The 57,671-nt window shown below is 70.5% G+C and carries 41 protein-coding genes and 2 pseudogenes (1 of these 43 running past the window's edge); 30 read left to right on the top strand and 13 right to left on the bottom strand.

From position 1 onward, the window contains the following. Positions 1 to 68: 68 nt before the first annotated feature. Positions 69 to 431 carry a YraN family protein gene (locus ACFY2A_RS05970; RefSeq protein WP_363917020.1) on the bottom strand — a complete coding sequence of 121 codons (363 nt, stop codon included), beginning with the start codon at positions 429 to 431 and terminating at the stop codon, positions 69 to 71. Between the two features lie 145 nt (positions 432 to 576). On the opposite strand from ACFY2A_RS05970, the pseudogene ACFY2A_RS05975 reads away from it, so the two are divergent. The 8 genes and pseudogenes from ACFY2A_RS05975 (at position 577) to ACFY2A_RS06010 (ending at position 9,432) form a co-directional block, all read left to right on the top strand. Then, positions 577 to 1,546 (top strand): annotated as a pseudogene (locus ACFY2A_RS05975) (hypothetical protein). Positions 1,547 to 1,906: 360 nt separating this feature from the next. Further along, the gene (gene rpsB, locus ACFY2A_RS05980) at positions 1,907 to 2,821 is read left to right on the top strand and encodes a 30S ribosomal protein S2 (protein WP_387169035.1); all 915 of its coding nucleotides are present in this window, start codon (positions 1,907 to 1,909) and stop codon (positions 2,819 to 2,821) included. A 133-nt stretch (positions 2,822 to 2,954) separates the two neighbouring features. Then, positions 2,955 to 3,782, top strand: a complete 828-nt coding sequence (tsf, locus tag ACFY2A_RS05985; RefSeq protein ID WP_387169038.1) for a translation elongation factor Ts — start codon at positions 2,955 to 2,957, stop codon at positions 3,780 to 3,782. 154 nt (positions 3,783 to 3,936) lie between these two features. Continuing rightward, entirely contained in the window at positions 3,937 to 4,704 is a 768-nt protein-coding gene (pyrH, locus tag ACFY2A_RS05990) for a UMP kinase (RefSeq protein WP_093401681.1), read from the top strand. Positions 4,705 to 4,784: 80 nt separating this feature from the next. Beyond that, positions 4,785 to 5,342, top strand: coding sequence for a ribosome recycling factor (gene frr, locus ACFY2A_RS05995; RefSeq protein WP_093402027.1), 558 nt, complete (start codon positions 4,785 to 4,787; stop codon positions 5,340 to 5,342). 281 nt (positions 5,343 to 5,623) lie between these two features. Beyond that, positions 5,624 to 7,006 carry a phosphatidate cytidylyltransferase gene (locus tag ACFY2A_RS06000; RefSeq protein ID WP_387169041.1) on the top strand — a complete coding sequence of 461 codons (1,383 nt, stop codon included), beginning with the start codon at positions 5,624 to 5,626 and terminating at the stop codon, positions 7,004 to 7,006. A gap of 103 nt (positions 7,007 to 7,109) precedes the next feature. Next, positions 7,110 to 8,261 (top strand): 23S rRNA (adenine(2503)-C(2))-methyltransferase RlmN, encoded by a 1,152-nt coding sequence (gene rlmN / locus ACFY2A_RS06005; protein WP_387169044.1) that lies wholly within the window; start codon positions 7,110 to 7,112, stop codon positions 8,259 to 8,261. A gap of 31 nt (positions 8,262 to 8,292) precedes the next feature. Further along, positions 8,293 to 9,432 carry a DivIVA domain-containing protein gene (locus ACFY2A_RS06010; protein ID WP_387169047.1) on the top strand — a complete coding sequence of 380 codons (1,140 nt, stop codon included), beginning with the start codon at positions 8,293 to 8,295 and terminating at the stop codon, positions 9,430 to 9,432. 148 nt (positions 9,433 to 9,580) lie between these two features. On the opposite strand, the gene ACFY2A_RS06015 is transcribed toward ACFY2A_RS06010, so the two are convergent. Continuing rightward, positions 9,581 to 9,802 carry a DUF2631 domain-containing protein gene (locus ACFY2A_RS06015; RefSeq protein ID WP_093401678.1) on the bottom strand — a complete coding sequence of 74 codons (222 nt, stop codon included), beginning with the start codon at positions 9,800 to 9,802 and terminating at the stop codon, positions 9,581 to 9,583. Between the two features lie 190 nt (positions 9,803 to 9,992). Between ACFY2A_RS06015 and ACFY2A_RS06020 the strand changes: the two genes are divergently transcribed. Continuing rightward, positions 9,993 to 11,576 (top strand): Rieske 2Fe-2S domain-containing protein, encoded by a 1,584-nt coding sequence (locus ACFY2A_RS06020; RefSeq protein ID WP_387169051.1) that lies wholly within the window; start codon positions 9,993 to 9,995, stop codon positions 11,574 to 11,576. Positions 11,577 to 11,584: 8 nt separating this feature from the next. Here the strand turns inward: ACFY2A_RS06020 and ACFY2A_RS06025 are convergent, their stop codons facing one another. Further along, complete coding sequence (locus ACFY2A_RS06025; protein ID WP_387169054.1) at positions 11,585 to 13,183, bottom strand: phytoene desaturase family protein; 1,599 nt, start codon at positions 13,181 to 13,183, stop codon at positions 11,585 to 11,587. 67 nt (positions 13,184 to 13,250) lie between these two features. Further along, a complete protein-coding gene (locus ACFY2A_RS06030) occupies positions 13,251 to 14,129 on the bottom strand; it encodes a YhjD/YihY/BrkB family envelope integrity protein (protein WP_387169057.1) in 879 nt (292 codons plus the stop codon). Positions 14,130 to 14,237: 108 nt separating this feature from the next. Here ACFY2A_RS06030 and ACFY2A_RS06035 point away from each other — a divergent pair, with 108 nt between their 5' ends. Beyond that, positions 14,238 to 14,408: a hypothetical protein gene (locus ACFY2A_RS06035; RefSeq protein WP_387169060.1), complete on the top strand. Its 171-nt coding sequence runs from the start codon at positions 14,238 to 14,240 to the stop codon at positions 14,406 to 14,408. Positions 14,409 to 14,464: 56 nt separating this feature from the next. Here the strand turns inward: ACFY2A_RS06035 and ACFY2A_RS06040 are convergent, their stop codons facing one another. Next, positions 14,465 to 17,653, bottom strand: coding sequence for a DNRLRE domain-containing protein (locus tag ACFY2A_RS06040; protein WP_387169062.1), 3,189 nt, complete (start codon positions 17,651 to 17,653; stop codon positions 14,465 to 14,467). Between the two features lie 444 nt (positions 17,654 to 18,097). On the opposite strand from ACFY2A_RS06040, the gene ACFY2A_RS06045 reads away from it, so the two are divergent. Both ACFY2A_RS06045 and ACFY2A_RS06050 read left to right on the top strand, forming a co-directional pair. Continuing rightward, entirely contained in the window at positions 18,098 to 25,855 is a 7,758-nt protein-coding gene (locus ACFY2A_RS06045) for a ricin-type beta-trefoil lectin domain protein (protein WP_387169065.1), read from the top strand. 9 nt (positions 25,856 to 25,864) lie between these two features. Beyond that, positions 25,865 to 26,545, top strand: a complete 681-nt coding sequence (locus ACFY2A_RS06050; RefSeq protein ID WP_387169068.1) for a DUF6928 family protein — start codon at positions 25,865 to 25,867, stop codon at positions 26,543 to 26,545. Between the two features lie 278 nt (positions 26,546 to 26,823). Here ACFY2A_RS06050 and ACFY2A_RS06055 read toward each other — a convergent pair whose 3' ends face one another. Beyond that, positions 26,824 to 26,991, bottom strand: a complete 168-nt coding sequence (locus ACFY2A_RS06055; protein WP_387169071.1) for a hypothetical protein — start codon at positions 26,989 to 26,991, stop codon at positions 26,824 to 26,826. 204 nt (positions 26,992 to 27,195) lie between these two features. On the opposite strand from ACFY2A_RS06055, the pseudogene ACFY2A_RS06060 reads away from it, so the two are divergent. From ACFY2A_RS06060 to ispG, 6 genes and pseudogenes are all read left to right on the top strand, one after another. After that, positions 27,196 to 28,076: pseudogene (locus ACFY2A_RS06060) on the top strand (helix-turn-helix domain-containing protein). 4 nt (positions 28,077 to 28,080) lie between these two features. After that, positions 28,081 to 28,260: a DUF397 domain-containing protein gene (locus ACFY2A_RS06065; RefSeq protein ID WP_387169492.1), complete on the top strand. Its 180-nt coding sequence runs from the start codon at positions 28,081 to 28,083 to the stop codon at positions 28,258 to 28,260. Positions 28,261 to 28,449: 189 nt separating this feature from the next. Continuing rightward, positions 28,450 to 29,145 carry a Uma2 family endonuclease gene (locus ACFY2A_RS06070; protein ID WP_387169074.1) on the top strand — a complete coding sequence of 232 codons (696 nt, stop codon included), beginning with the start codon at positions 28,450 to 28,452 and terminating at the stop codon, positions 29,143 to 29,145. A 91-nt stretch (positions 29,146 to 29,236) separates the two neighbouring features. Further along, positions 29,237 to 30,448, top strand: a complete 1,212-nt coding sequence (gene dxr, locus ACFY2A_RS06075; RefSeq protein ID WP_387169077.1) for a 1-deoxy-D-xylulose-5-phosphate reductoisomerase — start codon at positions 29,237 to 29,239, stop codon at positions 30,446 to 30,448. Then, positions 30,448 to 31,698 (top strand): M50 family metallopeptidase, encoded by a 1,251-nt coding sequence (locus ACFY2A_RS06080; RefSeq protein WP_387169080.1) that lies wholly within the window; start codon positions 30,448 to 30,450, stop codon positions 31,696 to 31,698. The genes dxr and ACFY2A_RS06080 overlap by 1 nt, the downstream gene beginning before the upstream one ends. Before the next feature lie 9 nt (positions 31,699 to 31,707). Then, positions 31,708 to 32,880 carry a flavodoxin-dependent (E)-4-hydroxy-3-methylbut-2-enyl-diphosphate synthase gene (ispG, locus tag ACFY2A_RS06085; protein WP_363917067.1) on the top strand — a complete coding sequence of 391 codons (1,173 nt, stop codon included), beginning with the start codon at positions 31,708 to 31,710 and terminating at the stop codon, positions 32,878 to 32,880. A 61-nt stretch (positions 32,881 to 32,941) separates the two neighbouring features. Here the strand turns inward: ispG and ACFY2A_RS06090 are convergent, their stop codons facing one another. Continuing rightward, positions 32,942 to 33,526 carry a PadR family transcriptional regulator gene (locus ACFY2A_RS06090; protein ID WP_387169084.1) on the bottom strand — a complete coding sequence of 195 codons (585 nt, stop codon included), beginning with the start codon at positions 33,524 to 33,526 and terminating at the stop codon, positions 32,942 to 32,944. Between the two features lie 244 nt (positions 33,527 to 33,770). Here ACFY2A_RS06090 and ACFY2A_RS06095 point away from each other — a divergent pair, with 244 nt between their 5' ends. Both ACFY2A_RS06095 and ACFY2A_RS06100 read left to right on the top strand, forming a co-directional pair. Then, on the top strand, positions 33,771 to 34,610 hold the full coding sequence (locus ACFY2A_RS06095) for a GNAT family N-acetyltransferase (protein WP_363917071.1): 840 nt from the start codon (positions 33,771 to 33,773) through the stop codon (positions 34,608 to 34,610). Between the two features lie 120 nt (positions 34,611 to 34,730). After that, a complete protein-coding gene (locus ACFY2A_RS06100) occupies positions 34,731 to 38,483 on the top strand; it encodes an ATP-binding cassette domain-containing protein (RefSeq protein ID WP_387169087.1) in 3,753 nt (1,250 codons plus the stop codon). 39 nt (positions 38,484 to 38,522) lie between these two features. On the opposite strand, the gene ACFY2A_RS06105 is transcribed toward ACFY2A_RS06100, so the two are convergent. Both ACFY2A_RS06105 and ACFY2A_RS06110 read right to left on the bottom strand, forming a co-directional pair. After that, positions 38,523 to 39,248 (bottom strand): DUF998 domain-containing protein, encoded by a 726-nt coding sequence (locus ACFY2A_RS06105; protein ID WP_387169090.1) that lies wholly within the window; start codon positions 39,246 to 39,248, stop codon positions 38,523 to 38,525. Beyond that, complete coding sequence (locus ACFY2A_RS06110; RefSeq protein ID WP_387169092.1) at positions 39,241 to 40,206, bottom strand: glutathione S-transferase family protein; 966 nt, start codon at positions 40,204 to 40,206, stop codon at positions 39,241 to 39,243. The genes ACFY2A_RS06105 and ACFY2A_RS06110 overlap by 8 nt, the downstream gene beginning before the upstream one ends. Positions 40,207 to 40,313: 107 nt before the next feature. Between ACFY2A_RS06110 and pcaF the strand changes: the two genes are divergently transcribed. The 8 genes from pcaF to ACFY2A_RS06150 all read left to right on the top strand — a co-directional run bounded on the left by pcaF (position 40,314) and on the right by ACFY2A_RS06150 (position 53,013). After that, positions 40,314 to 41,516, top strand: a complete 1,203-nt coding sequence (pcaF, locus tag ACFY2A_RS06115) for a 3-oxoadipyl-CoA thiolase (RefSeq protein WP_387169095.1) — start codon at positions 40,314 to 40,316, stop codon at positions 41,514 to 41,516. Positions 41,517 to 41,631: 115 nt separating this feature from the next. Then, positions 41,632 to 42,450, top strand: coding sequence for an SAM-dependent methyltransferase (locus tag ACFY2A_RS06120; RefSeq protein ID WP_387169098.1), 819 nt, complete (start codon positions 41,632 to 41,634; stop codon positions 42,448 to 42,450). A gap of 4 nt (positions 42,451 to 42,454) precedes the next feature. After that, entirely contained in the window at positions 42,455 to 44,614 is a 2,160-nt protein-coding gene (locus ACFY2A_RS06125; RefSeq protein ID WP_387169100.1) for a putative bifunctional diguanylate cyclase/phosphodiesterase, read from the top strand. A 74-nt stretch (positions 44,615 to 44,688) separates the two neighbouring features. Further along, positions 44,689 to 45,189, top strand: coding sequence for a DUF456 domain-containing protein (locus ACFY2A_RS06130; protein ID WP_387169102.1), 501 nt, complete (start codon positions 44,689 to 44,691; stop codon positions 45,187 to 45,189). 329 nt (positions 45,190 to 45,518) lie between these two features. Next, positions 45,519 to 46,883, top strand: a complete 1,365-nt coding sequence (locus ACFY2A_RS06135; RefSeq protein WP_387169105.1) for a glutamine synthetase family protein — start codon at positions 45,519 to 45,521, stop codon at positions 46,881 to 46,883. A gap of 119 nt (positions 46,884 to 47,002) precedes the next feature. Further along, positions 47,003 to 48,358 (top strand): aldehyde dehydrogenase family protein, encoded by a 1,356-nt coding sequence (locus tag ACFY2A_RS06140; RefSeq protein WP_387169108.1) that lies wholly within the window; start codon positions 47,003 to 47,005, stop codon positions 48,356 to 48,358. Between the two features lie 2 nt (positions 48,359 to 48,360). Continuing rightward, on the top strand, positions 48,361 to 49,128 hold the full coding sequence (locus ACFY2A_RS06145) for a 3-oxoacyl-ACP reductase (RefSeq protein WP_363917093.1): 768 nt from the start codon (positions 48,361 to 48,363) through the stop codon (positions 49,126 to 49,128). 174 nt (positions 49,129 to 49,302) lie between these two features. Next, the gene (locus ACFY2A_RS06150) at positions 49,303 to 53,013 is read left to right on the top strand and encodes a SpoIIE family protein phosphatase (RefSeq protein WP_387169113.1); all 3,711 of its coding nucleotides are present in this window, start codon (positions 49,303 to 49,305) and stop codon (positions 53,011 to 53,013) included. A 47-nt stretch (positions 53,014 to 53,060) separates the two neighbouring features. Here the strand turns inward: ACFY2A_RS06150 and ACFY2A_RS06155 are convergent, their stop codons facing one another. Then, on the bottom strand, positions 53,061 to 53,375 hold the full coding sequence (locus ACFY2A_RS06155; protein WP_387169116.1) for an STAS domain-containing protein: 315 nt from the start codon (positions 53,373 to 53,375) through the stop codon (positions 53,061 to 53,063). A gap of 94 nt (positions 53,376 to 53,469) precedes the next feature. Here ACFY2A_RS06155 and map point away from each other — a divergent pair, with 94 nt between their 5' ends. Beyond that, complete coding sequence (map, locus tag ACFY2A_RS06160) at positions 53,470 to 54,327, top strand: type I methionyl aminopeptidase (protein WP_387169119.1); 858 nt, start codon at positions 53,470 to 53,472, stop codon at positions 54,325 to 54,327. After that, a complete protein-coding gene (locus ACFY2A_RS06165) occupies positions 54,324 to 55,040 on the top strand; it encodes a VIT1/CCC1 transporter family protein (RefSeq protein WP_363917101.1) in 717 nt (238 codons plus the stop codon). The genes map and ACFY2A_RS06165 overlap by 4 nt, the downstream gene beginning before the upstream one ends. Before the next feature lies 1 nt (position 55,041). Here the strand turns inward: ACFY2A_RS06165 and ACFY2A_RS06170 are convergent, their stop codons facing one another. The 3 genes from ACFY2A_RS06170 to ACFY2A_RS06180 form a co-directional block, all read right to left on the bottom strand. Then, positions 55,042 to 55,761, bottom strand: a complete 720-nt coding sequence (locus ACFY2A_RS06170) for a nucleotidyltransferase domain-containing protein (protein ID WP_387169123.1) — start codon at positions 55,759 to 55,761, stop codon at positions 55,042 to 55,044. 96 nt (positions 55,762 to 55,857) lie between these two features. Continuing rightward, positions 55,858 to 56,337, bottom strand: a complete 480-nt coding sequence (locus tag ACFY2A_RS06175; protein WP_387169125.1) for a nitroreductase family deazaflavin-dependent oxidoreductase — start codon at positions 56,335 to 56,337, stop codon at positions 55,858 to 55,860. A gap of 28 nt (positions 56,338 to 56,365) precedes the next feature. Then, positions 56,366 to 57,671: the end of an FtsX-like permease family protein gene (locus ACFY2A_RS06180; protein ID WP_387169128.1), read on the bottom strand. It continues 1,421 nt past the right edge of the window; only the last 1,306 of its 2,727 coding nucleotides appear in the window; its start codon lies off the right edge, out of view; its stop codon occupies positions 56,366 to 56,368.

The raw sequence follows: 57,671 nt of genomic DNA on the forward strand, positions 1-57,671 counted from the left end.
CTCGCTTCGCTCGGCGTCACGATGAGGCACCACCACACTGGGCCGAATGATTCGTTCGCTGCGCTCACTCATCGGAAGGCGTCCTTGAGGTGCTCGACGCGTGCCCGGCCGATGCGGGGCAGCAGCACCGAGATGACGTCGAAACGGACCTCGTCGGCGGTGGTGCCGGTGGCGGCGAGCCAGGCGGCGGCAAGCCCCCGGAGGCGGCGGGCCTTACGGGGCACCACCGCCTCGGCAGGGCTGCCGAAGGTCGCGGTGCGCCGTGTCTTCACCTCACAGAAGGCGAGCACCGGCCCGTCCCAGGCGATGATGTCGATCTCTCCGGTGCGGCAGCGCCAGTTGCGGGCGACCGGGCGTAGTCCCGCTTCGATCAGGTGCCGTACGGCGCAGCGTTCCCCGTACCCGCCGATCGCCTGGTTCCGCTTGGTCATGACCGGCACCCTGCGCCTGTGCGGGGTCTCGCGGCGACCCCGCCGTGCTGTCCTGTGGACAGCCGAGGGTGTTGTGGACGAACGGACGATCATGTCCTAGATGTGCTATAGCGCCTTTCCTGGGGCTGCTCAGGCGTGGGGTCGAATGGCGCACGAACCGCTGGTCGCATACGGTGCCGGGCGTGGACGGACGACGCAGCTTCGCCGACGACCAGGAGTCGCGCTGGTATCCGGGCGATCATGACCGTGGCTACGCCGACCCGCAGTGGCATCCGGTGGGAGAGGGGCACTACCCCGGCGACGAGCCTCGCGCGGTGCCCGAGCAGCGTGGTGACGACGACGACCGGTACGGCTCGCCCCGACGCGCCGCCCTGACGGACCCGCTCGGGGACGTCGCGGCGGAGACTGAGCGCTACCGGGCGTCACGTTCCCGCCGGGCGGAACCGACGGAACCGGATGTCTCCGGTGAGCTGCCGGTCGATCGCTCGGGCCGACGTGCCGCCCGCGAGGTGGGCCTGACCGGCGGCGGAGCGCCGGTGTCGACGGATCCGACCCGCGCGCTGGCCGGGTACCCGATCGTCGAGGCCAAGCGTGGGCCCGAGGCGACCAACCCGCTGGAACAGCCGACAGGGCCGGTGCCGTCGGTGGTACCCCGGACGGAACCGCCGGTGGGCGAGGTCCCGCCCGGCTCCGCCGACGCCGTGTCCGGTCACCCGGCGGCCGGTCACCCGACGGCCGGTCACCCGGCGGCCGGTCATCAGGGGGGCGGTCACCAGGCGGGCGGCGTCCAGCCAGGGGTGCCGGCCGGTGACGGCGTCTACCGGACGCGGCGACCGGTGCTCGCGGTGCTTTTCGCCGTGCTGGTCGTGATCTTCGAGTTGCCTGCGGTGCGGGTGCTGCTGCACGGCGCGACCGCGGACCCGGTTGCCGCCGGGGACGTGCTGGCGGGCACGTTCCTGGTCTGCGGGCTGCCGATCTTCGCGGCCGGCCTCTACGGGCTGCGGACGACCGGGTTCTCGCTGAGCGACGGCGCGCGAGGGTGGCTGCGACCGCCGACCGCGTACCTGACGATCGGCTTGGCGCTCTTCCTGGTAGCCGCGGTCGCTGCCGGTTGAACGAGACCGCGCCGCCGGCTGCGCGTGGCCCCGCCAGCGGTTGAGCGGAACCGTGCCGCCGGTTGAGCGCGGCTGTGCGGCCGGCTGCGTCTGGGCCTGCCGCCGGTTGAGCGTGGCGCGCCGACGGCGTGAGCGGAGCGTCGCCGCACCCGGGCGTGGAACGGTCGCGAGGGCGCGTACACTGGTCAACCGGCGACCGCCTCGTGCGGTCGACCTCGCGTGCCCTCCTCACGAGTCGTCGTGTGGCGGCGGCCTCCCTGGTCCCGACCCCGGTCGGGCCCACCATGGTCGACGACTGGGCACCAGGACGCCCGGCCGCCGGTCGGGCGAGACAACCAGGGACCGCAAGGAGTACGAATCATGGCCGTCGTGACGATGCGTCAGCTGCTGGAGAGTGGTGTTCACTTCGGGCACCAGACCCGGCGCTGGAACCCGAAGATGAAGCGCTTCATCTTCACCGAGCGTAACGGCATCTACATCATCGACCTGCGTCAGACCCTCGACTACATCGAGAAGGCGTACGACTTCGTGCGCAACACGGTGGCCGAGGGCGGCAGCATCCTGTTCGTCGGCACGAAGAAGCAGGCGCAGGAGGCGATCGCCGAGCAGGCGACCCGCGTCGGCCAGCCGTACGTCAACCACCGCTGGCTCGGCGGCATGCTGACCAACTTCCAGACGGTGTACAAGCGGCTGCAGCGGATGAAGGAGCTGGAGGCCCTCGGTGACCTCAGCGGCACCGCCGCCGGCTACACCAAGAAGGAGACCCTGCAGCTCTCCCGCGAGAAGATCAAGCTGTCCCGCACCCTGGGCGGCCTGCGGGACATGCAGAAGCTCCCGGCCGCGGTCTGGGTGGTCGACACCAAGAAGGAGCACATCGCCGTCGACGAGGCCCGCAAGCTGGGCATCCCGGTGATCGCCGTGCTCGACACCAACTGCGACCCGGACGAGGTCGACTTCCCGATCCCGGGTAACGACGACGCGATCCGCTCGGCCGAGCTGCTGACCAAGGTCGTCGCCGCCGCCGTGGCCGATGGCCTGATCGCCCGCTCCGGCCGCCGTCGGGGCGGCGACGAGAAGCCGGAAGCGGGCGTCGCCGCCGACGAGCCGCTGGCCGAGTGGGAGCGCGAGCTGCTCGAGGAGCCGAAGAAGGCCGCCGAGCAGCCCGCCGCCGAGCAGCCCGCCGCCGAGCAGCCCGCAGCGGAGCAGCCCGCCGCCGAGCAGCCGGCCGCCGAGCAGCCCACGACCGAGCAGCCGGCAGCCGTCTCCGGTCAGTGATCGTGCCGCCGTCCGGTCACCGTCCGTTCCGCTGACGGTGACCGGCGGCGGGTAGACCGGGCACGAACCTCTCGGAACCGGGTAATCGTCACCTCAGACCATTCCACGCAGTCTCAACACCGAAGAGAGAGCCATGTCCCAGATCACCGCCGCGGACGTCAAGAAGCTCCGCGACCTGACCGGCGCCGGCATGATGGACAGCAAGAAGGCGCTGACCGAGGCCGAGGGCGACTTCGACAAGGCCGTCGAGATCCTGCGCGTCAAGGGCGCCAAGGACGTCGGCAAGCGGGCCGGCCGGACCGCCGCGAACGGTCTGGTCGCGCACTCCGGCAAGGCGCTGCTCGAGCTCAACTGTGAGACCGACTTCGTCGCCAAGAACGATGCCTTCATCGCGCTGGCCCAGCAGCTTGTCGAGCACGGCGAGCGCTCCGGCGTCAGCAACGCCGAGGAGCTGCTCGCCACCGAGATCGACGGTCGTCCCGTCGCCGACCTGGTCCAGGAGCAGTCCGCCAAGATCGGCGAGAAGCTGGTGCTCAACCGGTTCGCCAAGCTCGACGGCACCGTCGCGGTCTACCTGCACCGTAAGGCGCAGGACCTGCCGCCGGCGGTCGGCGTGCTGGTGCAGTACGCCGGCAAGACCGACGAGGCGGGCGACGCCGACGCGCGTGGTGCAGCGATGCAGATCGCCGCGATGCGGCCGCAGTACCTCACCCGTGACGAGGTGCCGGCTGAGGTCGTCGAGTCCGAGCGGCGCATCGCCGAGCAGACCGCCCGTGAGGAGAACAAGCCCGAGGCTGCGCTGCCGAAGATCGTCGAGGGCCGGGTCAACTCCTTCTTCAAGGACTTCGTCCTGCTGGAGCAGTCCTCGGTGACCGACAACAAGAAGACGGTGAAGCAGGTGCTGGCCGAGGCGGGCATCGAGGTCACCGGCTTCGTGCGGTTCGAGGTCGGCCAGGCCTGAGCCGGCTCGGGGCGCATTGCGCCGTGGGCTGGGAACAACGACGAGACGAGGAGGCCGCCGGTGTACGCGACACACACCGCGGCCTCCTCGTCCCATAAGGTCGGCAGCGGCAGGTACGCGCACCTGAGCGCGCCAGTGGGGGAAGGACGGGCGGATGACGCAGGTTGTGAGTGACCGGACGTTGGCGGCGGACGATCCGACGGCACCACCGCCCGGCCGGGCCCGGCGGGTGGTGTTGAAGCTGTCCGGCGAGGTGTTCGGTGGGGGCGCCATCGGCGTCGACCCGGACGTCGTGCAGGCCATCGCCCGGCAGATCGCCACCGTGGTACGCCGGGGTGTGCAGGTCTCCGTGGTGGTCGGCGGCGGCAACTTCTTCCGTGGCGCGGAGTTGCAGAAGCGGGGCATGGACCGTGCCCGGGCGGACTACATGGGCATGCTCGGCACGGTGATGAACTGCCTGGCCCTCCAGGACTTCCTGGAGAAGGAGGGCATCGAGACCCGGGTGCAGAGCGCCATCACGATGGCCCAGGTGGCCGAGCCGTACATTCCGCTGCGGGCGATCCGTCACCTGGAGAAGGGCCGCGTGGTCATCTTCGGCGCCGGCGCGGGCATGCCGTACTTCTCCACCGACACGGTGGCCGCCCAGCGCGCGCTGGAGATCCACGCGGACGTCGTGCTGATGAGCAAGAACGGCGTGGACGGCGTCTACACTGCCGATCCCCGGATCGATCCGACCGCCAGCAAGTTCGACTCGATCACCTTCTCCGAGGTGCTGCGTCGCAACCTCCGGGTCGCCGACGCGGCCGCCTTCAGCCTCTGCATGGAGAACGGCCTGCCGATGCTGGTCTTCGGCGCGCAGGGCGACGACACCATCGTCCGGGCCGTGGGTGGCGACAAGATCGGCACGCTGATCACCACCTGAGCCGACCGCCGACGGCGATCTCGGCGGTCCCGGTGACCCGACAAGCCCACGACGAGCACAAGAAGGAGGCGAGGAGACCGGTGATCGACGACACCCTCCTCGAGGCCGAGGAGAAGATGGAGCGTGCGGTCGAGCACGCCAAGGAGGAGTTCGGCGCCATCCGCACCGGTCGCGCGACTCCCGCCATGTTCTCCAAGGTCATCATCGACTACTACGGCAGCCCGACCCCGCTGACGCAGATGGCGTCGGTGGCCGTTCCCGAGCCGCGGATGGCCATCATCAAGCCGTACGACAACTCGCAGATCAACGCGATGGAGAAGGCGATCCGCGACTCGGACCTCGGGGTCAACCCGAACAACGAGGGCAACCAGCTACGCATCCTGCTCCCGCAGATGACCGAGGAACGCCGCCGCGACATGATCAAGGTGGCCCGGCACAAGGGTGAGGAGGCGAAGGTCGCCATCCGCAACATCCGCCGCAAGGGCAAGGAGGAGCTGGACCGGCTCGTCAAGGACGGCGAGGTCGGTGAGGACGAGGGCCGTCGCGCGGAGAAGGAGCTGGACGACCTGACCCAGCGCTACGTGTCGCACGTCGACGAGTTGGTCAAGCACAAGGAGTCCGAACTCCTGGAAGTCTGACGCCGAGGTCACCACCTGCTTGATCATGAAGTTGTTGCCCTCGCCACCGGCGTGGCGTGGTGACAACTTCATGATCAAGGCAGTGGGAGCGGCCACCGGTACGTCCTGCCGGGCGGACGGGTGCAGTAGGCTCGGCACGATTCCCGGTGACCCGACGGTGAACGGTGGGGATCGGCCAGCCGACAGGCCGGCATATCAGACGGAGCGCCTCGCGCGGGGTAGGGGATGGTAGTGGCTGTGCGTCAAGTGGTGGATCTCGTACCGCTCACCCCTGGTGCGTGATGTCCCACCTCGACCCCTACGGCGGCGCCGAGGCCCGTGACTGGGATCGCCCCGACCGACCCACCTCGCTGCCCTGGCCGGACCCGGACGTAGAACCCGGTCAGTGGGGCCGTGGCCCGCAGCCCGGTGCCGGGCTGTACGCCAATCCGCGCACCCGCCCCGGTCCGCAGTCCGAGCACCCCTACGCCCACCGTCCCGACGACCGCGGTCCGGTCGGCGCCGGGTTCGGCGAGCCGTACGACGCTGAACCCGATCGACGCGGCCGGTACGTCGGCGACCGACCCGCCCAGGAAGGCCGGAACGGGCGCGGACCGGCCGGCTGGGACCAGCCACCGCACGGGCACAACGGAGCCCGCGACCTGGACCACGGCGACGCGCCCACCGCGCAGATCGCGCCGGTGCGGGTCGGTGCCGGTCGGGACCACGACGACGCACCCACCACCCAGCTCGCGGCGGTGCCGCCCGGAGACGCGGACCCCGAGACGCCACAGCCGGACGGGCCGAGCCGGCGCCACCGGGGCCGGCGTCGGGCCGGTGCCGGCCGGCCGGCTACCCAGCAGGGCACGAGCCGGGCCGGGCGGAACCTGCCGGCGGCCATCTCGGTCGGGGTGTGCCTGGGCGCGGCGGTCCTGCTGCCCCTGTTCCTCTACACGCCGGCGTTCCTGCTGGTGCTCGCCGCCGCGTTCGGCGTCGGCATCTGGGAGATGTCCCGCGCGGTGCGCCGTGGCGGCGCCGAGGTGCCGCTGGTGCCGCTGGTCGCCGGTGGGGTACTCACCGTCACCCTGGCCTGGTTCGCCGGGCTGGACGCGCTCCTGCTCGGCCTCCTGGTCACCGTGGCGGGCACCTTGGTCTGGCGGCTCGGTGATGGTACGGCCAACCTCCGGCGGGACATGATCGCAGCGACGCTGATCTCGGTGTACGTGCCGTTCCTCGGCGGTTTCGCCGCCCTGCTCGCGTCATCCCCCGGTGACGGTGCGCTGCGGGTGCTCGTGACGCTGGTCGCCGTGGTGCTCTCCGACACCGGCGGGTACGCGGCCGGCGCCAACTTCGGCAAGCATCCGATGGCGCCGACGATCAGCCCGAAGAAGTCCTGGGAGGGCTTCGGCGGCTCGGTCGGCGCGGCGGCGTTGGGCAGTGCCGTGCTGCTCTGGGCGCTGTTCGACGTGGCGCCCTGGTGGGGTGCCGTGTTCGGGGTGGCGGTCTCGGGTGCCGCGGTCCTCGGTGACCTCGCCGAGTCGATGATCAAACGGGATCTCGGCGTGAAGGACATGAGCAACCTGCTGCCCGGCCACGGCGGCCTGATGGACCGGCTCGACTCCGTTCTGTTCGCGGTGCCGACGGCGTACCTGCTGCTCGTGGTGTTCGTTCCGGCGGTGAACTGAGCATGGCCCACGCCGGCCGGAACGGGGCGCGGACGAGGCGGGAGCGGATCCGACGCCTCCGCAGAGGTGCGTTCCGGGCCGGGCGTGCCAGACTGGACGTGCCATGACGAGCCTTCCCCTGATCCCGGTCGACCCGAACGCGCCTGGCGCACGCCGGGCGGCGATGCCACCGCAACACCTCGCCGACCTCGACCTCGCCGGCCGGAAGGACCTGGTCACGAAGCTGGGCGAGTCGGCGTTCCGGGCCCGACAGGTCTCCACCCACTACTTCGGCCGGCTGGTGCGCGACCCTGCGCAGATGACCGACCTGCCGGCGTCGTCCCGCGAGCGCCTCGCCGACCAGCTGCTGCCCCGGCTGCTCACTCCGGTCCGCGAGCTGGCCTGCGACGACGGCGCGACCCGCAAGGCGTTGTGGCGGCTGCACGACGGCTCGCTGGTGGAGAGCGTGCTGATGGGCTACCCGGACCGGGTCACCGTCTGTATCTCCAGCCAGGCCGGATGCGGCATGGCGTGCCCGTTCTGCGCGACCGGTCAGGCCGGCCTGACCCGCAACCTCTCCACCGCCGAGATCGTCGATCAGGCGGTCTACCTGGCGGGTGTGGCCGCCTCCGGCAAGGTCGCGGGGTCACCGCCGAGGCTGTCGCACGTGGTCTTCATGGGCATGGGCGAGCCGCTGGCGAACTACAACCGGGTGATCGCGGCGATCCGCCGCCTGGTCGCACCGCCACCCGAGGGGCTCGGCCTGTCGCAGCGTCACATCACCGTTTCCACGGTCGGGCTGGTGCCGGCCATCCACCGACTGGCCAGCGAAGACCTCTCGGTGACTCTTGCGTTGTCGCTGCATGCCCCCGATGATGAGCTGCGCGACGAACTCGTGCCGGTCAACCAGCGCTGGAAGGTGTCCGAGGTGCTGGACGCAGCCTGGGCCTACGCGGCCCGCACGGGCCGTCGTGTGTCGATCGAGTACGCGATGATCAAGGACGTGAACGACCAGCCGTGGCGAGCTGACCTGCTCGGCCGGCTGCTGGCCGGCAAGTTGGCCCACGTGAACCTGATCCCGCTCAACCCGACTCCGGGCAGCCGCTGGGACGCCAGCCCGAAGCCGGTCGAGCGGGAGTTCGTCCGGCGGTTGCGCGACGCCGGGGTGTCCACCACGGTGCGGGACACCCGGGGTCGCGAGATCGACGGAGCATGTGGGCAGCTGGCCGCCGCGGAGGACAGTGGCACCGACCCGGCCGGGGAGATGACGGCGTGACCGGGCGTGGCGAACGAGACCAGGAGACATAGTGGCGAGTCAGGGTCAGCGTTTCCGGCGTAAGGCGCTCCGCCGGGGATACAAGGTTGACGAGGTGGACGCCTTCCTGGACCGGGTCGAGGCGACACTCGCCGGGCAGCCGATCGGAGCGCCCGTGGCCTCGCAGGAGGTCCATGACGTCGTCTTCCGGGTTCGCTTCAACGGCTATGACGAGTGGCAGGTCGACCTGCACCTCGACCGGGTCGAACGGCAGTTGGCGGAGCTGGAGGAGCGCGGTGGCGTGCCCGGCCGGGGCGATGGCCGGATGGGCCCGATGGAGCGGATGGGTCCCGGCATGCGCGAGGACCGAGGCATGTCCCCGGTGCCGCAGCCGCCGATGCCGCCTCGGACGATGCCGGCACAGGCCGGGCCGCCCTATGGCCGCTACGACGAGCCGACGGGCGCCTTCGCCGGTGGGTACGACAACGCTCCCCGGGGTGGTTACGACGGCCCGCGTGGCGCCGCCGCCCCGATGGGCCCGGGCGGGCCGATGGGTCCTCCCGGTGGCATGGGGCACGGTGGGCCTCCGCCGCGTGGACTGCCCGCAGGCCCCGGCGGCTACGGTCCGCCGGACGCGCCGGGTGGCTACGGTCCGCCGGACGGTCCCGGTGGGTACGGTCCGCCGGATGGACCCGGTGGGTACGGTCCGCCGCCGGACGAGCAGCGCTTCGACGGGTTCGAGGCGGGTCGGCACGGCCGTACCGACATGACCGCCGAGATCAGGCTGCCGGACCGGGATCCCCGGCGTGGCCCGGCGGGACCGCCCGGCATGCCGCAGCAGCCGCTCGGCGGGCCTCCGATGGGCGGCCCCCCGGCGATGGCCGGTCCGCCTGCGATGGTCGGCCCCTCGATGGGTGGGCCACCGATGGCCGGCCCGCCCGGCAGCGACCTCTACCGGGTGGACCAGATCCGACGCAGCTTCCAGGTCCGCCGTTTCGGCAGCGGGTACGACCCTGACCAGGTGGACCGGTTCTTCGAGTCGCTGCTCGGCGGGATGGCCGGGCGTAACCAGATGCCGGTCAACCCGAAGGACCTGGACACGCTCCGCTTCGGGCTGGTGCAGGGTGGCTACTTCGAGGCCGAGGTCGACGCCGCACTGAAGAACGTGCAGGACATCCTCTTCGGCCGCTGACAGTCAGCGATGCGCGAGGGCCCGTCTCCGGAGACCGGAGCGGGCCCTCGCGCTTGCTCGCCTAGGTGGGTGCGGCGGTGGACCGACAGGACGTCGCGCCGGGGCCCGGTCACTCAGGAGCGCAGGCCGTCGCGGGTTGCCCGTTCCGTCAGGAGCGCAGGCCGTTGCGGCGCAGCACCACGTCACCGATCACGATGAGCAGCAGGAGCGCGGCCAGACCGATCAGCCAGAGGTTCTCGACCCTGCCCTCGTGGTTGCCGCAGAGCATGGCCAGCAGCGCGAACGCGGTCAGCACCGCGCCGATCCGCCCGGCCTTACGGTGCCCGGGCTTGTGCTGGTCTGGCGACGTTACCGGCTCGCTGCCTGCCACTGTCGGTCCTTCCTCGCGAACGGATCTCCGGCTAGTCTGGCACGTCCCTCGCGGAGGTTTCCGGCCAGGGCCGATGGGCCCCGCTCTGGTGGGTGGAAGGGCACTACCGGCGTCGCGGGGCGAGGACCAGACTGCCTCCGGTAGCGTTCTGGGGCGTACACCTTGATTGTCTTTTTGAGGGGGAACTGCGGTGCGAGTGACCGGTACGGGGCACGCGAGCATGCGGATCGACACGGCCGCGGGCAGCATCCTGTGCGACCCGTGGGTCAATCCGGCCTACTTCGCCTCCTGGTTCCCGTTCCCGGACAACTCCCAGCTCGACTGGGAGGCCCTCGGTGACGTCGACTACCTGTACGTCTCCCACCTGCACCGGGACCACTTCGACGCGGCTCACCTGAAGCGGTACGTGTCGAAGAAGGCGACCGTGCTGCTGCCCGAGTTCCCCACCTCCGAGATGGAGGACGAGTTCCGTGAGCTGGGCTTCACGAAGTTCCTGAAGACCCGCAACGAGGAGATCGTCGAGCTTGACGGCGGCCTGAAGGTGATGATCCAGGCGCTGACCAGCCCGACCGACGGTCCGATCGGTGACTCCTCGCTCTGGGTGGAGTACGACGGCGTCCGGCTGCTCAACCAGAACGACGCCCGTCCGACCGACCTGAGCACCTTCGCAGAGTTGGGCCGCGTGCACGCGCACCTGCTCCAGTTCTCCGGCGCGATCTGGTACCCGATGGTCTACGAGTTGCCGAACGCGGCGAAGACCGCCTTCGGCAAGCAGAAGCGGGACCGGCAGTTCGACCGCACCTGGCGTTACATCGACGACCTCAAGGCCGACCACGTCTTCCCGATCGCCGGCCCGCCGTGCTTCCTGGACGACGAGCTGTGGCAGTTCAACGACATCTTCGGCGACGAAGGAAACATCTTCCCCGACCAGTCGGTCTTCCTGGCCGAGTACGCCAAGGTCGGCGGTACGAACGGCATCGTGCTGCTGCCCGGCAGCGTCACCGAGGTCACCACCACCGGCGCGACGACCACGCACCCGATGCCGGTGGCGGACTTCTTCGCCAACAAGGTCGCTCACCTGGAGGAGATGCGCGAGCGTAAGCGGCCCATCATCGAGGCGGAGAAGGCGTCCTGGCGGCACCCCGAGGTGGACGTGCTCAAGGAGCTGAAGCGGCGGATCGAACCGCTGCTCGACGAGTCGATCTACCTGGCCAAGGGGGTCGGTGGTCCGGTCCGCTTCGACCTGGTCGGCTACGACGGCGAGAGCGTCGAGTCGATCGTGGTCGACTTCCCCGGCAAGCAGGTGCGGCCGTACGCCGACGAGAAGGTGCGCTACCGGTTCCGGACCGAGCGGGCGCTCGTGGAGCACCTGCTGCACATCGGCGAGGTGGACTGGGTCAACTCGCTCTTCCTGTCCTGCCGCTTCTCCGCCGCCCGGATCGGGCAGTACAACGAGTTCGTGTACGCCTTCTTCAAGTGCCTGTCCACCGAGCGCCTCCAGTACGCCGAGGGCTGGTACGACGAGCACGAACGGGCGGTGGACGCGGAGGACATCACCCTCGGCGACTGGGTGGTGCAGCGGCGTTGCCCGCACTTGAAGGCGGACCTGAGCCGGTTCGGCATCGTCGACGGCGACCAGCTCACCTGTCAGTTGCACGGCTGGCGGTTCGACCTGTCCAGCGGGCGTTGCCTGACAAGCGTCGGCCACAAGGTCCGCGCCCACCGGGTCGGCGAGGAGGCTCCCGCCACGGAGGTCACCCAGCCGACGAATTGAGACGCTGGCTACCGACCTAGGTCGGCGAGGATGCGTTGAGCGGCGTTGTGGCCGGCGGCACCGATGACGCTGCCGGCCGGGTGACAGCCGGCGCTGCCCGCGTACACCCCGTCCACGCCCGTGGCGTAGGGCATCCGGTCGGCGAACGAGACGGTGTTGTCGACGTGGTGGATGTGCCCGCCGGTGATGCCGAAGTGCGCCTCGATGCCGGGCGGCGGCAGGGGCACCGCGTCGGCGATCAGGTCGCCGGTGCCGGGGGCGTAACGCTCGCAGATCCCGACCAGCCGGTCGACGTAGCCGGGCAGCTCCGCGTCCCAGGTGGTGCCGGCCAACTCGTACGGCACGGACTGGACGAACAGCGCCGACGAGTGGTGCCCGGCCGGGTCGGCCAGCGACGGGTCGACTGTGGTGTGCAGGTACCACTCGATTGTCGGCTCCTGCGGCAACCGCCCGGCCCGCACGTCGGCCCACATGGCGCGCAGCGCCGCCATCGGTGATTCGCCCGTGCCACCGGCCAGCGTCGCCGAGCCGGGCAGCAGGTGAATGGTCGAGCCGAACGGGCTCGGCGCGTTCTCGGGCAGACAGGAGAAGCGGGGCAGGCCACGCAGCGCCAGGTTCAGCTTGAGGGTGCTGCCGGTGCGCCGGACCGCCGCCATCCGTCCGCTGAGCGTGGTCGGCAGCGCGCCGTCGGGCAGCAACTCCATCAGCCGGTACGGGTCGCAGGCGCCGAGCACCACCTCGGCGTCGACCTGGCGGCCGTCGGCGAGCACCACGCCCCTGGCGGCACCACCGTCGAGGGTGATTGCGGCTACCGGGGCACCGGTGACGATCCGGGCACCGGAGGCCCGGGCCGCGTCGGCGAAGATTCGCGACACGGTACCCATGCCGCCCTCGGCGATCATCCAGGTGCCGCCCGAACCGGGCAGCCGGCACATGTTGTGCACCAGGAAGTTGTGCCCGGTGCCGGGGTCGTCGGGGCCGGCGTTGAGCCCGGACAGGCCGTCGGTGACCGCGTACATGCTGACCAGCAGCTCGGAGCGGAAGTCGAAGCGGGCCAGGTAGTCGGCGACGGAGCCGCGTACCAGGTCGACGAAGACCTGGCGCAGCGCGGGACGGACGTAACGGTCGGCGGTCTCCTCGACGCTGAGCGGCTCGGCCAGCCAGGCCGGGGCGAGGTCTTCGCGCAACGCGGCCAGCTCGGCCTGCAACGCCTCGTCGGCGGCGGCGTCGGCGGGGGAGAAGAACTCGGCGAGCTGCGCCCGGGTGGCCGCCGTGTCGGTGCCGAAAAGCAGGTAGGGCGAGCCGACCCCACCGGGGGTGGGCAGGAAGTAGTGCGGGTCGCGGCGCAGCACCGGGATGCGGACGTCAAGTGCGGCCAGCAGCTCCGGCGGCATCAGCCCGAGCAGGTACGACCCGGTGGAGTGACGCAGCCCCGGCACCTTGGGGAACGGGTTCTCGGTGCGGGTCGCCCCGCCGATCACGTCGGCGGCCTCCAGCACCAGCACGTCCAACCCGGTCCGAGCCAGCAGGATCGCCGACACCAACCCGTTGTGCCCCGAGCCGACAACCACCACGTCAGCCCGCCCCGGTACCTCACCACCCACCATCCCCGCACCCTAACCCCTATCCGCCCCACACCGCCCGGTCCTGCCCCAGACCTCGTTGATCATGAGGTTAGCGGCGGTCTTGATCTCCTTTAGTGCCGCTAACCTCATGATCAACAGGGCTGGAGCGGCGGGTGCGCCAGGAGGAGAGGGCCAGGGTGGCGGAGTAGCCGGCCAGCACGATCACGTGGAACACGTAGAGCCAGAGCAGGATCGCCACGGCGGCACCCACCTCGTCCAGGCCGCCGAAGGGCACGCCCAGGTCGAGTGGCAGCGAGGCGAACAGGACGAAACCGTGCAGGAAGCCGGAAAGGTTAGCCGCGGTGAAGGAGCCCATCCCCAGTGTGGAGAGCCAGTCCGGCGAGGCCGAACCGACCACCCGGAACACCCACATCAGCACCGGCGTGAGGACCAGCCACACCGCCAGGAACGACAGCACCACCCCCAGCGCGCCCGCCCAACCGCCGCGCCGGACCAGCCCGGTGGTGGTCGGCAGGGCCAGCAGGATTGACAGCAGCAACGCCGGGGCCGGTGCCAACAGCGGCAGCAGCAGCAGCCGGCCCCGCCAGCCGATCAGGTGTTCGTCGGAGCGGGGCGCGGCGACCGAGACGAACGCCCGGCGCAGCCCCTCGCCGTACAGCGACGCCGGCAGCAACGCGGCCAGCGCCAGCCACGGCGTCAGGCCCACCCCGGCCTCGACCAGCGCGGCCACCGCCTGCGGCGCACCGATCGCGTCCGGCAGCGCCTCCACGGCGTACCCGGTGAGTCGCCGTACCTGGGACGCTCCCACCAGCAGCGAGGTGAGCCAGATCGCCAGCAGGGCCACCGGCACCACGGCGATCGCACCGTAGAACGTGATCGAGGCGGCGTGCAGCGACAGATCCCGGCCACGGACCGGGCGGAAAGCCCCTCGGGTTATCCGTCTCGTCCGCTCCCACGCACCGCCCATCGCGCTCCATTTCCCCGTCATTCCCGCCGGCAACCATCCCTGTCGCGCGGGCCGCACGGGCCGACCGGGCGATGCGGCGGGTTCTCCGTCGAGACGATCGACCGGCTGGTGCTGCGTGAGTCGGCCGGGGCGCCGACCGACCTGGCCCGGATGCACGACCGCTACCGAGGTGACACCCGGCAACGAACGTTCGATGGCGGTGCGCCGGCGGCTCGGCATGACCCACCGGGCCGGCGTACCGACTGGTACGGCGGCACCGAGGTGGAGCGTTCGTCCTGACCCAGCGACGGGCCTGGCAGCGATGCGTTGCTCAGGCCCGTCGCCGTTCGGTTCGGTCAGCCGAACGCGTGGTACAGCCGCCAGTTGGCCGCGAGGACGACCTTCTTCGACTGTCCCGTGTCGATCTTGGACGGGTGGTAGATGTGCATGTTGCCGTTCGACTCGTACCGGACCCACATGTCGGGCACCCCGTCGCGGTTGACATCAGGAATGCTGATGACGACGCCGATGGCCGCCTCGGTCCAGCCAGTGCCGTAGCGGACGTCACCGTCGCGGGAGTTGTTGGCCAGCTTCAGCGAGTCGAGGCTGACGCTGCCGGACACCGCACCGGGCCGACCGTGCCGGACGTACATGTTGCCGTTGTCCAGGTTGCGCCAGAGCAGGTCGGGCGTGCCGTCGATGTCGATGTCGATGATGTTGACGACGTCGCGGCGCGCCCAGGCGTCGTGGTTCATCAGGGTGGCCTCCGCAAAGGCGGCCCCGGTATATCCGGACAGCACCCAGAACTCCGCGCCGGAACGCAGCGCCAGGTCCGGCCGTTTGTCGCCGGTGATGTCGCCGAGCGCCTTGATCTGGGTCCAGGTCGACGGGTTTGGCGCGTTGGCCGGCAGCATGACGCGGAGCCGATGGTCCACGTTGAAGCTGCCGTACCCGTCACCGGGATAGAGCCAGAACCCGCCGTCGGGGGTACGGGCGAACAGGTCGGTGATGCCGTCACCCGGGTACGCGTCGGAGTGCTTGGATATCAGTGCGGCCTCGCCGGTGGTCGGGTTCCACCAGTGACCGGGCGGGTTCAGGGTGCCGGCGCTGTCGTAGGAGGAGTACAGCCAGCCGTACAACTCACCGTTGTTTGGCCCTGTTCCTTCGGGTTCGCGGTCGCCCGCGTACGTGCGCAACTTGCCTTCGTTGTCGACGAGGATCAGGTCGGGTATGCCGTCGCCGCCGGTGTCGCCGGGGCCGTCACCGGCGGCGCGCGGCGGCACGTAGATGGCGTAGTCCGTCCTGGCGCTGCGGTTGCCGACCGCGTCGTAGGCGTACACGAGCAGCGTGGTGGGGCCGGCGTGTCGCGGCTTCAGGTCCGGTACCACGGCTGCGCCGTTGACGGCCGGCACGTATTTGGTGTCCTGGCTCTCGAACGAGTAGCTGAACTGGGTGGCGCCGGTGGCGCTGAAACTGACGGCTCCCGTCTCGCCGAAGTGCACGGTCGCCCAGGTCGCGCCGTCCGGGGTGGCTTCCAGGAACACATCGCTCGTCACGGTCGGTGCGGGCGGCGCCGAGGCGTCGATGGTGAGCCGGCACGGTTCGCTGCCGGGTGGGAAGAATGACGACTTGGCACCCGTGTGGTCCTCGGACTGCACATCCCAGGAGTAGGTGGCCTGGTCCTCCAGGCTGGTGGACGGGATGATCAGCTGCGCGTCGCCGGCGTTGGTGGCGGTGACCAGGGTGCCCGACGGGACCGTCGAGCCGGTCTTCCAGAAGCGGAAGCGCAGCGCCTTCAGGTTGTCGTCCGGGTCGGTGGCCTTGGCGTACAGCGTCAGATTGGTCCTGGCGACCGTGCGACCGCCGCCGGGGCCGGGTACGCAGTCGCCGCCGGGTGTGGTCTTGCCGCCCGTCGGTTCCTTTGGCGGAGTGTTGTAGACGACCGTCAGCTCGGTGCTGCTGACCTTGAACCTGCGCCAGGTCAGCGTGTCGCCTTCACTTGTCGCCCGCATGCCGAGGGTCACGTTCGACCAGCCGCCGTCGGCGCCGTTCTGGGCGATCTTCTTCACGTCGAAGCTGACGTAGTCGTCGGCGCAACTGCTTCCGTAGCCGAAGGCGAACGACTTCTTCTGCTGCACCTCGACCCAGCTCGGCTGCTTCTTCCAGGTCGTGGCGGAGGAGATGGAGCCGGTGCGCCATACCTCCATCTGGCGCGCGGTGCAGTTCCAGGAATGGTTGTTGAACACCTTGAACGTGGCCGAGCTGACCGTCGCGCCCTTCATGCTGCTCTTGAAGCCCATTCGCCAGAAGGAGCGGGCGGTCAGCGGAGTCCGCTCCTCGTAACCGACCCGGGCGTCGGTGCTGCCGGAGTTGAAGTTGGTGCCGTTCCAGGTGTTGGTGCTGGGGTGCTGCTTGTAGACCGTCGCCCAGGCCAGCGTGGCGCTGCGCAGCGTCGGGTCGAGGAAGAGCGGAAACATCGCGTTCGTGTCGGTGAGTAGGCCGGTGGCGGCGACGTCGAGGTGCAGGCGTACGTTGCCGCTGCCGTCGCCGTCGAGGCTGATCGGCATCGCGGCGTGCCGGGCACCCGCCTCGACCCCGTTCAGCCCGGAGAGGTTCAGCACGTCGGTGGTGGTGGCGACGGCGGTGCGCAGGGTCGGCTGGGGCGAGGTCGGGTCCTGGCCGGCGGAGTCCCAGGCGAACGGGGTGGGCATCGAGCCGATCTCGACCTGGCCTGCGGCGTCGAGGATCCGCACACCGCCGGTCTCCTGGTCGTGGCGGAAGATCGCCGTCGGGGATTGCAGGCCGTACGTGAGGGAGCGGACCGCCTCGACGGTGGCGCTGTTCCGGTTCTTGACGATCAGCAGCTGCCCGAATCCGCCCTCGTCGCGAGCCACCACAAGCAGATCGACACCGGTCCGGACCTCGGGATAGAGCAGGCGCGGGCCGTCGAGTACCGGCTCCGGCAGCGGGCCGGGCCACAGGTAGGTGACGGTGTGACCGTCGATCTCAACCTCGGCGAGGGGTGTGTCCACTTCGGTGCGGGCGACCAGGCGCATCGACTGGGCGGAAGGACTCGTGGACGGCGTTGCGCCGGGCCGCGCCGGGCCGCCGGAGAACCGTACCGGGGTGGGTGGGTTGACCGGGCGGATGCCGAGGCCGTCCGATGCGTCGGCGTCGTGGGTCAGGGTGAGGTCGGTCGGCGCCCACTGTCCGGTGGCGTTCCTGGCCCGCTGGGGGATGGCGTGGGTGGTGGTGCGCCACTGCCCGGCCGGCAGCGCCCAGGTGAGCGACGTGGCCGTGGTCGCGGTCTCGACGAGGACTTCCGTGCCCGTACGGAGCGCCTCGGCCATCGCGGTCGCCTCGTCGCGCGGTGGCTTCGACGCCGGGGCGGCGTCGGTGACGGCCTCCGGCCGACTGTCGCCGCCGTCGATTCCCGGCCACCACGGCAGGGACGCCGCGATGACGGCGACCAGCAGGAGGCCCATGGTGCAGATCAGCCGGGTGCGCGTACGCATGAACGGGCTGAGCAGGCGAGGCGCTGTCACGGCGGTCTACTCCCGTGGGCCGGGCGGACAGGAAGGACGCGAAACCAGCCCCGTCAGCCGGGCCGAGGGGCAGAAACGCGGGCACACGATCGCACGTCACCAGGGCATCTCGTCTATCCCGTCAACGTTACCGATTCGTGATGTTCACTTTCTGATCATTGACCGGTACGCCAGAATTCGATCTTGTGTGGGTGGGTTTGCCGACGCCGCATGTCGGACATAGCCGAATTAGCTTCTTGGCTCAGTTCTTTCCGGTGCGCGATCCTACGTGGCAATAGCGGCGTGACGTGGATCACATCCATATATGGAAGATCACTCTATGTGACCTTGAGCTCGGACCTGCCCTGACGGAGAGTGCTCACGCACGTGCCGATCCGGCGCGTGTCCTCGCGGTTCTTCCGCGTTTTCCATTTCGTCTTCGCGCCTGGGTGGGAGTCGACGCGCATGCCTGGTACCGGTTTGCTGGCCCGGCGGCGGGGGCGTCCCGCCCGTACGGCGTTCATCCTGGCGCTGTCCATGACCATGACGGTGACGGCCCTGCCCGCCCCGGCCTTCGCGGTGCCGGGTCCGGGCATGAGCCGCGGCGCGATCGAACTTCCGGAGATCCCGGAGGTGGAGCAGATCGCGCCCGACGAGCAGGCCGTGACAGACCTGCTTACCGACGAGCCGGAGCCGCTCGACCCGTACGAGCCGTCCGCCGTGGACGCCTGGGACGAGGGCAGCGGAACGGTGGACCTGACCGGTGTCGCCGCCGGTGAGGCGTTGCCGGTCGACGACCTGCCGGTCGCCCTCGGCGTACCGGACGGCGGTGACCCTGCCGCCCTCGCCGGCACCTGGGCGGTGGACCTGGCTGCCCCCGAGGCGTCGCACGACGTCGGTGTCGCCGGCCTGATCATGAAGATCACTCCGCCGGCCACCGCGGACCCCACGGCCGAGGTCGCTCTCAGCGTCGACTACACGCCCTTCGCCGACTTCTACGGCCCCCAGGCCGCCGACCGGTTCGGCGTCGTCCTGCTGCCGGACTGCGTCTTCGACGACCCGGACGGTGGCGACTGCGCTGACGGCGGAGCGGGCATCCAGTCCACCGAGCCGGCCGGTGTCACCGGACAGGCCGTCTCCAGCGAGGTGGAAATCCTCCCGGTCGCCGGGGCGTCCGCCCGCAGCGCCGCGATCGCGGGCGTCGACGAGGGGGCCGGCGACCGCCGGATCGTCACCGGCAGCGTGCCGGTCGGGTCGCTGGTCGGGACCGACGGCGCGGTCGCCGGCCGATCCGCGTTCGGGGCCCAGTCCAGCGCGACGGACGCCAACGTCGTCGGCGTACTCGACACCGGCGGGTCGGCTTCCGGCGACTTCACCGCCACCCCGCTGCTGTTCTCCGGATCCTGGGCGGCGGGTTCCTCCTCGGGTGCGTTCACCTACTCGTACCAGGTGCAGGTGCCCGAGACGGCCGGCGGCCTGATGCCGAAGGTGGCCCTGTCGTACTCGTCGCAGTCGGTGGACGGGCGCACCTCGGCCACCAACAACCAGGCTTCCTGGATCGGCGACGGCTGGGACTACGCGGCCGGCGCGATCACCCGCACCTACGTCAACTGTCGGCAGGACTCCAAGAAGCCCGGCGCGAACAACAGCGACCACCGGACCGCGGACCTCTGCTGGGGGTCGAAGAACGCCACCCTCTCCCTCGGCGGGATGACCACCGAGCTGGTGCGGGACGACAGCACCGGGACCTGGACCACCGCCAACGGTGACGGGTCCAAGGTGCAACTGCTCAAGGACACCAGCCTGGACAACGGTGACGCCGACGGTGAGTACTGGGTCGTCACCACCAGGGACGGCACCCGGTACCACTTCGGCCGGCACCGCCTGCCCGGCTGGACCGCCGGTCAGCCGGTCACCAACTCGGTGCTTACCGCTCCGGTCTACGGCAACCACTCCGGTGAGGACTGCTACCAGGCCGGCGACTGGGCCGACTCGGCCTGCACCCAGGCGTGGCGGTGGTCGTTGGACTACGTCGAGGACATCCACGGCAACGCGATGAGCCTGTGGTGGGCCAAGGAGGAGAACCGCTACGCGCGGAACTTCAACTTCAAGTCCCCGGTGAAGTACGACCGTGGCGGCTACCTGACCCGGATCGACTACGGGCAGCGCAGCAACAACGTCTACGGCACCGCACCGCTGGCCCGGGTCAACTTCGACGTGGCGGAGCGGTGCTTCGCCGAGGGCTCCCAGACCTGCTCCGAGTCGAACTTCAACAGCCAGATCCCGCACGACTACCGCATCTGGTACGACACCCCGGCCGACCTGAACTGCATCTCGGGCCGGAAGTGCTGGAACGCCTCACCGTCGTTCTTCACCCGCAAGCGCCTCGACAAAATCACCACCTGGGCGCAGCGGCGCAGCGGCTCCACCGCGTTGCAGAAGGTGGACGAGTACCAGCTCACCCAGTCCTTCCCGACCCTGCTGACCGGCCCCAACACCGCGCTGTGGCTGGAGTCGATCCAGCGGACCGGGTACGGCGTCGACGGCGACAAGGTCGCGCTCAACCCGGTGCGGTTCGCCCACAACCCGGAGGACATGCCCAACCGGGTACGCAACGACAACCGCCCCAGCTTCTCCCGGCTGCGCATCGCGCGGGTGATCAACGAGTACGGCGGCGAGACGGTCGTCACCTACAAGCAACCCACCGGCTCCTGCGCCACCGGCTCCGGCCTGCCCGGCAAGGACGACACCGCCGCGCTGAAGGGCAACACCCGGCTCTGCTTCCCCAACTTCTGGCACCCGGACCCGGCCAAGGACGACGTCATCGACTGGTTCCACAAGTACGTGGTGGAGTCCGTCGAGGAACTACCGGCCATCGACGGCGCCGCCTCCTCCACCCTCACCACGTACGCGTACGACAACGCCGGCTGGCGGCTCGCCGAGGCGGAATTCAGCAAGAAGTCCCGCCGCACCTACTCCCAGTTCGCCGGCTTCGAGCAGGTCACCGTCCTCACCGGGCCACCCACCGCCGAACTGGGCAGCGAGCAGACCAAGTCGGTCACCCGCTACTTCCGGGGCATGGGCGACAGCGTGTCCGTCAAGGACAACGTGGGCACCGGCGAGGAGATCGCCAAGGACCGGGAGCCGTTCGCCGGCCGGGTCGCCGAGGAGCTGACGTACGCCAAGGCCAGCGACCCGGACGCCAACTGGCTCACCCGCAGCGTCACCTATCCCACCGCGACCGAACTCGCCTCCCGCGACCGGGACGACGGCCTCGACCCGTTGAAGGCCTGGCGGGTCACCGACACGCGGCAGAAGGCGGTGTCCCGGTCCTCCGGCACCGGCGACGACACCCGCACGCTGCGCACGGTCGAGACGAAGACCACCTACGAGAGCACCCACGGCCTGCCGGAGCGGATCGAGTCACTCGGTGACACCGGCAAGTCCGGTGACGAGTCCTGCACCCTCGTGGAATACGTGCACAGCACGACCAAACACATCATTGGCCTCACCAGGCAGATCCGCAGCAGCCCGACGACCTGTGCCGCCGCCGACTTCGACGACCTGACGACGCTCTCCTCCGCCGGCCGGGTCGGCTACGACGGCGCTGCCTACGGTGCCGCCCTGCCGAGCAACACCCGAGGTCTGGCCACCCAGACCTGGTCGCTGAAGGCGGACGGCTCCGGCTTCCAGAACGACGGCACCACCACCTTCGACGCCATCGGCCGGGTGCTGACCCGCACCGACCCGGACAACAAGGTCTCCCGGATCACCTACACCCCGGCCACCGGGCAGGCGTACGCGGTAAGCGAGGAGAATTCCCTCGGGCACAGGCAGACCCGGGAACTGGATCCGGGTCGTGCCGTCACCCTCAAGACCACCGACCCGAACAACCAGGTCAGCCACGCCGAATACGACGCGCTCGGCCGTCTCGTCAAGGCGTGGGGCGCGGGGCGTACCCCGTCACCGGCCCTGGTGCCCGACTTCCGCGCCGAGTACGCCCTCCCGGCGATCGTGCCCGACCCGGAAAACCCCGGCGAGAGCATCCGGAAGCCGCCGTACGTCACCACCTTCGCCCGGGGCCACGAGGACCGAATCCAGACCTCGGTCACCATCTACGACGGGCTCGGCCGGGAACGGCAGTCCCAGGTGGAGGCGACCGGCGGCGGCCGGCTCATCACCGACACCCTCTACAACTCGGCCGGCGAGGTCTGGCAGACAAACAACGCCTACTTCGCCGAGGGCTCACCGATCGGCCGGCTCTTCACGCCCGAGTCGGACACGGTGGTGCCCAACGCCACCCGCTACACCTACGACGGGCTCGGCCGGGTGGTCGAGGAACTGCCGCTGCTCAACGGCACGGAGTACCCGAGCCGCGCCACCCGGTACAGCTACGGTCTCGACCACTCCACCGTCATCAACCCGGCGGGCGCGGCCTCGTACCGGCTCTTCACCGACGGCCTCGGCCGCACCACGCGGGTCGACACCTTCCGCGACGCGGCCCGTACCGACTTCACCTCGATGCGCTACGAGTACGACGCGCGCGGACAGCTCGCCGAGGCCACCCACTCGGCGAACCCGACCCCGTGGACCTGGACGTACGACCAGCGGGGCCGGCTGACCCGGACCACCGACCCGGACACCGGCGCCACCACCATGACGTACGACCACCGGGACCGGCCGCTGACCACCACCAACGCCCGTGGCATCACGGTCTGGAACGGGTACGACGAGCTGTCCCGTCCCACCCAGCAGCGGCTCGGTGGCAGCGGCGGTGAACTGCTGGCCGAGTACACCTACGACACGGTGGCCGGCGGTAAGGGCCTGCCGGCGACGTCGACCCGGTACACCGACGGCCTGCCGTACACCCAGTCGGTCGGCGGCTACACCGAGGACTACCAGCCGACCTCGACCACGCTGACGCTCCCCGAGTCGATCGCCACCACCTGGGGTCTCAACCGGGAATACCGCTACGACTACACGTACACCGACACCGGTCTGACCGAGTCGGCGACGCTGCCGGCGGTCGGCGCGCTGCCCAGCGAGAAGCTGCTGGTCCGGTACACCAAGGACGGCCTGCCCCTGTCGGTGTCCGGCAAGGACTGGTACGGCTCCGAGACGGTCTACTCGCCGTACGGGCAGGTGTTGCGCTCGACGCTGGGCGCACACCCGTACCGGGTGTGGACCATGGCCTCGTACGACGACGCCAGCGGCGCCCTCACCCGGCAGCAGGTGTTCCGCGAGGTCAAGGGCAACCACCTGGTCTCGAACCGGGGTTACTGGTACGACGCCGCCGGCAATGTGACCGCGATCCGTGAGTATGCGGCCGGCATCGCGGAGCGGCAGTGCTTCACCTACGACCCGCTCGGCCAGCTCCGCAACGCCTGGACGTCACAGGACCAGGCGTCGTGCAGCGCCGGTCCGGGCACCGCGGCGGCCCCGAACGCGGCGGCGGGGGTCGACGGCACCGGCTACTGGCAGGAGTACGAGTACGACCTGCTCGGCAACCGCACCAAGCTGGTCGAGCGGGACCTGACCGGCCGCACCTCCACCGGCCCGATCGAGACCACCTACGGGTACGGCTACGGCACCGAGGAGGGCGACCAGCCGCGCACCCTCGACGCCGTCACCAAGACCTACACCACGCCGCAGGGCGCGGCCATCGTCTCCGAGGCGAAGCGGCTGTACGAGCTGACCGGCGAGACGAAGTCGGTCACCTCCACCCGCAACGGCGACCAGCAGGAGCTGTCCTGGACGTACGACGGCCAGGTCGAGCGGATCACCGGCTCCGGCACCAAGGGCCGCACCGCGTACATGGGCCTGGCGAGCAAGTGTCTGGACCTGAGTTCCAGCCTGGCCGAGCCGAACCGTCCCATCCAGCTGTACACGTGCAACGCGACAATCGCGCAGAAGTGGGCCTTCGTCCCGGCACCGGAGCAGACCGACGCCAACCTGGGCACCCTGTCGATATTCGACTCCTGGTGCGCCCAGCCGGCCGGCACCACCGCCGGGTCGGCGTTGCGCCTGCAGCGGTGTGACGGCACGGCGGCCCAGCAGCTGGAGCGACTGTCGACGGGGCAACTCAAGCATCCGGCCTCCGGCCTGTGTATGGCGGTGAAGGACGCAGCCATCGCCGACTCCACGCCGATCGTGCTCGCGGCCTGCGCCGGTGGTGCTCCCGAGCAGTTGTGGGAGGCGCAGGACGAGACGCGGCACATCTACGGGCCGGGCGGCACCCGCCTGCTGAAGATCCAGGGTCAGCAGGCAACCCTCGACCTCGGCGAGGCCCAGGTCTCGGTGCAGAGCGGCGGGATGCTGCTCAACACCCAGCGCAGCTACGCCACGCCGGGCGGAATGGTGACGCGGTACGCCTACGGCACCAGCACCGGATCCAACCTGGTGGCCGTCGCCGGTGACCACCAGGGCAGCCCGTCCGCCGAGGTGGTCCTCGGCGACGGGATGCAGGCCCGGATCCGTAAGCAGGATCCGTTCGGCAACCAGCGGATCGCCAACACGCCGGCCAACCTCCAGACCAACCGGGGCTTCCTCGGTGCGGTCCGCGACGACGCCTCCGGCTTCGTACCGTTGGGTGCCCGGCTGTACGACCCGGAGGTGGGTCGGTTCCTCTCCGCGGACCCGGTGCTGGACCTGACCGACCCGGTGCAGAACAACGGCTTCACGTACGCCCACAACAACCCGGTCACCCACTCCGACCCGTCGGGTCTGTCGGTGGCGTTGACCGCGTCGGAGACGGCGGCGGCACTGGCCGGTGCAGGCTTGTCGTCGGCGATGATCGCTCAGGCGCAGGCAAACATGGGCCGCTCGCTGATCTCGGTCATCCTCGACTCCGCGTGGTACATCCTCAAGGAGTTCATCGGCATCAACGACGCCCTGAACTGCTTCGGCGGTGACATGTGGGCGTGCGGCAGCCTCATCCTCAACGCGATCCCCTGGACCAAGGTCGCCAAGATCCCGGCGGTGATCCGGGCGGTCAACCGGACGATCAACGCGATCCAGGCATGGCAGGCCGCGAAACGGGCCGCCGAGGCGGTGCTGGCCGCGGCACGAGCTGCCGAGGCCGCCGCCTTGCAGGCGAAGAAGCTCGCCATCGAACGGGCCAAGAAGGCCGCCCAGGCAGCGAAGAAGAAGGCCGCCGACAAGGTCAACTCGACAAGCAACAAGGCGACCCAGTCGGCCAAGAAGACGGGTAACGGTCCGCAGAAGGAAGCCCAGGCCAAGTCCAACCCGAAGGGCTCGTCGGCAGCCTCCGGCGGCGCCGGCGGCAAGGGCGGCGGCGGTGGCGGCAAGGGCGACTCGAAGCCAGGCGGCTCCTCAGGCGCCTCCAACCGCAGCAACGGCGGCTCCAGCGGCAACGATGGCGGTTCGTCCGACGGCGACTGCAATAGCTTTGTCCCCGGCACTAAGGTGCTCATGGCCGACGGCTCGACCAAGCCGATCGAGGACGTTGAACCAGGCGACGAGGTCGTGGTCACCGATCCCGAGACCGATCGCACCGAAGTCGACTCGGTCGCCGCGACGATCGCTGGTGATGGCCCTAAACATCTGGTCAAGGTCACCGTCGACACCGACGGAGACGAGGGCTCGGAAGTTGCCGAGGTAACCGCTACCGAGGGCCATCCCTTCTGGGTGTCTGAACTCGGCGAGTGGATGAAGGCCACCGATCTTCAGCCTGGCCAGTGGCTGCGAACCAGTACGGGAACTCTGGTGCAGATCATTGGGATCGATCGTTGGACGGCACCTAAGGCAAAGGTTCACAATCTCTCGATCGGTAATATTCATACCTACTTCGTAGTCGCTGCGGACACGTCTATCCTGGTGCACAACACCAGTGTGGGAGCCTGTCCGGTCGATCCTGGTGTTGACCATGGAAAGATTGGTGCAATGGCGACGGAGAGTCGGCTTCATCAGGAGGGCTACACGGATATTGCGAGCGAGGTTCGCTTCGTTGACAGCGAAGGTGACGTATTTATCGCAGACTTCGTTGCGCGGAACCCGGCCGGCAACTTGGTGGCGATCGAGGTTAAGGTTAATGGTTCGCCAATTAGCCCCAACCAGGCCAAGGGTTATCCGGAGCTCACCTCTGTTGGTGCTCGACTGCAGTCGAGCAAGCTGAGAGGTGCAGGTCTACAGAAGGGCGCGATGGTGAGACTTCCGAAGTTGGAAATAGACCACTGGGTTTGTCCAATCTGTGCACCGTCATAAGGGGGCGAAGTGGGTTCCAAGTGTTCAATTATCTCCTTCGCGCTAGACCTACCCAGAAGGAGTGGGTTCGACAGCGCTTGGTCGCCTGACCTGGCTGCATCGCGCATTCTCGCCGAAAGGCTAACTGGGTGTTCGGTCGAAAGGGCTCACGCTGACACCTGCACCCTGGATGCTGCGTTGTGGCCCAACCCCGGGACCGTAGCTGCCGGATCTGCTGGTAGCCTCGATCTAGTGACGTGGAGTGGTCTGAGCGAAACTCATCCGAGCACCCTCACGCCTTTGGTGCATAGCGTAGATGTGAACCGATCTGCGTATCTTGTGCTCATGGACAGCACGGTTGATTGGGCTGCCTTCGCATGTTGGAGCGGCGGCGCTTTGCTCCGTAGCGTCAGTATCTCATTTGATGATGGAGTAATCGAGGCCGTGGGTGAACCCTTGGCATTCGAACACGATTTTTGGGGCGGCCCTCGTCGGCGTGTGCCCCAGGACTATCCTTTTCCCTTTGCCATATCGGCAATCGGAAACGCGGCACTGCGTGAATTTTTCGGATTTGTTCTTGAGGGTAAGTGGGATCCCCAGGCACCTGACCCTGAGGAGATACCAATACATCGTTTCCGGTTGCCGGGGGCAACTAAGGTCGAGGCTAGTATGCGCATGCGAGCTGAGGCAATGCTACGTCGACGTCAGTAGCGCGGCGAACTGATGTTCCGAGATGTCGGGCGTCGTGAAACGACCGTCCCGGCCTCGTCAAAGCAAGGATCACGATCGGCTGCGGGTGCAGTGGCCGGGGTGGTTACTGGGGTGGCGGCAGCGGTAAGGGCCGTCGAGTGGGGTGTCGCACCAGACTCGGGTACGCCGGCTTTGGTGGTCTTCTTCGCTGAGCGTGGTTTCGCCGAAGTCGATGACCGTCAGGTGGCCGAGGGAGTCGCGGAGGGCCACGGCGAGTGCGGTCGCCTCGTCGAGGCTGGTCAGGGCAGGCGGCAGGGGTGGGGTGCCCGGTCGTTGCGGCAGCGCGGGCCGTCGGGCCATTGTTCTGCGGCGTGCACGCTTATCGCCCGGAGCGCGAATGTGACATCTTCGGCGGTGATGTAGGGAGGCAGTGGGATCTCGCCGAGGGCTTCGTCGATCGAATCCATGGTCCTCCCTTGTGGAATGGTTGCGGGGCCGGAGCGGACGCCGGGATGAGGTTCGTGGGAGGCGTCCGCTCCGGCCGTGACCTGCCAGGGGGATTGGCTGGTCATCCACGATGGTGATTTCACTACTGGCCTGGCGCAATGTTCTGCGGAAGAATGCGAATCAAGGGATGAGGTGCCTTACGCGACAACAGCAGAGGAGCTGACGTGGACGACCCGGGAAGCACCGTCCCGCGTAGGCAACTCGGCAGGTATTTGAGAGAACTTCGCGAAAACGCACACGTAACTGTGGTGGCGGCCGCGAAGGAACTGGAATGGTCGACGCCGCGAATCTGGCGGTACGAAACCGGCCAGGTCCCCATGCACCCGAACGACGTGGAAGCCATGTGTCGGGTGTACGGCGCGACCCCCGAGACCATCCAGACCATGCGGTCGCTGGCCCGGGAGACCAAGGCGCACGGCTGGTGGCACAGCTACGGCGAGGCGATCGAGGACTGGTTCAAGCTGTACGTCGGCCTCGAAGCCGCCGCCACCAAGATCCGAAAGTACGAGGCCGACCTGGTACCCGGCCTGTTGCAGACGGTCGAGTACATGACTGAGGTCATCGCGACGAACCATCCGGCTCTGTCCCAGGCGGAGCAGCAGGTCAAGGTAGATGTTCGATTGCGCAGACAACGTCTGCTGGCTCGGGCGGTGCCCCGCGCGCCCTACTACGACGTGATTCTCAGCGAGGCGGTGCTACGTCGGCCGCTGCGTGACCGGGCGGCGATGGCCCGGCAACTCGACGCGCTGGTGGTGGCGGGCCGACAGCACAACATCAAGATCCGGGTGCTTCCGTTGGCCGCCGGCTGTTCCGCTCGGCCGACACGGGCACCTTCACCATGCTCGATTTCCCCACCGACGTGCGGGAACCGGAGCCGACCACGATCTACATGGACGGTCCGTGCGGCGCGGTCTACCTTGACAAGCCGCACGAGAACCGGACCTACGAGGAAGTTTGGCGTTCGCTCGGCGAGCGGGCGCTCGACGTCGATGACTCCCGTGAGCTGATCACGGCGATCGCGAAGGAGATGACCCATGAGACGTGACGGAGTGTGGCGCACGTCGTCCCGGTCCGGCAGCGGTGAATGCGTCGAGGTGGCGGGTTTTGTCGACGCGGTAGGCGTACGCGACAGCAAGGACCGGCAGGGCGCGGAGCTGAGCTTCGCCGCGAAGAGCTGGACCCGGTTCGTCGCCGCCACGCGCACGGGCCGCTTCGTCCCCCGCGCCTGAACCTGGCGCGACCGCAAGCTGTGGGTGCGTTTCTTGCTGTCCCGACGACAAGAAACGTACCCACAGTCGGCGGCTTGGTCGACATCGTTCGCCCCGGCTGCGTCGGACAGGTTGTGCGATGGCGTGCGGTGCGGGCTGTGCTGGCTAGGCTGAGTTGAGCAAGATGTTCCGCTGAGGGGGTGAGCCCGGATGGCCCAGGCTGCGTACGCGCCCGAGCCCGCGCCGGACACTGGTGCCGACGACCGGCCCACCGGGCCGTCGTTCGACGTGCTGCGGTGGCACGACGAGCCGTGGACCGCCCAGCTCGCCCTCGACCTGTTGCCGGAGACCAACGGCCCCAAGGTTGAGGTCCTGAGCGGAAGCGTGATCGTGACACCCCACGCCGGAATTGACCACCAGTCGGTCGAACGTGAACTGCCTTATCTGCTGCACCGGGCTGCCCGCCGGGCCGGGCTCTGGGTCTATCCCGAGATCAACGTCGTTTCCGGTAAAGACCTCTTCATTCCGGACATCGCGGTACTGACCACGTCGGGTGGAGGGCGCTCAGCCGTCGACATCGCGACGGCAGTGCTGCTGGGTGAGATCGTGTCTCCGGGTAACCGTCGCAAGGATGTCATCGATCGACCGCGTGAGTACGCGGCCGCTGGCGTGCCGTTCTTCCTGCGGGTGGACCTGCGTAACCGGGTGCCCACCATCGCCCTGCTCGAACTGGTCGAGGGGGAGTACCGGCCGCTGGCGGCAGCCGCCGCCGGCACCACGTTCGTGATGAATCGGCCCTTCGACTTCTCCGTCGACCCGGCAGACCTGCTCGACGACGAGGCACCGCAGGATGCTGACTCGACGGAAGGCCCGGTCTCACCGGAGGCGGACCGGGAAGGGAAATAGCTTCCCACCCTTCCGGGAGGCCCTTCCGCTACCTCAGGCGCAACAAGGTGCCCTTCCGGGCACCGGAGGGCGGTGGGGAAGAATGGGCGGCGTGACGTCCCCCCGTGATCTTGTGCTGCTGGGCTGTACCGGGTCGATCGGTACCCAGGCCATCGACATCGTGCGGCGCAACCCGGCGCGGTTCCGGGTGGTGGCGCTGGGTGCCGGCGGCGGCAACATCGGGCTGCTCGCCGCCCAGGCGCTCGAACTCGGCGTCGATGTGGTCGGGGTGGCGAAGGCGTCCGCCGCGCAGGACCTTCAGCTGGCGTTCTACGCCGAGGCGAGCCGGCGGGGCTGGGCCAGCGGGGAGTTCAGGCTGCCCAAGATCGTGGCCGGGCCGGAGGCGATGACCGAGCTGGCGCAGTGGCCGTGCGACGTCGTACTCAACGGGGTGGTGGGGTCGCTCGGGCTGGCGCCGACCCTGGCGGCGCTGCGCGCCGGGCGTACGCTCGCGCTTGCCAACAAGGAGTCGCTGGTGGCCGGCGGCTCGCTGGTCAAGGGCGCGGTGACGCGGCCGGAGCAGATCGTCCCGGTGGACTCGGAGCACTCGGCGCTGGCGCAGTGCCTGCGCGGCGGCACCCGGGGTGAGGTACGACGGCTGGTGGTGACCGCCAGCGGTGGGCCGTTCCGGGGGCGGCGGCGCGACGAGTTGACGGCGGTCACGCCGGAGCATGCGCTCGCTCACCCGACCTGGAACATGGGACCGGTCGTCACGATCAACTCGGCGACCATGGTCAACAAGGCGCTTGAGGTGATCGAGGCGCACGAGTTGTTCGACGTGCCGTACGCCGACATCACCGTGATGGTGCACCCACAGTCGGTGATCCATTCGATGGTCGAGTTCGTCGACGGATCGACGTTGGCGCAGGCCAGCCCGCCGGACATGCGGCTGCCGATCGCCCTGGGCCTCGGCTGGCCGGATCGGGTGCCCGAGGCCGCTGCCGCCGTCGACTGGACCACGGCGCACACCTGGGAGTTCGCACCGCTGGACGACGAGGCGTTCCCGGCGGTGGCGTTGGCCAAGGCGGCCGGGGAGGCCGGTCGATGCCGGCCGGCCATCTACAACGCGGCGAACGAGGAGTGCGTGGCGGCGTTCGTCGCCGGGCGGCTGCCGTTCCTCGGCATCGTCGACACGTTGCAGCGCGTGTTGGAGGAAGCTCCCGATTTCGGTGAACCGGGTACCGTCGAGGACGTACTCGAAGCCGAGTCGTGGGCGCGCGCACACGCGCAGGAGATCATCGCTGCTGCGGTGGAAGGAGCTTGATGTCGTTCGCGTTCGGGGTGGTGCTGTTCGCCCTCGGCATTCTCATCTCGGTGAGCCTGCACGAGGCCGGGCACATGCTTACCGCCAAGGCCTTCGGCATGAAGGTCACCCGCTACTTCGTCGGCTTCGGCCCCACCCTCTGGTCGTTCAAGCGCGGCGAGACCGAGTACGGGATCAAGGGCATCCCGCTCGGCGGCTTCTGCAAGATCGTCGGCATGACGCCGCAGGACGACGACGTCGAGCCCGGTGACGAGAAGCGCGCCATGTGGCGCTACCCGGTGTGGAAGCGCACCATCGTGATGTCCGCCGGGTCGGTCACCCACTTCGGGTTGGCGATCTTCGCCGCCTGGCTGGCCGCGATGACCTTCGGCCTGCCCAACCCGGACCGCGTGACCACCGAGGCACAGGTCCGCGCCGAGCCTGCGGTGATCGCCCTCCAGGACTGCGTCCTGCCGGACACCACCTACCGCGAGTGCACCGCGAGCGACGCGGCCAGCCCGGCCGCCGCGGCCGGGCTGCGGGACGGCGACCGAATCACCTCGTTCAACGGCACCCCGATCAACAACTACGGTGACCTGCTCACCGCCCTGCGGACCGCCAGCCCGGGTGCCACCGCCGCCATCGGCTACGAGCGTGACGGCCAGGCCGGCAACGTCGAGACCGTGCTGGGCACCACCAAGCGTCCCCCGATCGACAACCCCGACGGGCCGGTCACCGACGTGCCCGCGCTCGGCATCGGGCTGATCATCAGCACCCCCGGCCTGGTCAGCTACGGCCCGGTGGAGGCGGTCGGCGCGACAAGCACCTTCATCGGCGACATGGCGGTGGCCACCGCGCAGGCGTTGCAGCGGCTGCCGGAGAAGATCCCCGCGCTGTGGACCGCCATCACCGGCGGCGAGCGGGACATCGACACCCCGATCAGCGTGGTCGGCGCCAGCGTCCTCGGTGGCGAGGCGGTCGCCAACAACGCCTGGGAAATCTTCGTCATGCTGTTCATCTCGCTGAACTTCTTCATCGGGGTGTTCAACCTGCTGCCGCTGCTGCCGCTGGACGGCGGCCACATCGCCATCGCCTGGTTCGAACGAGCCCGTTCCTGGCTGTACGCGCGGCTGCGCAAGCCCGACCCGGGCCGGGTGGACTACTTCAAGCTGATGCCCTTCACGTACGTGGTGATCCTGATCGGTGGGGTGTTCACCCTGCTCACCATCACCGCGGACGTGGTCAACCCGATCACCCTCTTCCCAAAGTGAGTGCCTGAAGTGACCGCTGTCAGTCTCGGTATGCCGCCCGTACCGCCGCCGCCGCTCGCGCCCCGCCGGGCCAGCCGCCAGATCATGGTCGGGTCCGTGCCGGTCGGTGGCGGGGCGCCGGTGTCGGTCCAGTCGATGACCACCACGTTGACCGCTGACGTCAACGCCACGTTGCAGCAGATCGCGGAGCTGACGGCGTCCGGGTGTCAGATCGTCCGGGTCGCGGTGCCCAGCCAGGACGACGTGGAGGCGCTGCCGGCCATCGCGCGCAAGTCGCAGATTCCGGTGATCGCGGACATCCATTTCCAGCCGAAGTACGTCTTCGCCGCGATCGACGCCGGGTGCGCGGCGGTCCGGGTCAACCCGGGCAACATCCGGCAGTTCGACGACAAGGTCAAGGAGATCGCAGCAGCGGCCTCCGCCGCCGGTACGCCGATCCGGATCGGGGTCAACGCGGGCTCGCTGGACAAGCGGCTGCTGGCCAAGTACGGCAGGGCCACGGCGGAGGCGCTTGTCGAGTCGGCGCTGTGGGAGTGCTCGCTGTTCGAGGAGCACGGCTTCCGGGACATCAAGATCTCGGTGAAGCACAACGACCCGGTGGTGATGATCCGGGCGTACCGGCAGCTCGCCGAGCAGTGCGACTACCCGCTGCACCTGGGAGTGACCGAGGCCGGGCCGGCGTTCCAGGGCACCATCAAGTCGGCTGTCGCCTTCGGGGCGCTGCTGGCCGAGGGGATCGGCGACACCATCCGGGTGTCGCTGTCCGCGCCGCCGGTCGAGGAGATCAAGGTCGGCAACCAGATCCTGGAGTCACTCGGGCTGCGTGAGCGCGGCCTGGAGATCGTCTCCTGCCCGTCCTGTGGGCGGGCCCAGGTGGACGTCTACAAGCTGGCCGAGGAGGTCACCGCCGGCCTGGAAGGGCTGCCGGTGCCGCTGCGGGTCGCCGTGATGGGCTGCGTGGTAAACGGTCCCGGTGAGGCCCGCGAGGCCGACCTGGGGGTGGCCTCCGGCAACGGCAAGGGGCAGATCTTCGTCAAGGGTCAGGTCATCAAGACCGTGCCCGAGGGGCAGATCGTGGAGACCCTCATCGAGGAGGCGCTGCGGCTGGCCGACGAGATGGGCGCCGAGCTGCCCGAGGAACTACGCGACCTGGTTCCCGGCGCCACCGTCACCGTGCACTGACGACGCGACCAGCACGAGGGCGGCCACCCCACCGGGTGGCCGCCCTCGGCGCGTACCGGGGTCACTCGGATTCGGCGAGGATCGCGTACAACTTGCGGCGGGTCTCGTCGAGCACCTGGGCGGCGCGTTCCCGCTGGTCGTCGGTGCCCGTCATCATCACCTGGCGCAGCGCGTGCATCGCCTGCATGCCGGCGTTACGAATGTCGTGCCAGCTGTTGATGGTGTCCTCGGCGACCTCCGCCCAGGGCGGCGTCTGGGCCGCCTCGTCGGCCTCGGCCCGGCCCTGCTCGGTGAGGGTGAACCGCTTGCGGCCACCGCCGGACTCCTCGGTGGCGACGACGACGCCCTCGTCCTCCAGCAACTGGAGGGTCGGGTAGATCGAACCGGGGCTGGGCCGCCAGCTCCCGCCGGTGCGGGAGTCGATCTCCTGGATCATCTCGTAGCCGTGCATCGGCCGCTCGGTGAGCAGGGCCAGCACCGCGTTGCGGACGTTCGGCCGGCGCCCCCGGCCCCGTCCACGACCGCCTCGGCCGTGCCCGAACCCGTGCCCGCCGGGCGAAAACGGCGGCCCCGGCGGGAAGGGCGGGAAACCGAACCCCCGCATCCGCCCCTCGTGCAGCCCATGCCCACGTCGATGAAACTTCATCCTGTTCTCCTTCCCGGAACTATCACTGATGCATCAACGATATATCGCCAACACAACGCCGACAACTCACCAACCACCCCCCACCCCGCCCCGCGCCCACCCCGCGTCGCCTTGTTGACCAAGAAGTTTGGGTCGGAATCAGCGGGTGCAGCCGGCGAAAACTTCTTGATCAACGAGGGCAGGGGGTTGGGCGGTGGTTACCGTCCGCCAACAGAAGGTGAACGAATCTGGCAGGCTGGTAACCGTGCTGACGGCGCCGGTGCGGCAAATCGGGGAATCGGAACGGCGTGCGGTCGAGCGGTTGCTCGATCTCGACCCGTTCGCCAGCGCGCAGGTCGCGGAGCGGGTCGCCGCGCGCGGGCTGGCCTGGTGGCGGGCCGAAGGCCGGGTCCTGGGGTACGGCTCCCGCCGCCACCTCGAATCCGTCTGTTGGCTCGGCGGCAACCTCACCCCGGTGCTGGCCGGCCCCCAGGCCATCGCCGCCTTCGCCGACCTGCTGGCCGGCGAGGAACGACTCTGCTCCTCGATCGTCGGGCGAGCCGACGCCGTGCTGCAACTGTGGGAGCGACTCTCCGACACCTGGGGACCGGCCCGCGACGTACGCCCGAACCAACCGTTGCTGGTCACCGACGCGCTGCCCCCGGTCCCCGTCGACCCGCAGGTACGCCGGGTGCGCAGCGGTGAACTCGACCGGCTCTTCCCGGCCGCCGTGGCGATGTACACCGAGGAGGTCGGCATCTCACCGCTGGCCGACGACGGCGGGCGCGGGTACCGACGCCGGGTCACCGACATGATCCGCTCGGGTCGGGCGTACGCCCGCTTCGTCGACGGCCGGGTGGTGTTCAAGGCCGAACTGGCGGTCGTGACCCGGCGCACCGCGCAGGTCCAGGGAGTGTGGGTGGCACCCGAGTGGCGGGGGCGGGGCATCGCCACCGCCGCGATGGCGGCGGTGGTCCGTGACGCGCTGACCCGGGTCGCCCCGACCGTCAGTTTGTACGTCAACGACTTCAACCTGCCTGCCCGGCGGGTCTACGAGCGTTGCGGCTTCCGACCCGTCGGTGCGCTGGCGACCGTGTTGTTCTGAGTCGGCCGCCGTCGGCTGGAGATTTTCGTCACCCACCCTGCCGCAGGCGAAAATACGTTGAGCCAGGCGGCCGGGCGAAGCAGGCTGGAAACTCCGCCACCAGACCGGAGGAACCGACGCATGCGCCTGCTCCGTGATCTGTGGGTCACGTCCTCGCGTCGGATGACCCTGGTGGTCGTCCTGATCCTGCTCGGCGGCATCGGCCAGGCGGCCACCGCCGCGCTCGCCGGGCCGGTGCTGTTGCACCGCTCCGTCGGGTTCTTCGTGCTGCTGTCGGTGGCGCTTGTCGCGTCGGTCGTCAGCGACCTGGTGGTCAGCCTGGTGATGGCCGGCGTGACCGCCGACTGGTCCGCCGACCTGCGTCGCCGACTGTGCCGGGTGGCGCTGGGGCAGCCCGTGCCAACCCTGGAGACGACCCCGGTGGGGGAGATGCTCGACCGGATCGACGGCGACGTGTACGACGTCGCCTCCGGGGTGCGCGGTCCCGGCGTACGGCTGGCCCAGGCGTTGGCCGTCGGCCTGCTGTCCACGCTCGCCGCGTTCACCGTCTGGTGGCCGGCCGGGGTCGGCATGCTGCTGCTCTGCGTCCTGCTCGCCTTCACGCTGCGCCGTCCCGCCGCCCGAATCGCCCCGGCCCGGATGCACGAGGAGGCGGCCTGGTCGGACCTCGCGGCGGTGATGGAGGAGGCGATCCACGGCCAGGACGACGTACGCACGAGTCTGGCCCGGCCGTACGTGCTCCGCCTCTACGCCCGCCGGGCAGCCGAGGTGCTGCGCCGTGGTCTCCGGGTGTGGCAGATGTCGGCGCAGGTCAACACCGTCGCGGCCGGGGTGACCCGGGCCGGGGTGGCGGTGGTCGTGCTCGGCGGGGTGTGGGCGCTGACCACCGGCCGGGTCGACGCCGCCCGGATGACCGCGATCTGGCTGCTCGCGCTCTCCTTCGGCATGACCGTCGAACACGTCAGCCGGATGGTGCCGGAGGTGCAGTACGCCCTCGGCGCGTGGGGGCGGGTCCAACTGCTCTCGGCGGCTCCGCAGGAACCCAGCGGCGGTGCCGCCCCCAGCGACGGTGACCTGGTCATCCGCGACCTGACCTACCGTTATCCGAGCACCGGGCCGGACGCCGATCGCGGCCCCGCACTGCGCGACATCGACCTGACCTTCGTGCGGGGCCGCTCGTACGCCCTGGTCGGCCGGACCGGGTCGGGTAAGTCGACGCTGGCCAAGCTGCTCACCCGGGCGGTCGACGTGCCACCGGGGACGGTCCTGCTCGGCGGGCGCGACGTGCTCGACCTCGACGTGGAGCAGCTACGCCAGTGGGTCGCCGTGGTGCCGCAGCGCACCGAGATCCTCGCCGGCACACTCGCCGAGAACGTGGCGCTGTTCGACCCCGAGCTGCTCGACGCCGCCGCCCGGGCTCTGCACGAGCTGGGGCTGGCCAACTGGATCGCCGAGCTGCCGGCCGGCCTGGACACCCGCCTCGGCGAGGGCGGCCACGTGCTCTCGGCCGGTCAGGAGCAGCTGGTCGCCTTCGCCCGGATCCTGGTCCGTGATCCGCACGTGGTGATCCTCGACGAGGCCACCGCCCGACTCGACCCGGTCACCGAGACCCGGGTGCAGCAGGCCACCGAGCGCCTGCTGCACGACCGGATCGGCATCGTCATCGCCCACCGGCTGTCGTCGGTGAGCCGCTGCGACGAGGTGGTGGTGCTGGCCGACGGCGCGGTGGTCGAGGCCGCCCCGCTGGCCGAGTCGCGGCGCTTCGCCGAGCTGCTGGCGGCCGGTCATCAGGGCGGGCACGGTGTCGACGCGGAAACTGAGCTGCTGCCGGAGCCGGAGACGGACCGCATCTGGGCGGAGCCGGCGCTTGTCGGTGCCAACCCGGCGGCGGCCACGCCAGCCGGCACGTTGAGCCCGACGACCGCGATCAGCGCGCCCGTGCCGACCCGCCCGGCAGCCGCGCGCGGCGCGGACGTGCTGCTGCCCGGCGAGACCGGCGACGGCACGGGCTCGCAACCACCGGCCGATGCTGAGCTGCCCGCTCGGCACGCCGTCGAGACAGCTCTGCCGGTGGGCGATCCCACGCCGGTCGTCGGGCCGGAACCGGTCGATCCGGCGGAGGGCCGACAGGCCGGCGGGCGTGAAGCCGGCACCGGTACCGCAGGCGCGGCGACGGAGAACGACCGGCAGCCGGCGTCCCGGGGACGAACCCTGCGGGAAATCGCTCGGCTCTGCCTCAACGACCCCCGGTACGGCGCGGCGGCGGTGGGCATCTTCGCCGTGCTGGCGATCCTCGGCCTGGATGGGCCGGTGCTCGCCTGGCTCTGGGCCGACGTGGTCGACGGCACCGGCGACCCCTGGCTACCCGCCCTGGGTATCGCGGCCGGGTTGATCCTCGCCATCCCGGCGCACTACTGGACCCACCTGTGGTTCCCCGCCTGGTGGGTACGGCAGATGCTACGGATCAGCGCCCGCCTGGTGTACGGCCAGACCGGCCCGCGCCGGGTCAGCCGGCACACCCCCGCCGAGGTGGTCGCCCAGGGCGGCGACACCGAACGGGTGGTCCAACTCGCCGACAACGTGCTCGACCAGACGGTCGGTCTGATCCTGCTGGTCGCCATGACCCTGATCACCGACAGCGTGGTGCCGGGACTGTTCTTCCTCGGCACGATGGTGCTCTCCGGGCTGGCCGCCACGGCGTTCGGACCGAGGCTGGAGCGGGCGGCACGGGACACCGTCGCCGCCCGGGCAGCCTTCGCCACCGCCCTGGTCTCCACGCTGTCGGCGGCCCGCACGGTGAAGCTGGCCGGGGCCACCCGACCGGTGCTGACCCACCTCGCCAACCTCGACACCGTACGCAGCGAACGGCAGCGCCGGGAGATCGCCGTGCAGGTCTGGGCGCGCTCCACGCCGGCGGTGGCCAGCGGGCTGTTCCCGATCGGCGTGTGGGCGTTGTTCCTGGCCGGCGGGCTTTCCGCCGGGGCGGCGCTGGTCGCGGTAGCCACGCTGGGCGCGGCACGCTGGTTCGCCTGGACCACCGCCTCGTTGATCTCCCAGGTGCCGTCGGCGCGGGTGTGGACCCGGCGGACGGCGGAGATGACCGGGATCGAGGCGTACTCGGCGCGGGTGCCCGGCGTCGACCTGACCGCCGGCACCGCCCCCGCCCCGACGGTGCCAGCGCGTACGCCGCTGCGGCGGCTGGAACTGGTCGGCTTCGGCGTCCGACACACCGACGGCACCACCGCCGTACGCGACGTGGACCTGACCGTGGAACGCGGCCAACTGGTCCTCGTGGTCGGACCGGTCGGCTCGGGCAAGTCGTCGCTGCTGCGCGCCCTCGCGGGCATCGCCCCGCACACCGGGCTGCTGACCTGGAACGGCGAGCCGGTGACCGAACCGGAGCTGTTCCTGCGCCCCAATCAGGTCGGCTACGTCGGTCAGTTGCCCCGGGTGCTCTCCGGCACGGTCGCCGACAACATCACCCTCGGGCATCAGGTGGACGCCGCCCACGCGGTCAGCACCGCCCAGCTCGAACACGACCTGGCCGGTACCGGCAGCGGGCTCGGCCTGCTCATCGGGCACAAGGGCACCCGGTTGTCCGGTGGTCAGCTGCAACGGCTGGCGCTGGCCCGGGCCCTGGCTCCGCGTACCGAGCTGCTGGTGGCCGACGACATCTCCTCCGCGCTGGACGTCACCACCGAACTGGCACTGTGGCAGGCGTTGCGGAACCGCGGTGTCACCGTGGTCGGCTCCACCTCGAAGCGGGCCGCGCTGGTGCGGGCCGACCACGTGGTGGTGCTCATCGCCGGTACGGCGGCCGCCCAGGGCCCGTGGCGTGACCTGGAGCAACACTGGGGCCACCTGGCCGGCTGAGTCGTGCCGAGGAGGTTCGCTTCCCGACCTCCGGGTCGGTCACCGCTGCGGGTCGTTTCGCCGCCGTCTTGACGGGACCGATGGACCGGGCGGCCACGGCGGACGGGTCCTCCGCTGCGCAGGGTCGGCGGTCGGTGTGACGGCCGGTCGGGGCGCGGCCAGGGTGAGGGCGGTGGCGAGACCCCAGAGTGCGGCCACCGCCAGCAGCAGCCGTTCCAGCACCCCGACCAGGGAACCGCGCCCGGCGAGCAGCATGGCCAGGCCGACCGCGCCGGCGAGCGGTAGCGCTACGGTGGCCGCGATGGCGGCGGTCCGGCGCAGCGGACGCCGCGCCGTCGGGGCGAGGACGATGGCGATCATCGCGAAGACCACCGCCGCCGTCGCGGCGATGCTGGCCCCGCCGTGCACAAGGTCCGCCACGGTGGCCCGCTCGAACGGCGGCAACGGGCAGCCGGCGCTGCAGGTCACCGCGCCGGACAGGACAGTCGCCAGACCGCCCGCGACGAGCAACCCCGCCGCGATCCGCAACGCCCTGTCGCCGGAGCGCAGCGCGGCGGCGAGCAGCAGCAACGCCGTGGCCAGGGCGAAGACGCCGGTCCGGTACGTCCAGGTGTAGCCGCTGCCGACGACGCCGGCCTCGCTGACGTACCCGGTCAGACCCGGACCGGGACCGGCGACCACGGCGAGGGTCACCGCGGACACCCCGACGCCGACGCAGGCGGCGGCGGTACCGGCGGCCAGCCGCACCGCCGTTCGCTCAGCCACGCCCGTGCGGCGTCGTCCAGCCGTGCAGGTCCGGCCCGAGGGGGACGATCCCGGTCGGGTTGATCTCGTCATGGGTGGCGTAGTAGTGCCGCTTGATGTGGTCGAAGTCGACGGTCTCCCCGAAACCGGGGGTTTGGAACAGGTCCCGGGCGTACGCCCACAACACCGGCATCTCGGTGAGTTTCTGCCGGTTGCACTTGAAGTGTCCGTGGTACGCCACGTCGAAGCGGACCAGGGTGGTGAAAAGGCGCACGTCCGCCTCGGTGATCGAGTCACCCATCAGGTAACGCCGGCCGGCCAACCGCTCCGACAGCGCGTCCAGCCGGGTGAACAGGGCCTCGAACGCCTCGTCGTACGCCTGCTGGGAAGTGGCGAAACCACATCGGTAGACGCCGTTGTTGACGTCCCGGTGGATCTCGGCCATCAGCGCGTCCAGCTCCGGGCGCAGCTCGACCGGGTAGAGGTCCGGCGCGTCCGGGGCGTGCAGCCGCCGCCACTCGGTGGACAGGTCCAGGGTCAGTTGCGGGTAGTCGTTGGTGACCACCCGGCCGGTACGGGTGTCCACCAACGCCGGCACGGTGACCCGGCCGGTGTAGTCCGGATCGGTGGCCAGGTACGCGTCGGAGAGGAAGCCGATGCCCAGCACCGGGTCGAAGCCGTCCTGGTCGAGGGCGAATCGCCAGCCGCGATCGTCCCGGATCGGGTCGACGGTGCCCAGCGAGATGGCGTCGGTAAGCCCGAGCAGGTTACGCACGATCAGCGCCCGGTGCGCCCAGGGGCAGGCCCGGCACCAGATCAGCCGGTAGCGACCCGGCTCCAGTGGCCAGCGGCCCTGCTCGTCCGGCCCGCCGCCCGGCGGTGCGGTCGAGTGCGGGGTCACCCGCCCGGTGAAGCGGTTGGGTTGGCGGACGAACGCACCGCCGCCGCTGGTTTCCGCGCTGAACTGGGCCCGTGCCATGCCCACAACCTATCGGCACCCACCGGGGATATCCTGGCCGTCGGTGAGTCCCCGTGGACCCGGTGGACGCACCCCTCCGCCCTTCCCATCCCCCCGAAGGACTCGCAATGACCGTGGCATACCTGGTGGCCGGTGTCCGCACCCCGATCGGCCGGTACGCCGGTGCGCTGGCCGGCGTACGCCCCGACGATCTGGCCGCCCACGTGATCCGCGAGCTGGTCGCGAGGCACCCCTCGGTGGACTGGGCGCGTACCGACGACGTGGTGCTCGGTTGCGCCAACCAGGCCGGCGAGGACAACCGCAACGTGGCCCGGATGGCGGCGCTGCTCGCCGGGCTGCCCGAGCAGGTGCCCGGCAGCACGGTCAACCGGCTCTGCGGCTCCGGGCTGGACGCGCTGGCCACCGCCGCCCGGTCGATCGTCGCCGGCGAGGCGGACCTGGTCGTCGCGGGTGGCGTGGAGAGCATGAGCCGGGCGCCGTTCGTCATGCCGAAGGCGACCACCGCGTTCTCCCGATCCGCCGAGGTGTACGACACCACTATCGGTTGGCGGCTGGTGAACCCGTTGATGGAGCGTGGCTGGGGCATCGATTCGATGCCCGAGACGGCGGAGAACGTGGCCGCGGAGTACGGCGTCGATCGGGCGGCGCAGGACGAGTTCGCGTACCGCTCCCAGTTGCGGGCCGCCAAGGCTCAGGCCGACGGGCGGCTGGCCGAGGAGATCGTGCCGGTGACCGTGCCGGCGGGCCGGCGGGAGACCCGGCTGGTCGAGGTCGACGAGCACCCCCGCCAGACCTCGCTGGAGAAACTGGCCGCGCTGCCCACCCCGTTCCGCGACGGTGGCACGGTGACCGCCGGCAACTCCTCCGGCGTCAACGACGGCGCGGTGGCCCTGCTTGTCGCCTCGGAGGCGGCCGTCGCCGCGTACGGTCTCACTCCGCTGGCGCGGGTCACCGGCACGGCGGCGGCCGGCGTGCCGCCCCGGGTCATGGGCATCGGGCCGGTTCCGGCGACCCGGCGGCTGCTGAACCGGCAGGGGTTGGCGCTTACCGACATCGACGTGATCGAGCTGAACGAGGCCTTCGCCGCTCAGTCCGTCGCCGTGCTGCGCGAACTCGGCCTGCCCGAGGACGCGGAGCACGTCAACCCCAACGGGGGTGCCATCGCGCTGGGCCACCCGCTCGGTGCCAGTGGTGCCCGGCTCGCGCTCACCGCCGCGTTGGAACTGCGCCGCCGGGGCGGGCGGCGGGCGTTGGCCACCATGTGCATCGGGGTGGGGCAGGGCATCGCGCTGCTGCTTGAGGCCGCCTGAGCCGCCGGCACCGGCGGTAGATCAGGAAAAGGCGGTTGTGGATCTCCCCCCGCGCCGCGGACCCGCCTAGAGTGGTCAGCATCACGATCCACGGCGACGACGTGAGGTGCAACCAGTGCAGCAGCCGGACGGACTTCCCGCCGAGATCGACCTATCCCGGCCCAGCGCGGCGCGGGTGTACGACTACTTCCTCGGCGGTGCCCACAACTTCGACATCGACCGGCAACTGGCCGAGCAGATCGCGACCATGACGCCGAACCTGGCGGCGACCATGCGAGCCGGGCGGGAATTCCTCCGCCGGGCCGTGCGCGCCCTGCTCGACGCTGGCACAGACCAGTTCCTGGACATCGGCTCCGGCATCCCCACGGTTGGCAATGTGCACGAGGTCGCCCAGTCCGCGAACCCGAAGGCCCGGGTGATCTACGTCGACATCGACCCGGTCGCGGTGGCACACAGCCGGGAACTGCTCGCCGGCAACGAGGCGACCGGCGTCATCCACGCCGACCTGCGCGACCCGGAACGGATCCTGGCCGAGGCCGGCAAGCTGGGCTTGCTCGACTTCGACCGGCCGTTGGGCATCCTGCTCGCCGGGGTGGTGCACTTCGTCCCGGACACCGACCGCCCCGGTGACGTCCTGGCCACCCTGCGCGCGGCCGCCGCCCCCGGCAGCCACCTGGTCATCTCACACTCGACCTTCGAGGACCAGCCGCAGGAGATGCTGGACGCGCAACGGTTGTCGGCACGCACCGCCACGGAGATCACCCTCCGCTCGCGAGCCGATATCACCGGGTTCTTCGGCGATTGGACCATTCTGGAGCCCGGGGTGGTGCACATGGAGTTGTGGCGACCCGACTCGCCGTCCGAGGTCACCGCCGACGGGCAGCGTTTCGGTGCCTTCGGTGGTGTCGCCCGGAACGACCGGCCCGCCGGCTGATCTGATGGCCGCCGTGGGTGCCTCCGGCGGGAACACCGTCGATCCGGCCGGCGCCCAGCGGTACGCAACCGACTGGGCGCGGGCCGTACGCCGGCTCGGCTTTGTGCCGCTGAGCGCGGCCGAGACCGAGCGGCTGCTGCTCGGGCACACCGTCCGGCTGGCGGAGGTGCTGCTCTCCGCCGAGCCGCCGGCCTCGGCGGCGCAGGAGATCGGGCGGTCACTTGTCGACGCGCACCTCACCGAGCCGGGGGTGATCGAGTGGTCGGTGCGTACGCTCGGCGAGCGGTTCCGGACCGACGTGCTCGCCGCCGCGGCCGGGCGGCCGGGGCTCGACGAGCGGATCGCGGCGGTGCAGGGCGCCCTCGCGGCCGGCTTCGCCCGCGCGTTGCGGGAGCGGACCTTCGTCCAGCAGGAGGGGATCGCCCGCGCGATGTGGCAGGCGCGGGACGACGCCGAGCAGGCGTTGCGCAACAGCGAGGCCCGCTTCCGGGCGGTTTTCGACGGCGCGGCCGTCGGCATCGGCATCGCCGGAGTCGACGGGACGATCATCGACGTCAACCACGCCTTCGCCGACATGCTCGGCTACCCGGTCGAGGAACTGCGACAGACAAACGTGGCGTCCCTGTTCCACGCCGACGACGCCGCCGGCATGTGGGAGCTGTACCAGGAACTGATCGAGGGTAAGCACGAAGCGGCCCGGGTGCAGAAGCGCTACTACCGCAAGGACGGCAGCGCCGTCTGGACGGATCTGGCCGTCTCGCTGATCCGCCATGACGACGGCCGGCCCCGGTTCACCGTGGCCGTGGTCGAGGACATCACCGAACGGTACGAACTCCAGCAGCGGTTGCGCTTCCAGGCGCTGCACGACCCGCTCACCGGCCTGCCGAACCGGACGCTGTTCTTCGACACGCTGGCCGGCCTGGTGGAGCAGCCCGACGCGCCGGGCCGGGTCGGTGTCTGCTTCCTCGACCTGGACGGGTTCAAGGCGATAAACGACAGTTTCGGGCACGCCTTCGGCGACCGGCTGCTCGTGATGATCGCCCGACGGCTGGCCGACTGCGTGGCCGAACAGGGCTATCTGGTGGCCCGGATGGGCGGCGACGAGTTCGTCATCCTGGTCGACGGGGTAGCCGCCGTGGAGGACGTGATCGCCGTGGCCGAGGCGGCTCTGGCCGCCGTCGCCGCGCCGATGTGCGTCGGCGACCAGCAGCTCGCGGTCTCGGCGAGCATCGGCATCGTCGACTCGGCGGTCGCCGGCACCAGCGTCGTGGAACTGATGAAGGCCGCCGACGCCACGCTCTACTGGGCGAAGGCGGAGGGCCGTGACCGGTGGGCGGTCTACGACCCTGAGCGCAGCGCCCGGGACAGCGCCCGATCGGCGCTGGCCGCCGGGCTGCCGGTGGCCCTGGACCGGGGCGAGTTCGTGCTGCACTACCAGCCGATCGTGTCCCTGCTCGACGGGCGCATGCTGGCCGTCGAGGCGCTCGTCCGCTGGCAGCATCCGCAACTGGGCCTGATCGGTCCCGATCGGTTCATCGGGCTCGCCGAGGAGACCGGCCTGATCGTCCGTCTCGGTGAGTGGGTGCTGCGGCAGGCGTGCCGCGACGCCCAGCGGTGGCACACTGACTTTCCCGACACCAGGCTGGTGGTGAGCGTCAACCTGGCTGCCCGCCAGGCCGACCGCCCGGCGATCGTGGACACCGTGGCCGATGCGCTGGCCAGCAGTGGACTGCCGGCGGAACTGCTGCAACTGGAGCTGACCGAGAGCGCGGTGATGGGGTCCGCGGGGGAGCCGCTGCGGACGCTGCACCGGCTCGCCGCGCTGGGCGTACGACTGGCCGTGGACGACTTCGGCACCGGGTACTCGAATCTGGCGTACCTTCGCCGGCTGCCGATCACCTGCCTGAAGCTGGCCGGCCCGTTCGTCGAGGGAATCCGGGGCACCGCGCCGGCCGATGCCGACCACCGCGACGAACGCATCGTCGATGCGCTGGTGCGGCTGGCCCACGCGTTGGAGCTGTGGGTCACCGCGGAGGCGGTGGAGACCGAGGCGCAGGCGGAGCGGCTACGGGCATTGCGTTGCGACACCGCACAGGGCCGGCTGTTCGGCCCGCCGGGTCCGGCGGAGACGGTGGTGGCTCGGTTGCGTGGCGACGAACCGTGATGATCGTGCTGTGACGATCCCGGGTACCAGTGTGGCGATTGGACCAGGGCCGGAACGAACAACTGGGAGTCGACGTGGGGCTGACGGAGACCGGAACGGTGGTGTCGGTCGTCGCCGCGCTGGCCATCCTCGCCGGGTTGGCCGGGGTGGTGGTGCCCGGTCTGCCGGCGCTGCCGTTGTGCTGGGGCGGCGTACTGGTGTGGAGCCTGTTCGGCGGCGCCGGAGCCGGGCGGTGGCTGGTGCTCGCCGCCGCCACGCTTGTCGCTGTGGGGGGCACCGTCGTCAAGTACGCCTGGCCCGGCCGTAACCTCAAGCGGGCCGGGGTGCCCACCAGCTCGCTGCTGGCCGGCGCGGTGCTCGGCCTGGTCGGCTTCTTCGTCATTCCGGTGGTCGGGCTGGTCATCGGCTTCGTCGGCGGGATCTTCGCGGTGGAGCGGCTCCGACTCGGCGACACCCGACTCGCCTGGCCGGCGACGAAACGGGCGGTCGCCGCGGCGGGCCTGTCGATGCTTGTGGAGTTTCTGTCCGGGCTGGTGATCGGTGCCCTGTGGGTGGCCGGCCTGGTGATGGCCTGACTGGTCTGGGCAGGTGCTGACCGAAGCGGCGCGGGACGGAGTCAGGGTAGGGCGCGACGCCGTACCCGAGAGAGAGGTGACACTTTCCCGCGCCGCCGTGGTGGCCGGGCCGTTCCGAGGGCCCGGTGGTCGGCCCGTCGCGATCGGGCCTGGTCACACGCCCAAGGATGGGCTACTCCGGCCCCGCCGGCAACGCAATTGCGGGTGGCCGGCTGAGTTCGTCGGCCAGGCTCGGACGGTTTGCCGGGGGAGCGGATGCGGGTACGGGCGGAGCGTCTTATTGACGGTGATCGGCTCGGCCGGTAGACCTTGGTGATGGAGGCTCGCGGATGAGAAAGCCGCCGCTCACGCTGGAACAGTTGCGGGTCGCCGTCGCCGAGGGTGAGATCGACACGGTGGTGCTGGCCCTGGTCGACATGCAGGGCCGATTGCAGGGCAAACGCTTCCACGCCCCGTACTTCCTCGACCAGGTCGTCGCGCACGGCAGCGAGGGATGCAACTACCTGCTCGCGGTCGACGTGGACATGAACACGGTCGACGGGTACGCGATGTCGAGCTGGGAACGCGGCTACGGCGACTTCGCGATGAAGCCGGACTTCGGCACCCTGCGCCGGGTGCCGTGGCAGCCCGGCAGCGCACTGCTCCTGGCCGATTTGGAATGGCTCGACGGCGCCGGTCCGGTGATCGCCTCACCGCGACAGATACTGCGCCGGCAGTTGGACCGGCTGGCCGCGCACGGGCTGACCGCGTACGCCGGCACCGAGTTGGAGTTCGTGCTGTTCCGCGACTCGTACGAGCAGGCGTGGCGGCGCGGGTACCGGGAGCTGACCCCGGCCAACCAGTACAACGTGGACTATTCGCTGCTCGGTACCGCCCGGGTGGAGCCGCTGCTGCGCCGGATCCGTACCGAGATGGCCGGTGCGGGACTGGTGCCGGAGAGCGCGAAGGGGGAGTGCAACCTCGGCCAGCACGAGATCGCCTTCCGCTACGACGAGGCGGTTGCCTGCGCCGACCACCACGTCATCTACAAGAACGGGGCGAAGGAGATCGCCGCCCAGGAGGGCATGTCGATCACCTTCATGGCCAAGCCGAACGAGCGGGAGGGCAACTCCTGCCACATCCACTTCTCGCTGCGGGACGCCTCCGGTGGCTCGGCGATGCTTGGTGACGGGCTGGCGCACCTGAGCCCAACCGGGCAGCGGGTGCTCGCCGGGTTGCTCGCCACCATGCGGGAGTTGAGCCTGCTCTTTGCGCCGAACATCAACTCCTACAAGCGTTACCAGCCGGGCTCGTTCGCGCCGACCGCGCTGCGGTGGGGCACCGACAACCGCACCTGCGCGCTGCGGTTGGTGGGGCACGGCCAGGGGATGCGGGTGGAGAACCGGGTGCCCGGTGCCGACGTCAACCCGTACCTGGCGATCGCGGCCCTGGTGGCGGGTGCCGTGCACGGCATCGAGAACGGGTCGGAGCTGGCCGAGGAGTGCACCGGCAACGCGTACGACGACCCGAGCGCCGAACGTGTCCCCGGCACCCTCCGCGACGCCCTCACCCTCTGGACAGCGTCGGACGTCGCCCGCGAAGCCTTCGGCGCCGAGGTGGTAGCCCACTACGCCAACATGGCCCGCGTCGAGCTGGCCGCCTTCGACGCCGCCGTCACCGACTGGGAACTCACCCGTGGCTTCGAACGCCTCTGACCCCCACCACCCCACCTTCTCCGCGATCTTGCACTTTTGGTCGCCGATTTGCGGTTGTATGTCGAGTTTGTCCCGACAGAAAGTGCAAGATCGGCGAGGAGTGGGTGGGGTGAGGGTGGGTGGGTGAGGTACGGGATCCGGCTACGGGCGCGGTGTTGCGGGGGGTGGGGGACAGCTCGGTTGACGATGTGGATGCAGCCGTGGAGAGGGCGGGGCGGGCGTTTCAGGGGTGGCGGGGGGTCAGCGCGGGGGACCGGGGGCGGTTGTTGCGGCGGTTCGCGGCGGTGGTGGACGAGCACCTGGAGGAGTTGGCGCGGCTGGAGGTGGCCAACGCGGGGCACACCATCGGCAATGCGCGCTGGGAGGCGGGCAACGTCCGGGACGTGCTGGACTACTACGCGGGGGCGCCGGAACGGCTCACCGGGCAACAGATTCCGGTGCCGGGCGGGCTGGACGTCACCTTCCACGAACCGCTCGGCGTGGTCGGGGTGATCGTGCCGTGGAACTTCCCCATGCCCATCGCCGCCTGGGGCTTCGCTCCCGCGCTCGCCGCCGGCAACACGGTGGTGCTCAAGCCCGCCGAGCTGACTCCGTTGACCGCGATGCGGCTGGCCGAGCTGGCGGAACAGGCGGGTCTGCCCGAGGGTGTGTTCACCGTGCTGCCCGGGCGGGGCGAGGTGGTCGGTGAACGGTTCGTCACCCACCCGGCCGTACGCAAGATCTGCTTCACCGGCTCCACTGCGGTCGGCACCCGGATCATGGCCGGCTGCGCGAGCCAGGTGAAGCGGTTGACCCTGGAGCTGGGCGGCAAGTCGGCGAACCTGATCTTCGCCGACGCCGACCTGGAGCGGGCCGCCGCCACTGCGCCGTACGCCGTCTTCGACAACGCCGGCCAGGACTGCTGCGCCCGGTCCCGGCTGCTGGTGCAACGCGGGGTGTACGACCGCTTCCTCGAACTGCTCGAACCGGCGGTGCGCGCCTTCCGGGTGGGCGACCCGGCCGACGAGAGCACCGAGATGGGACCACTGATCTCGGCCGGGCAGCGGGATCGGGTCGCCGGGTACGTCGACGGTTCGCGGGTGGCGTTCACCGGCTCGCGGCCCGACGGCCCCGGCTACTGGTACGCACCGACCGTGCTGCTCGCCGACTCTCCCGGCGACCGCCACTGGCGGGAGGAGGTCTTCGGTCCGGTCGTCTCGGTGCTCCCGTTCGACGACGAGGCCGAGGCCGTCCGGCTGGCCAACGACACCGAGTACGGTCTCTCCGGCTCGATCTGGACCCGCGACGTGGGCCGGGCACTGCGGGTGGCCAGGGCCGTGGAGGCCGGCAACCTGAGCGTCAACTCCCACTCCTCGGTGCGGTACTGGACGCCGTTCGGCGGGATGAAGCGCTCCGGTCTGGGGCGGGAACTGGGGCCGGACGCCCTGCATGCGTTCACCGACGTCAAGAACGTCTTCGTCAGCACCGAGGAGTGAGCATGCCGGGACGGTTGCAGGATCGGGTGGCCGTGGTGACCGGGGCGGCCAGCGGTATCGGGCTGGCCACCGTGCGGCGGTTCGCCGCCGAGGGCGCCCGGGTGGTCTGCGTCGACGTCGACACCGAGGCCGGCCAGCGGGCCGCCGACGAGGTGGGCGGGAGCTTCGTCGCGGCCGACGTGGCCGACGAGACGGCGGTACGCGACCTCTTCGACGGGGTGGTCGAGCGGTACGGGCGGGTGGACGTCGCGTTCAACAACGCCGGCATCTCCCCGCCGGACGACGACTCCATTCTGGAGACCGGGCTGGACGCCTGGGAACGGGTGCTGCGGGTCAACACGACGAGCGTCTACCTGTGTTGCAAGCACGTCATCCCGCACATGCGCCGGCAGGGCCGGGGCTCGATCATCAACACCGCCTCCTTCGTGGCGCTGATGGGCGCGGCGACGTCCCAGATCGCGTACACCGCGAGCAAGGGCGGGGTGCTGGCGCTGACCCGGGAACTGGGCGTGCAGTTCGCCCGGGAGGGCATCCGGGTCAACGCCCTGTGTCCGGGGCCGGTGGCCACGCCGCTGCTGCGTGAGTTGTTCGCGGCCGATCCGGAGCGGGCCGCCCGCCGGCTGGTGCACGTGCCGATGGGCCGATTCGGTGAACCGGCCGAGATCGCCGCCGCGGTGGCCTTCCTGGCCAGCGACGACGCCTCGTTCATGACCGCCGCGCAGTTCGTGGTCGACGGGGGAATCACCGGCGCGTACGTCACCCCCCTGTGATCTCGCTTACACCGACCGTGAGTGAGCCCGGTCGCCTGCGTCGCCACCGGCGCTCACCTGGAGCTGAACAGCGTCCGAACCGTCGTATGCGTTACGTGGCGGATCCGTCTGGGTAGAAGGCCGGTCAGGGCAATTGATGATCGGGAGCGGTGCGGACACGGCCGGGGAGGCTGCATGAACTCGGCCCAGGGGGGCGTGGACGGTGGTCAGCCGTCCGCAGCGGAAAGTGGAACGTCTCCGCTGCTCGCGGCGGCATTCGCGGGTGGCGGTGAAATGGGCACACTGTTGCGCGACCGGGACTGGTCGGCCAACCCGCTCGGTCCACCAGAGCGTTGGCCGACCTCGTTGGGCAACGCCCTCAGCACGATGCTCGCCTCCAAGGCGCAGATCGCCATGTTCTGGGGCGAGGATCTGCGCGCCTTCTACAACGACGCGTACCGGCCCACCATCGGCGACAAGCATCCCGCGGTGCTGGGCGAGCCCGCCCGGGAACACTGGGCGGAGACGTGGGACGTGCTGGGGCCGCTGCTGACCGACGTGCTGCGCGGCGGCGAGGCCTACCAGGCCAGGGATCGTCACTTTCTGCTTGATCGGCACGGCTTCGTGGAGGACGTCTACTTCGACGTCTCGTACGATCCGATCCGCGACGTGGACGGTGCGATCAGCGGGGTGCTCTGCATCTGTAGCGAGACCACCGGGCGGGTGCTCAGCGAACGCCGGCTGCGCGCGTTGGCCGAACTCGGCTCGGAGCTGGCCGATCCGGTCGGCACCGAGGGACTCGGCCAGGTCGCGGCGGCGGTGCTCGACCGGTACCGGGCCGACGTCCCGTTCGGGCTGCTCTACCTGCGGGACAACGACGGACACCTGCGCCTGGCCGGGGTCAGTGGTGCCGTGACCGTCGCGGCCGATCCGCCCGCCGGGCTGGAGGAGATGACCGCGGCGGGCGTCGGCGAGGTGGTGGCCGCCGCCGATCTGCTCGGCCAGGTCCCGCCCGATGCCGCCGACGAGGCGGTGGTGCTGCCGATCAGCGCGACAAACGACCCGGCCGGGGTGCTGGTGCTGGGAGCGGCCCGGCGGCTGCCGCTCACCGACGACTACCGCACCTTCTTCGAGCTGGTCGCCGCGCAGATCTCCCGGGCGGTCGGCAAACAGCGGGCGTACGAGCAGGAGCGGTCCCGGGCCGCCGAACTGGCCGCCCTGGACCTGGCCAAGACCAACTTCTTCGCCAACGTGAGCCACGAGTTCCGTACGCCACTGACCCTGGTGCTGGGACCGTTGGAGGACCTGCTCGCCGAGCCGGGGCTCAGCGAGGACCATACGCAGCGGCTGACCGTGATGCACCGCAACGCGTTGCGGTTGCTGAAGCTGGTCAACACGGTGCTCGACTTCTCGCGGCTGGAGTCCGGGCGGCTGGTGGCGCACTACGAGCCCACCGACCTGGCCGACTACACCTCCCGGGTGGCCAGCACGTTCCGCTCCGCCACCGAGCGCACCGGGCTGCGGTTGGTGGTGGACTGTCCGCCGTTGGCGGAGCCGGTCTTCGTCGACCCGGACATGTGGGAGAAGATCGTCCTCAATCTGGTCTCCAACGCCCTCAAGTTCACCTTCGAGGGAGAGATCAGCATCCGGGTCCGTACGGTCGACGGCGCCGCCCAGCTGGAGGTCTCCGACACAGGGGTGGGCATCGACGCGGGGGAACTGCCGCACGTGTTCGAGCGGTTCCACCGGGTGCCGGGGGTGCGCTCCCGCAGCCACGAGGGCACCGGGATCGGCCTGGCCCTGGTGCGCGAACTGGTCGAGATGCACGGCGGCCGGGTCAGTGCCACGAGCGAGATCGACGTCGGCAGCAGCTTCGTGGTCACCATCCCGTTCGGTGTCGGGCACCTGCCGGCCGAGCGGGTGGCCGACGCCGACCACGCCGAGCGCGAGCCGCGGCAGGCCCCACTCTTCGTCGCCGAGACCGTGCAGTGGGCCGCCGGTCCGGCCGCGGCCGCGTCCCGCCGGGTGCCGGCCGTCGCCTCGACCGTGCCGGACACCGACGCCTCGGCGAAGCGGGTGCCTCGGCCCCTCACCGCCACGCCCGCCGGCCGCGTGCTGATCGTCGACGACAATCGCGATCTGCGCGAGCATGTCACCCGGTTGCTCGTGCCCATCTGGGAGGTGAGTACCGCCGCCGACGGGGTGGAGGCGTTGCGGCTCGCCACCGAGGAGGCTTTCGACCTGGTGCTCACCGACGTGATGATGCCGCGCCTGGACGGCTTCGGTCTGGTCGCCGCGTTGCGCGCGGACCCGCGTACCCGGTACATGCCGATCGTGCTGCTCTCCGCCCGCGCCGGCTCCGCCGAGGAGGTGGCCGGGTTGTCGGTGGGCGCCGACGACTACCTCACCAAACCCTTCTCCGGGCAGGAGTTGATCGCCCGCGTCCGGGCCAACATGGCCCTCGGTCAGCTGCGTAACCAGATCATCCGCCGGCTGCGTGCCCTCGCGGACGCGGCGGTCGCGGTCAACACCGCCCGATCCACCGCCGACGTGCTCCAGGTCGCCGCCCGCCATGCGTTGAGCCTCGCCGAGGCCGTCCGGGTCGTGGTCTCCGCCGGCGGCGCGCGTTACGAGGCCGACGCCGGTGGGGCCAGCAGCGTCGAGCCGTCCTTCGTCCTGCCGTTGACCGGGGTGGCCGACCAGCCGCTCGGTGAGCTTCGGGTGTGGCATCCAGCCGCCGAGAGCGCCGACGCCGACGAGGCGGCGTTGACCCAGCTCGCCCGCCTGGTCGGGGTCCGCATGGAGAATGCCCAGCTCTACGAGGCCGAGCACCGCATCGCCACCACTCTCCAGCACAGCCTGCTGCCCCGCACCCTGCCGCAGTTGCCCGGCGCGGTGGTGGCCAGCCGCTACCTGCCGGGCAGCGCGGACGTCGAGGTGGGCGGCGACTGGTACGACGTGGTGGCCCGGGACGACGACGAACTCGTGCTGATCATCGGTGACGTGGTCGGCAAGGGCGTGCCGGCGGCAGCCGCCATGGGTCAGCTACGCAACGCGCTGCGCGCGTACGTGCTGGAGGGTTTCGACCCCGGTGAGTCGTTGACCCGGCTGAACCGGCTGGTGGGGTCCACCGAGTCACGCTCGTTCGCGACGGTCTTCTGTCTGTGGTTCAGCCCTCGGACGGGTCGGCTGCGCTACGCCAGCGCCGGGCACCCGTCGCCCCTGCTGATCCGGGGCGACGACGTGGCGTTCCTGCACGGCCGGGCGCTCGGGCCGCCGGTAGGTGCCATCGCGGGCACCGAGTACGAGACCGTCTCGGGCAAGCTGGGGGCCGGTGACCGGCTGTTGCTCTACACCGACGGCCTGATCGAGGACCGGCAGGTCGGCATCGACGAATCACTGGCCCTGCTGCGCGCCGACGCGGCCCGCTCCGGTGAGCACGTGGCCGACCTGATCGACGCGGTGGTGGCGCGGGTCGCCGACCGGCCCCGACGGGACGACGTCGCGGTCCTGGCCCTGGAGGCGGTCGAACTCAACCGGTTCGCGCTGCGGCTGCCCGCCGACCCGACCCGGCTCAGTGTGCTGCGCAAGCGGCTGGAGGACTTCCTCGTCGCACACCGGGTGGGCGAGACGGACCTGTTCGACCTGACCGTGGCGGTTTCGGAGGCGGCGGCGAACGCCATCGAGCACCCGGTCGCCCCGGTGGAGCCGGTGGTCGAGATCGAGGTGCGGGTCGAGGACCGCACGGTGGTGGCGACGGTGTCGGACAGCGGGCGGTGGCGGGAGTCGACCGGGTCGGGTTTCCGGGGTCGCGGGCTGTCGCTGATCCGGGCACTCGGGGATCTCTCGGTCGAGCACACCCCGCAGGGGACACGGCTCACCCTGCGTCGGGAGCTGACCGGGTAGCCGGGCGGCTCAGGCCGGCGGCGGATCGGCGCGGTGGTGGGCCCGGATCAGGCCGGACGCAGCCAGGGCTGACCGCCCAGACCGGCGATCTCCAGCACCCGATTGACCTGTCGGGACGGCAGCACCGTCAACACGTCCGGGTAGTGGCCGGCGAGCCGGACCACCGCGTGGATGGCCGCCGAGTCGAAGAAGGTGACCGCCCGCAGGTCGAGCGTCACCCGGCCGGCCGGTTCCCGCATCACCGTCTCGAGCATGGTGTCGGCGGTGGCCATGTCGACCTCGCCGGTGACCACCACGCTGAGGTGGTCACCATCGGTCTCCGCGTTGGCGGAGAAGATGGGAGGTGCGCCCCCTTGATCCACGCAGACACCTTGACACAGTGCTTGTGGTAGGGCAACAACCGCTCGGGGCGGCCGGTGGTGGGGGTCACTACGGGCGCGGCGATAGGCTTGTGTCATGACCGTCCGTGCGCCGTTGACCCCCGGCACGCTCACCCCGTGGCGGCCGGTGCCCGCCCACATCGCCCGCCCGGAGTACGTCGGCAAGAAGGCCCCCCGGCCCTGGCAGGGGTCGCACGTGCAGACACCGGAGACCATCGAGAAGATGCGTCTGGCGGGGCGGATCGCCGCCCAGGCGGTGCAGTTGGCGGGGGAGCACTGCAAGCCCGGCGTGACCACTGACGAGATCGACCGGGTGGTGCACGACTTCCTCGTCGACAACGGCGCCTACCCGTCGACCCTGGGCTACCGGGGCTTCCCGAAGTCCTGCTGCACCAGCCTGAACGAGGTGATCTGCCACGGCATCCCCGACTCGACCGCGCTTGTCGACGGCGACATCATCAACGTCGACGTCACCGCGTACATCGGTGGGGTGCACGGCGACACGGACGCGACGTTCTGCGTCGGCGAGGTTGCCGAGGAGAACCGGCTGCTGGTCGAGCGGACCCACGAGGCGATGATGCGGGGGATCCGGGCGGTCGCCCCGGGTCGGCAGATCAACGTGATCGGCCGGGTCATCGAGTCGTACGCCAAGCGTTTCGGCTACGGCGTGGTCCGGGACTTCACCGGCCACGGCATCGGCGAATCCTTCCACAGCGGGCTGTACGTCCCGCACTACGACAGCCCGCGCCCCACCGACGTGATGGAGCCGGGAATGACCTTCACCATCGAGCCGATGATCACGCTCGGCACCTACCAGTACGACCTCTGGGACGACGGCTGGACGGTGGTCACCAAGGACCGCAGGTGGACCGCCCAGTTCGAGCACACCGTGCTGGTGACCGAGGGCGGCCACGAGATCCTGACGCTGCCGTGACCGAGACCCCGGCGGCGCTGCGCGAGCACCACCACGCCGACGTGTCCGGCGGCTGGCTGCGCCCGGCCGTGTTCGGTGCGATGGACGGCCTGGTCACCAACATCGCCCTGATCGCCGGTGTCGGCGGCGGCGGCGTCTCGCCCCGCACCATCGTGCTCACCGGCACCGCCGGCCTGGTGGCCGGCGCCATCTCGATGGCGCTCGGTGAATACACAAGCGTGCGGTCGGCCAACGAGCAGATCGCCGCCGAGGTGGCCAAGGAGCGACGGGAACTGGAGCGGCACCCGGACGCCGAGGCCCGGGAACTCGCCGACATGTGGATCGCCAGGGGCCTGCCGGAAGACCTCGCCGTCCAGGTCGCCGAGGCGGTACGCCGCCACCCGGAGCAGGCGCTGCGCATGCACGTGCAGGAGGAGTTGGGCGTCAACCCGGACGAACAACCCAACCCGTGGGCCGCGGCGCTATCGTCGTTCCTCTGCTTCTCCGTCGGCGCGTTGGTGCCGCTGCTGCCGTACCTCTTCGGGGCGACCAGCCTGGCCCTGGCCCTGGCGGTCGGCGGGCTCGGGCTCTTCGTCGCCGGTGCGGTCGTCTCCCGGTTCACCAACCGCCGGTGGTGGTCCGGTGGGCTGCGCCAGCTGCTGCTCGGCGCCGCCGCCGCGGTGGCGACATACCTGATCGGCGCGCTGATCGGGGTGCAGGGCGGCCTCGGCTGAGTCAGCCGTCGAGCAGGTCGTCGATGGTGCCGTCGACCGGACGGCCACGGGCGGTGAGTTCCGCCGACTGGCGGGCCAGTACGGCACCCACCTCGGTCATGTCCGCCCCGGCCAGCCCGGTCCGCCGTACCGCGTCGCCCGGATCCCGGAAGTAGGTGCGGCTGAGCAGTCCGCTGACCGTGGCCGCGCCGAGTCGGGCCTCGCCGAGCATCAACAGGGCCTGGTCCGTCTCGTACCACTCGGCCAGCCGGGCAGCCCGGGCATGCGCGGCGCTGCCCCGGTACCACGCCCTGCGGGCGGCCGAGGTGAACTCGGCCGGTCGGGCCCGGGCCAGTCGGCCGAGGTGCTCGTCGCGCAGGGTGGCCAGCCACCCGGTCGGGTCGTGCAGGGCCCGCGTGGTCACGTAGCGGTCGGCGGTCAGCGGCCACCGGCTGGTCAGTTGCCGGGCCTGGCGCAGCCGCTCCTCGGCGGCCACGACGGTCAGGTCGACAAGCACGCCGTCAACCCGGCGGGTCGCCGCCGGAGGCCCGGTGCCGGGCCGGTAGGTGACCACCAGCAGCCCGACCTCACCGTCGCCACCGCCGTCGTCGTCGCCGTGGGCCAACGGGCCGTGGACCGCGACCGCGAGCACCTCGGCCGGGAACCGCCGTCGGACGGCTGCGGCCACCCGCTCGGCCACGTCCCACCGGGGATCGTCCGGGTGTTCCTGGACACCGTCCACGCCGACCACCCCGCGTTCGCGCCACTCACCGCGACCTCTCGGTCACCGCACACCCTAACGCCTGTGTCGGGGCTCCCGGTCGAGCCGCGACGGGGGTCAGGTGAGGCGGTCGTCGTCGGGCACCAGCCGGAAGATCCGAATCTCCCGGCCACCGGCCCGCTCCACGTACGTCTCGTAGGCCGGCCACTCGTCGACCAGCAGCCGCCACAGCCGGTCGCGTTCGGCGCCGGAGGCCACCTCGGCGCGTACCGGGATCCGGCGACCCTTGACGTCCACCTCGGCCCTCGGCTCGGCGAGCAGGTTCAGCGACCACGCCGGCTGGTGGGCCTGGCCCCAGTTCGACCCGACGACCACGTATCCGTCGCCGTCGGGCACGTAGAGCAGCGGGTTGCTGCGCGGCCGACCAGACTTGCGGCCGGTCGTGGTGATCACCAGCGACGGTACGAGCCCGAGGGCGACCACCCGGCCCCGGGTCAGCCGCCCGACGGCCCGGTCGACGGGTACCAGCAGCCGGATGGCGGCACCGAACCAGCGGTACCGACCAACCCGGCGGGTGAGGCTTCCCAGCACGGACATCCGCACAGTCTGAGGTGTCGGGTGCCGGTCAGTCCAGACGGCGTTCCACCGGTAGCCGGGACCGGGTGAACAGCGCCGCGCCGAGCATCGCCACCAGTGGTACCCCCACCAGCACACCCAGGGTGAGCCAGGGCATCACAAGCGGGTAGGGCGGTTCAATCGGCCAACTGTCGGCGTACCGCCGGTTGGTGAAGGCCAGCACGATCAGGGCCGAGGCGAGTCCGGCGACGATTCCGAGCGTCGAGCCGAGCACCGCGATCAGGCCAGCCTGGCAGAGCGACAGCAGGCGGCGTACGCCCGGTCCCGCGCCGACCGCGGCGAGGGTGGACAGGTCGGCCCGACCCTCGGCGGCGGCCAGACCGGTGGCGATGCCGGCGGCGCCGACGGTGACCACCGCGGAGACCGCCGCCAGCAACAGCAGTAGCGGGCGGGTGTCGTCGTAGTCCCGGTTCTGCTCCACCGAGATGCCCACGGAGCCGAGCGGGCGGAGCGCGGCATCGAGTTCGTCCTGTTGCTGCTCATCCGGTGGTTGCTGGACGTGCAACGCCCAGCCGATCTGCCGGGTGACGAGCCCGAGCTGGTCGGCGGCGGCGGGGGAGAGCAGCAGCCAGTGCTCACCGAGCCCGGTGTGCAGCGCGTGCCCGGGCACCGTGGTGAGGTCCGCCGGCCGCGTCTCGCTGCCATGTTCGACCCGGAGATCCAGCCGGCCGTCGCGCAGGAAGCGGGCGTCGGTGATCACGGCGCCACCGGAGCGCAGCGTTGCGGTGGCGGCGTCGGCGTCGGCCGGTGCGACGCCGGTGAGCAGCCGCAGCGTGGTGCCGTCGTCCACAGCGACCCGAAGGTAAGGGCCGCTGGGGCTGTCGTCGATGCGCTGGCAGCGGGAGTCGGCGCGCGCCCGCAGTTGGTCGGCGGCGCTGAGCGGCTCGTACGGCTGCCAGGGGCAGGCCCGCTCGGGGGGCATGGTCGCGGTGATCGTGCAGGCGTAGAAGTCCGGCGAGCAGCCCGCTGCCACCAGCGGAGCGATCGTGTCGGCACCGAGCAGTTCCCGCGCCGGGCCACTGATCTGGTCGAGGGCGGGTGGGCGGTCCGACGCGGGATCGCCGCCGGTGGTGACCAGCACGGTGCGTTCCGGCAGCAGCGCCCGGTTCCGCTGATCGCTGCGGGCGTCGTCGCTGGCCAGGAAGAGGCCGAGGGCGACGCTGCCGGCGACTGCGGCCATCACGGCGGAGATGGCCGGCGCGGCCGACGCACGGTTGCGGCTGGCGTCGCGTACCGCGATCCGGGGTGCCAGTGGCAGGAACCGACCGAGCCGGGCCAGCAGTCCCACAAGCGTC

This window comes from Micromonospora sp. NPDC000442 (assembly GCF_042898635.1).
Lineage (GTDB): Bacteria > Actinomycetota > Actinomycetes > Mycobacteriales > Micromonosporaceae > Micromonospora.

Bases quoted from the DNA above. Each gene is read 5' to 3' on its own strand.
- ACFY2A_RS05970 (WP_363917020.1), bottom strand. From the start codon at position 431: ATGACCAAGCGGAACCAGGCGATCGGCGGGTACGGGGAACGCTGCGCC.
- rpsB (WP_387169035.1), top strand. From the start codon at position 1,907: ATGGCCGTCGTGACGATGCGTCAGCTGCTGGAGAGTGGTGTTCACTTC.
- tsf (WP_387169038.1), top strand. From the start codon at position 2,955: ATGTCCCAGATCACCGCCGCGGACGTCAAGAAGCTCCGCGACCTGACC.
- pyrH (WP_093401681.1), top strand. From the start codon at position 3,937: ATGACGCAGGTTGTGAGTGACCGGACGTTGGCGGCGGACGATCCGACG.
- ACFY2A_RS06000 (WP_387169041.1), top strand. From the start codon at position 5,624: ATGTCCCACCTCGACCCCTACGGCGGCGCCGAGGCCCGTGACTGGGAT.
- rlmN (WP_387169044.1), top strand. From the start codon at position 7,110: ATGACGAGCCTTCCCCTGATCCCGGTCGACCCGAACGCGCCTGGCGCA.
- ACFY2A_RS06025 (WP_387169054.1), bottom strand. From the start codon at position 13,183: ATGGTGGGTGGTGAGGTACCGGGGCGGGCTGACGTGGTGGTTGTCGGC.
- ACFY2A_RS06030 (WP_387169057.1), bottom strand. From the start codon at position 14,129: ATGGGCGGTGCGTGGGAGCGGACGAGACGGATAACCCGAGGGGCTTTC.
- ACFY2A_RS06045 (WP_387169065.1), top strand. From the start codon at position 18,098: ATGCCTGGTACCGGTTTGCTGGCCCGGCGGCGGGGGCGTCCCGCCCGT.
- ACFY2A_RS06055 (WP_387169071.1), bottom strand. From the start codon at position 26,991: ATGGATTCGATCGACGAAGCCCTCGGCGAGATCCCACTGCCTCCCTAC.
- ACFY2A_RS06070 (WP_387169074.1), top strand. From the start codon at position 28,450: ATGGCCCAGGCTGCGTACGCGCCCGAGCCCGCGCCGGACACTGGTGCC.
- ACFY2A_RS06080 (WP_387169080.1), top strand. From the start codon at position 30,448: ATGTCGTTCGCGTTCGGGGTGGTGCTGTTCGCCCTCGGCATTCTCATC.
- ACFY2A_RS06090 (WP_387169084.1), bottom strand. From the start codon at position 33,526: ATGAAGTTTCATCGACGTGGGCATGGGCTGCACGAGGGGCGGATGCGG.
- ACFY2A_RS06100 (WP_387169087.1), top strand. From the start codon at position 34,731: ATGCGCCTGCTCCGTGATCTGTGGGTCACGTCCTCGCGTCGGATGACC.
- ACFY2A_RS06110 (WP_387169092.1), bottom strand. From the start codon at position 40,206: ATGGCACGGGCCCAGTTCAGCGCGGAAACCAGCGGCGGCGGTGCGTTC.
- pcaF (WP_387169095.1), top strand. From the start codon at position 40,314: ATGACCGTGGCATACCTGGTGGCCGGTGTCCGCACCCCGATCGGCCGG.
- ACFY2A_RS06125 (WP_387169100.1), top strand. From the start codon at position 42,455: ATGGCCGCCGTGGGTGCCTCCGGCGGGAACACCGTCGATCCGGCCGGC.
- ACFY2A_RS06135 (WP_387169105.1), top strand. From the start codon at position 45,519: ATGAGAAAGCCGCCGCTCACGCTGGAACAGTTGCGGGTCGCCGTCGCC.
- ACFY2A_RS06145 (WP_363917093.1), top strand. From the start codon at position 48,361: ATGCCGGGACGGTTGCAGGATCGGGTGGCCGTGGTGACCGGGGCGGCC.
- ACFY2A_RS06150 (WP_387169113.1), top strand. From the start codon at position 49,303: ATGAACTCGGCCCAGGGGGGCGTGGACGGTGGTCAGCCGTCCGCAGCG.
- map (WP_387169119.1), top strand. From the start codon at position 53,470: ATGACCGTCCGTGCGCCGTTGACCCCCGGCACGCTCACCCCGTGGCGG.
- ACFY2A_RS06175 (WP_387169125.1), bottom strand. From the start codon at position 56,337: ATGTCCGTGCTGGGAAGCCTCACCCGCCGGGTTGGTCGGTACCGCTGG.